We start from the raw sequence: 45,087 nt of genomic DNA on the forward strand, positions 1-45,087 counted from the left end.
TCGCCGGCTATCTGTCCGACCGGATCGGCGGACGGCCGGTCGTCGCCGCAGGCCTGTTCCTGCAGGCTGCCGGGCTGGGCTGGTTCGCCTCGATCGTCGAGACCGACACGTCGTTCGCCGCGCAGCTGCCCGCCCTGATCATCAGCGGCGTCGGCATGTCCCTCTTCTTCGCCCCGGCCTCCAACCTGGTCATGTCCAGCGTCCGGGGACAGGAGCAGGGGATCGCGTCCGGCACCAACAACGCGCTGCGCGAAGTCGGCGGCGCGCTCGGTATCGCGGTGATGGCCTCGATCTTCTCCGCACAGGGTGGCTACGAGACCGGCCAGACGTTCGTGGACGGGCTCAGGCCCGCGCTGTGGGTCGGCGCCTCCGCCGTGGCCGTGGCAGGCGTCGCGGCACTGCTCATCCCGGCTCGCCCTCGCACAGTCGAGGTGCGGACGCGGGACGACGAGGCGGCGCCCGCGCCAGCGCTGGAGACGGCCTCGCACTGAGTTCGGAAAGCCAACCCTCGGTTCCGGACGAGTTCAGGCAGCAAACCCACACGAGTTCGGAAATCAAACCCTGGAAGGAGACCGGTCATGCCCACCCTCCCGTGGACCATGCCGAACATTCCACCGGAGCGCACCGAAGCGCACGTCTTCGCCTCTCGCTTCGAAACCCGCACCCTTTGGGGAGCGCTCAAGTTCCTCGCCAGGACGCCGGGTGTCTGGCAGCAGGTGCGCAAGGCTCCGGGCGCGTACGGGGCCTCCCTGAAGGCGGCGCCGTTGCGGCGGACCTTCTGGACGCTGTCCGCCTGGGAGTCACCCGCGGCGCTCAAGGCCTTCGCCCGCTCCGGCACCCATGCGCCGACAGCCCGAGGGCTCGGCCCTCAGATGCGCGACGCGAAGTTCGCCACCTGGACGGTGACCACCGACGACCTCCCGCTGGACTGGTCGGACGCGCTCCGGCGCTTGTAGCCGAGCGCCCCGGAGAACGGCCCCGCCCTGACCGGCGGGGCCGTTCTCGTACCCTTGTGCACGTGCTGGAACTCCACGACGCCCCACTCGCCCCACTGACCACCTTCCGGCTCGGCGGTCCCGCAGCGCGGCTGATCACCGCGACGACCGACGCCGAGGTGGTCGACGCCGTCCGTGAGGCCGACGACACCGGTACGCCGCTACTGCTCATCGGCGGCGGCTCCAACCTGGTCATCGGCGACAAGGGCTTCGCGGGAACCGCCCTGCGCATCGCCACCCGCGGCTTCGAACTCGACGGCACAAAGCTGGAGCTGGCCGCCGGCGAGGTGTGGACCGACGCGGTCACCCGCACCGTCGAGGCGGGCCTCGCAGGCATCGAGTGCCTTGCCGGAATCCCCGGCTCCGCGGGCGCGACACCCATCCAGAACGTTGGCGCGTACGGCCAGGAAGTGTCGTCGACGATCACCGAAGTGATCGCGTACGACCGGAAGACCCGCGAAACGGTCACCATCCTGAACGCCGAGTGCGCCTTCTCGTACCGCCACAGCCGCTTCAAGGCCGACCCCGAGCGCTTCGTCGTCCTGCGCGTCCGCTTCTCGCTGGAGGACGCTGACGGGCTCTCCGCGCCCATCAGATACGCCGAGACCGCCCGCGCCCTGGGGGTCGAGGCCGGCGAGCGCGTGCCCCTCGCGGACACCCGCGAGACCGTCCTGAAGCTACGCTCCGGCAAGGGCATGGTCCTGGACCCCGAAGATCATGACACCTGGTCGGCCGGGTCCTTCTTCACCAACCCGATCCTCACGGACGAGGAGTTCGCCGCATTCCACGCGCGCGTGCAGGCGCATCTGGGCACGGACGCCACCCCACCCGCGTACCCGGCGGGCAACGGCCACACGAAGACCTCCGCGGCCTGGCTGATCGACAAGTCGGGCTTCACCAAGGGCTACGGCACCGGCCCCGCGCGCATCTCCACCAAGCACACCCTCGCCCTCACCAACCGCGGCGAGGCCACCACCGAGGACTTGCTCGCACTGGCCCGCGAAGTCGTCGCCGGAGTCCACGCCACCTTCGGAATCACACTGGTCAACGAACCGGTGATGGTGGGCGTCAACCTCTGACCGGCCATCGCCGCGCAGGCGGGACGGACGTACGGAAGGTTCAGGCGAGCCAGTCGTCGATCCCGGACAGCAACTTCTCCTTGACGTCCTTGGGTGCCGCCGATCCTCGGACCGACTGCCGTGCCAATTCGGCCAGTTCCGCATCCGTGAAACCGTGATGGCGGCGCGCGATCTCGTACTGGGCGGCCAGACGTGATCCGAAGAGAAGGGGATCGTCCGCACCGAGCGCCATGGGGACCCCGGCTTCGAAAAGTGTGCGCAAGGGGACGTCCTCCGGCTTTTCATACACCCCCAGGGCGACGTTCGACGCCGGGCACACCTCACACGTCACACCACGGTCCGCGAGCCGCTTCAGCAGACGAGGATCCTCGGCGGCCCGCACCCCGTGCCCGATCCGCGACGCATCCAGGTCGTCCAGGCAGTCGCGCACCGACGAGGGCCCCGTCAGCTCGCCGCCGTGCGGCGCGGCCAGCAACCCACCGTCGCGCGCGATGGCGAAGGCCCGGTCGAAGTCCCGTGCCATGCCACGGCGTTCGTCGTTGGAGAGCCCGAAGCCCACGATGCCGCGGTCCGCGTACCGCACGGCCAGACGGGCCAGCGTGCGGGCGTCCAGCGGATGCTTCATGCGGTTCGCGGCCACCAGGACCCGCATCCCGAGCCCCGTCTCCCGTGCGGCCGACTCCACCGCGTCCAGGATGATCTCCAGGGCCGGAATCAGCCCGCCCAGGCGAGGCGCGTACGACGTTGGATCGACCTGGATCTCCAGCCAGCCGGAGCCGTCCCTGAGGTCCTCCTCGGCCGCCTCGCGCACCAGCCGTTGAATGTCCTCGGGCTCTCTGAGGCACGACCGCGCCGCGTCGTACAGCCGCTGGAAACGGAACCAGCCCCGCTCGTCCGTGGCCCGCAGCTTCGGCGGCTCCCCGCTGGTCAGCGCGTCGGGAAGATGGATCCCGTGCTTGTCGGCCAGTTCCAGCAGGGTGGTGATCCGCATCGACCCGGTGAAGTGCAGGTGCAGATGGGCTTTCGGCAACAACTGGATGTCTCGAACCGTCTCCATGAACTCTCCGTAGGCGCTAAACTCCACTCCGTGCCGAAAGGCGTCGGGCAGGGCTTGTCCGCCGTTCGGTGTCAACCGAGCGGGAAGCCCCGACAGGGGTGGAGTCACCTGAAGATCCTGCCGTATGTGGTCTTCGACAGGCAGCGAAGTTCACCGAACGAGCGCGTGCCTGAACGCACAAGCGGGCCTCCGGATCTGATCCGGAGGCCCGCTTGTGCGCTGTACACGTCAGGCCCGTGCCTCCGCCAGCAGCTTCTGGATCCGAGAGACACCCTCGACGAGGTCCTCGTCACCCAGGGCGTAAGAAAGCCGTAGGTAACCCGGAGTGCCGAAGGCCTCGCCCGGGACGACCGCGACTTCGGCCTCTTCCAGGATCAGGGCGGCCAGCTCGACCGAGTCCTTCGGGCGCTTGCCGCGGATCTCCTTGCCGATGAGGGACTTCACCGAGGGGTACGCGTAGAAGGCGCCCTCGGGCTCGGGGCAGACGACGCCGTCGATCTCGTTCAGCATCCGCACGATGGTCTTGCGGCGCCGGTCGAAGGCCTCACGCATCGTGGCGACGGCGTCCAGATCGCCCGAGACGGCGGCGAGCGCGGCGATCTGCGCCACGTTCGACACATTGGACGTGGCGTGCGACTGGAGGTTCGTCGCGGCCTTCACCACATCCTTCGGACCGATGATCCAGCCGACGCGCCAACCCGTCATCGCGTACGTCTTCGCCACACCGTTGACCACGACGCACTTGTCGCGCAGCTCGGGCAGGAGGGCCGGCAGCGACACGGAAGCGGCGTCTCCGTAGACGAGGTGCTCGTAGATCTCGTCCGTCATCACCCACAGGCCGTGCTCGACGGCCCAGCGGCCGATGGCCTCGGTGTCGGCCCGGTTGTAGACGGCGCCGGTCGGGTTGGACGGAGACACGAAGAGGACGACCTTGGTCTTCTCCGTACGGGCCGCTTCCAGCTGCTCGACCGAGACGCGGTAGCCGGTGGTCTCGTCGGCGACGACCTCGACCGGGACACCGCCGGCGAGGCGGATCGACTCCGGGTACGTCGTCCAGTAGGGAGCCGGGACGATCACCTCGTCGCCCGGGTCGAGGATCGCGGCGAACGCCTCGTAGATGGCCTGCTTGCCGCCGTTGGTCACCAGGATCTGCGAGACCTCGGGTTCGTACCCGGAGTCGCGCAGCGTCTTGGCGGCGATCGCGGCCTTCAGCTCGGGAAGGCCACCGGCGGGCGTGTAGCGGTGGTACTTCGGGTTCTTGCACGCCTCGATGGCGGCCTCGACGATGTAGTCCGGCGTCGGGAAGTCGGGCTCACCGGCGCCGAAGCCGATCACCGGACGTCCTGCGGCCTTCAGGGCCTTGGCCTTGGCGTCCACGGCGAGGGTGGCGGACTCGGAGATCGCACCGACTCGGGCGGAGACCCGGCGCTCGGTGGGAGGGGTTGCAGCGCTCATGGGCCCATCGTTCCAGACCCGAAACATCCGTGGCACACGGGTTTCACAGACTGAGCGGGCTTCGCCAAGGCCCGTACGGGCGCTATCTGTTCGACGACCGGCCGCCGAACACGTACACTCTCACCTCGTTGGCCTTCACCGGCCGCACGCACCGGGTGCACACCGAGCACTCGGACGGATGCGGTACGTTGAAGGGAAACAAAGGGTCGTAGCTCAATTGGTAGAGCACTGGTCTCCAAAACCAGCGGTTGGGGGTTCAAGTCCCTCCGGCCCTGCTACACACTCCTTCGTCAGGATGTGTGCGCATGTACGTACTGCAATGCACCCGCCGTGCGGCTCGACCGGGCGCGGCACGGCCACGACCCGGAATCAGGTGAGGACGAGTGACGGACGCCGTGGGCTCCATCGACATGCCTGATGCCCAGGATGAGGTGCCGGAGTCCAAGAAGAAGGGCCGCAAGGGCGGCAAGCGTGCCAAGAAGGGCCCGCTGAAGCGTCTCGCCCTCTTCTATCGCCAGATCGTCGCGGAGCTCCGCAAGGTTGTCTGGCCGACTCGCAGCCAGCTGACGACCTACACCTCCGTGGTGATCGTCTTTGTTGTCATCATGATCGGTCTGGTGACTGTGATTGACTTTGGACTCGACAAGGCGGCCAAGTACGTCTTCGGCTGAGCCAAGCGCGAAGGGCGCCGTACTCGGCGCCCCATTTCGCGTGTTCCACCCCTATGTATCCAGGAAGAAGCAGCCACCGTGTCTGACCCGAACCTGAACGACGCCATCGAGTCGGCGGAGTCCGTTGAGGACGAGCTCGACATCGTCGAGGCTGCGGACGCTGAGAAGAACGTCGAGGACGTCGAGAACACCAAAGAGGCTGCCCTGACCGAGGCTGCCGAGGACGCGTCGGGCGAGGACGCGTCGGGCGAGGACGCGTCGGGCGAGGCCGCCGAGGACGCGGCCGTCGCCGAGGAAGCAGCGGAAGAAGCCCCGGAAGAAGCCGAAGCAGAGGCCGCAGAGGAAGAGGCCGAGCCGGTCGACCCGGTCACCGCCCTCCGCGAGGAGCTTCGCGGGCTGCCCGGCGAGTGGTACGTCATCCACACCTACGCCGGTTACGAGAAGCGCGTGAAGGCCAACCTGGAGCAGCGCGCCGTCTCGCTGAACGTCGAGGAATTCATCTACCAGGCCGAGGTTCCCGAGGAAGAGATCGTCCAGATCAAGAACGGCGAGCGTAAGAACGTCCGGCAGAACAAGCTGCCCGGTTACGTTCTCGTCCGTATGGATCTGACGAACGAGTCCTGGGGCGTCGTCCGCAACACGCCCGGTGTCACCGGCTTCGTGGGCAACGCCTACGACCCGTACCCGCTGACCCTGGACGAGATCGTCAAGATGCTCGCCCCGGAGGCCGAGGAGAAGGCCGCCCGGGAGGCCGCCGAGGCCGAGGGCAAGCCGACTCCGGCCCGCAAGGTCGAGGTCCAGGTGCTGGACTTCGAGGTCGGCGACTCGGTCACCGTCACCGACGGTCCGTTCGCGACGCTCCAGGCGACCATCAACGAGATCAACGCCGACTCGAAGAAGGTCAAGGGGCTCGTCGAGATCTTCGGCCGGGAGACTCCGGTCGAGCTGTCCTTCGACCAGATCCAGAAGAACTAGCTCCCCGGAATCCAGAGGGAGCAGCTCCTCGGAGCCTTCTGGAACACCCACTTCCGTCCAGGTCAGACCGGCTTCCACAGGCGGTCTGACCTGCTCGGTTTCAGGCTGTGCCACGTTGGCCGTTATCGTGGTGCGGTTGCCTTCGCGGCAACATGACAAGGCAAGACACAAGAAAAGGCAGAGGACCCGGAATGCCTCCCAAGAAGAAGAAGGTCACGGGGCTGATCAAGCTCCAGATCCAGGCCGGTGCCGCCAACCCGGCTCCGCCGGTCGGCCCGGCGCTGGGCCAGCACGGCGTCAACATCATGGAGTTCTGCAAGGCCTACAACGCCGCGACCGAGTCGCAGCGTGGCTCGGTGATTCCGGTGGAGATCACGGTCTACGAGGACCGTTCCTTCACCTTCATCACCAAGACGCCGCCGGCCGCCAAGATGATCCTCAAGGCCGCGGGCGTGCAGAAGGGCTCTGGCGAGCCGCACAAGACCAAGGTCGCCAAGATCACCGAGGCTCAGGTCCGCGAGATCGCCACCACGAAGATGCCCGACCTGAACGCGAACGACCTGGACGCCGCGGCGAAGATCATCGCCGGTACCGCGCGTTCCATGGGCATCACGGTCGAGGGCTGAACCCCACCTTCGTAGAACCATGCGGCTCGCAAGGCCGCACGTGGAAGGGCCTGCTCGGTCCGTACCACGACTCCTTCAGAACACATCAGGAGCAGCAGTGAGCAAGCGCAGCAAGTCTCTCCGCGCTGCGGACGCCAAGATCGACCGGGAGAAGCTGTACGCCCCGCTCGAGGCCGTGCGTCTCGCCAAGGAGACCTCCACCACCAAGTTCGACGGCACCGTCGAGGTCGCCTTCCGCCTGGGCGTTGACCCGCGCAAGGCCGACCAGATGGTCCGTGGCACCGTGAACCTCCCGCACGGCACCGGTAAGACCGCCCGGGTCCTGGTCTTCGCGACCGGTGACCGTGCCGAGGCCGCGACTGCCGCGGGCGCCGACATCGTCGGCTCCGACGAGCTCATCGACGAGGTGTCGAAGGGCCGTCTGGACTTCGACGCCGTCGTCGCCACCCCGGACCTCATGGGCAAGGTCGGCCGCCTCGGCCGGGTCCTCGGCCCGCGTGGTCTGATGCCGAACCCGAAGACCGGCACCGTGACCCCGGACGTGGCCAAGGCCGTGACCGAGATCAAGGGCGGCAAGATCGAGTTCCGCGTCGACAAGCACTCGAACCTGCACTTCATCATCGGCAAGTCGTCCTTCGACGACACCAAGCTGGTGGAGAACTACGGCGCCGCGCTGGAGGAGATCCTCCGTCTGAAGCCGTCCGCCGCGAAGGGCCGGTACATCAAGAAGGCCGCCATCACCACCACGATGGGCCCCGGCATTCCGGTCGACCCGAACCGCACCCGCAACCTCCTCGTCGAGGAGGACCCGGCCGCCGTCTGAGTCCGAGACTCACCCGGCAGTCGCGTAAGCGTTCTTGTCAGCGGGCCCCGCAACCTTTCGAGGTGCGGGGCCCGTCCCTTTGGTAGACGTGGATTCTCTGAGCCGGGTGTCAGTGGCCCGCGCTACCGTGCGGGGCACAGGAATTGCATAGGGGTGGGACGAATGAAGAGCACGAGCGTGCGCCGCGTGGGACTGTCGATCGCGGTGGTGGCCGCGTTGACAGGGGCGGCGGCCTGTACCGGCTCGGACTCCGGCCAGGGCTCGGGGGACGACGACAAGGCGGCCGGCAAGGCCGCGACGCGTGTGAGCCCGATAGCGGCCCTGCGTTCCGTGGAGACGACCACCGACAAGGCCGACTCCGCCAAGGTCGAGGCCACGACGACCATGGGCTCGATGATGTCCATGGAGGCGGACGGTGCGCTCGGCTGGGCCGACGGCCTCACCGGCAATCTGACGATCACGTACACCGGCGGGACGATCGCCGACACGATGCGTCAGATGGGCTCCACGTCGATGGAGGCCCGCTATCTGCCCGACGCCTACTACGCGAAGATGAGCGACCAGTTCGCCGCACAGGCGGGCGGCAAGCACTGGATCAAGTACGCGTACGACGATCTGGCGGACCTTGCCGGTGGTTCGGGGGCGTATCTGAAGGACCAGCTGCAGAACGCCACGCCCAATCAGTCGGTGAAGCTGCTGCTGGCCTCCGGTGATGTGCGGAAGGTCGGTGAGGAGTCGGTGCGTGGGGTGAACACCACGCACTACTCGGGGACGGTGGACGTCGCGGATCTCGCTGTGCGGAACTCGAGTCTCAGTGAAGGGCAACTGGCCGACCTCAAGCGTCAGTTGGAGCAGGCAGGGATCACCACCCAGACGGTCGACATCTGGGTCGACGATGACGATCTGCTGGTGAAGAAGGCCGAGAAGGGGGAGATGGCCAGCGGGTCGATGTCCTCCACGGCGTACTACAGCGACTACGGGGTGGAGGTCTCCGCCGAGGAGCCTCCGGCTGCTGACACGGCGGACTTCAAGGACCTGGCGGGGACGCAGCCGTCGGCGTGAACGCTCCACCAGGAAGCGTGCGTTGTTGCTGCTGAGCGGTCGTGCGCCGGTCGGACCGCCGGCGGATTTGCTTGACACTCGGCCGGTCGCGTACTCTTCCACGGAAGCCAAAGACCGCTGGTCGTTGCCGTGTGCTCGTACGAGGACATGGTGGCCGAAGGATCCGCTGAACTGCGGACGACCCGCGCAGGTGACTGTGGAAGAGCTCCCGTATCCCGCCAGGGATGTCCGGTCGAGTTCACGCCCCGTGCGCCTGCGCCGGGGCGTTTCGTTTTGATGTTGAGACGAGCCCCTTCCTCGCGTGCCTGATTCAGGCGGTCCGGCGACGTGCGGCTGATCGAGAGGTCAGTCGAGGATCATCACCCCGGAAGGAGGCCGAGGCACATGGCGACGTCCAACAAGGTCGCAGAGGACAAAGTCGCAGCCGTTGAAGAGATCACGATGAAGCTGCGTAACTCCAACGCAGCTGTCGTGACTTCTTACGTCGGACTGTCCGTGGCGCAGCTCCAGGAGCTCCGCCGCTCTCTCGGCGAGAACGCTCAGTACCGAGTGGTGAAGAACACGCTGACCCAGATCGCGGCCAAGCAGGCCGGGGTCGAGCTGGACGAGCACCTTGAGGGCTCGACCGCTGTTGCCTTCGTGACCGGTGACCCGGTCGAGGCGGCAAAGGGTCTTCGTGACTTTGCCAAGAACAACCCCGCTCTCGTCATCAAGGGCGGTGTCCTTGAGGGCAAGTCCTTGTCCGCCGACGAGATCAAGAAGCTTGCGGACCTCGAGTCCCGCGAGGTTCTGCTCGCCAAGCTGGCAGGCGCCATGAAGGCCAAGCCGTCCCAGGCTGCCGCGGTCTTCCAGGCGCTTCCCTCGAAGTTCGTCCGCACCGCGGAGGCGCTTCGTGCCAAGAAGGCCGAGCAGGGCGGTGCCGAGTAATTCGGCTCGCACATTGACCGCGGCCTCAAGGCAGCAGCCCTGAGGAAACGGTCGAAGCGGGCCCAACGTACGCCCGCCGACATGTACATCCGGCACCAGCCGAATTAGTGGAAGGATCGCCCATCATGGCGAAGCTCAGCCAGGAAGACCTGCTCGCGCAGTTCGAGGAGATGACCCTCATCGAGCTCTCCGAGTTCGTGAAGGCGTTCGAGGACAAGTTCGACGTCACCGCTGCCGCCCCGGCCGCCGTCGTCGCCGCCGGTGGCCCGGCCGCCCCGGCCGCCGAGGCCGAGCCCGAGCAGGACGAGTTCGACGTCGTCCTCACGGGTGCCGGCGACAAGAAGATCCAGGTCATCAAGGTCGTGCGTGAGCTGACCTCCCTGGGTCTGAAGGAGGCCAAGGACCTCGTGGACGGCGCCCCGAAGCCCGTCCTCGAGAAGGTCGCCAAGGACGCCGCCGAGAAGGCCGCCGAGTCCCTCAAGGGCGCCGGCGCCTCCGTCGAGGTCAAGTAAGTCTCCAAGTGCGGCTACGGCCGCACGGCGACTTCCCGTGACACAGCTCTCCCGCAGGGCTGTAACGCGGACGCACTGAGGAGCGATCACCCAGTTGGGTGGTCGCTCTTCGGCGTTCGAGGGGGCGCCGTGCGGCTGCCTTGCGCTGTAGGTCGCGGCGAGTATGGTGATCTTCGTTGTGCCTCCGGCCGCCTCGGTGACGGGCAGCAGACCGGGCTGCAAGTGACGATCGCAGCACCCGGTTTGGGCATGGGGGGCCTTGACGAACCGCACGCAGCGCGCAATTCTCAGGACGCGTCGTCACAACGATCCGGATCCGAGGCATGGATCGACGGCGAAGAGGGAAGTATCGATGTGCATTGAGGGCGTGGCTTGCAGCAGGGGTTGAGAACAACGAGGGTCTTCAAAAACCCGCACTGGACATCAGTGGGCCTATTGGCTACACTGACCCTTTGCGCTGCCTGTTAGCTGCCTCCTGCCCGTCACCAGGGGCATGCCCTCGCTTGAGCACTGTGGATTGAAACGGCCCTGACCTGGCCTTCTTTGGCTGGTTCAGGAAACGCCTGTCTCTGTGCCCGGCTTGGGACCGGTACGCGCGTAGTGAGTCCGAGCCCTCGGAAGGACCCCCTCTTGGCCGCCTCGCGCACTGCCTCGACCGCGAATACGAACAACGGCGCCAGCACTGCCCCGCTGCGCATCTCCTTTGCAAAGATCAAGGAGCCCCTCGAGGTTCCGAACCTTCTTGCGCTGCAAACCGAGAGCTTCGACTGGCTGCTCGGCAACGACGCGTGGAAGGCTCGTGTCGAGGCGGCTCTGGAAAGCGGACAGGACGTCCCCACCAAGTCTGGCCTGGAGGAGATCTTCGAGGAGATCTCTCCGATCGAGGACTTCTCCGGGTCGATGTCGCTGACCTTCCGCGACCACCGTTTCGAGCCTCCGAAGAACTCCATCGACGAGTGCAAGGAGCGCGACTTCACGTACGCCGCCCCGCTCTTCGTCACCGCTGAGTTCACCAACAACGAGACCGGCGAGATCAAGTCCCAGACCGTCTTCATGGGCGACTTCCCGCTCATGACGAACAAGGGCACCTTCGTCATCAACGGCACCGAGCGTGTCGTGGTGTCGCAGCTGGTCCGTTCGCCGGGTGTCTACTTCGACTCCTCCATCGACAAGACGTCCGACAAGGACATCTTCTCCGCGAAGGTCATCCCGTCCCGGGGTGCCTGGCTGGAGATGGAGATCGACAAGCGCGACATGGTCGGTGTACGCATCGACCGTAAGCGCAAGCAGTCCGTGACCGTTCTGCTCAAGGCTCTCGGTTGGACGACCGAGCAGATCCTCGAGGAGTTCGGCGAGTACGAGTCCATGCGCGCCACCCTGGAGAAGGACCACACCCAGGGCCAGGACGACGCACTGCTCGACATCTACCGCAAGCTGCGTCCGGGCGAGCCCCCGACCCGTGAGGCCGCGCAGACGCTGCTCGAGAACCTCTACTTCAACCCCAAGCGTTACGACCTCGCCAAGGTCGGCCGCTACAAGGTCAACAAGAAGCTGGGCGGCGACGCCCCGCTGGACGCCGGCATCCTGACCGTCGAGGACATCATCTCGACGATCAAGTACCTGGTGAAGCTGCACGCCGGTGAGACCGAGACCGTTATGGGCGAAAGCGGCACGACGATCGTCGTCGAGACCGACGACATCGACCACTTCGGCAACCGTCGTCTGCGTAACGTCGGCGAGCTCATCCAGAACCAGGTCCGTACGGGTCTGGCGCGTATGGAGCGCGTTGTCCGTGAGCGCATGACGACTCAGGACGTCGAGGCGATCACGCCGCAGACGCTGATCAACATCCGGCCGGTCGTCGCCTCCATCAAGGAGTTCTTCGGCACCAGCCAGCTGTCGCAGTTCATGGACCAGAACAACCCGCTGTCGGGTCTCACCCACAAGCGCCGTCTGTCGGCTCTTGGCCCGGGTGGTCTCTCCCGTGAGCGGGCCGGCTTCGAGGTCCGTGACGTGCACCCCTCGCACTACGGCCGCATGTGCCCGATCGAGACCCCGGAAGGCCCGAACATCGGCCTGATCGGCTCGCTCGCCTCGTACGGCCGGGTCAACGCGTTCGGCTTCGTCGAGACGCCGTACCGCCGGGTCACCGACGGTTTCGTCACCGATGAGGTCGACTACCTGACCGCCGACGAGGAGGACCGCTTCGTCATCGCGCAGGCCAACGCGCCGCTGTCGGACGACATGCGGTTCGAGGAGTCCCGCGTGCTGGTTCGCCGCCGTGGCGGCGAGGTCGACTACGTCCCCGGTGACGACGTGGACTACATGGACGTCTCCCCGCGCCAGATGGTGTCGGTCGCGACCGCCATGATCCCGTTCCTCGAGCACGACGACGCCAACCGTGCCCTCATGGGCGCGAACATGATGCGTCAGGCCGTGCCGCTGATCACCGCCGAGGCTCCCCTCGTCGGTACGGGCATGGAGTACCGCTGCGCCGTCGACGCCGGTGACGTCATCAAGGCGGAGAAGGCGGGTGTGGTCCAGGAGGTCTCCGCGGACTACGTCACCGTGGCCAACGACGACGGCACGTACACCACGTACCGGGTTGCCAAGTTCTCCCGTTCCAACCAGGGCACCTCGGTCAACCAGAAGGTCATCGTCCACGAGGGCGACCGGATCGTCGAGAGCCAGGTGCTCGCCGACGGTCCCGCCACCCAGGAAGGCGAGATGGCGCTGGGCAAGAACCTGCTCGTCGCCTTCATGCCCTGGGAGGGTCACAACTACGAGGACGCGATCATCCTGTCGCAGCGCCTCGTGCAGGACGACGTCCTCTCCTCGATCCACATCGAGGAGCACGAGGTCGACGCCCGTGACACCAAGCTCGGCCCCGAGGAGATCACCCGGGACATCCCGAACGTCTCCGAGGAGGTCCTGGCCGACCTCGACGAGCGCGGCATCATCCGCATCGGCGCCGAGGTCATCGCCGGCGACATCCTCGTCGGCAAGGTGACCCCCAAGGGTGAGACCGAGCTGACGCCGGAGGAGCGCCTGCTGCGCGCGATCTTCGGTGAGAAGGCCCGTGAGGTCCGTGACACCTCGCTGAAGGTGCCGCACGGCGAGACCGGCAAGGTCATCGGCGTACGCGTCTTCGACCGCGAGGAGGGCGACGAGCTGCCCCCCGGTGTGAACCAGCTGGTGCGCGTGTACGTGGCGCAGAAGCGCAAGATCACCGACGGTGACAAGCTCGCCGGCCGCCACGGCAACAAGGGTGTCATCTCCAAGATTCTGCCGATCGAGGACATGCCGTTCCTGGAGGACGGCACCCCGGTCGACATCATCCTCAACCCGCTGGGTGTGCCGTCCCGAATGAACCCGGGACAGGTTCTGGAGATCCACCTCGGCTGGCTCGCCAGCCAGGGCTGGGACGTCTCCGGACTCGCCGACGAGTGGGCTCAGCGCCTCCAGGTCATCGGCGCCGACCAGGTCGACCCGCGTACGAACGTGGCGACCCCGGTCTTCGACGGTGCCCGCGAGGACGAGCTGGCCGGTCTGCTGGAGCACACCGTTCCGAACCGCGACGGCGACCGCATGGTCCTCCCGTCGGGCAAGGCGAAGCTGTTCGACGGCCGCTCCGGCGAGCCGTTCCCGGAGCCGATCTCGATCGGCTACATGTACATCCTCAAGCTCCACCACCTGGTCGACGACAAGCTCCACGCCCGCTCGACCGGTCCGTACTCGATGATCACCCAGCAGCCGCTGGGTGGTAAGGCCCAGTTCGGTGGCCAGCGGTTCGGCGAGATGGAGGTGTGGGCGCTGGAGGCTTACGGCGCCGCGTACGCCCTCCAGGAGCTGCTGACCATCAAGTCCGACGACGTCACCGGCCGCGTGAAGGTCTACGAGGCCATCGTCAAGGGCGAGAACATCCCCGAGCCCGGCATCCCCGAGTCCTTCAAGGTGCTCATCAAGGAGATGCAGTCGCTCTGCCTCAATGTGGAGGTGCTGTCCTCGGACGGTATGTCCATCGAGATGCGCGACACGGACGAGGACGTCTTCCGCGCCGCGGAGGAGCTCGGTATCGACCTGTCCCGGCGTGAGCCGAGCAGCGTCGAAGAGGTCTGACGGGTCTGGCCGGGGCTCCCTGAACAAGAGCCCCGGCTAACCCCGGACCCAAGTCAGACCAGTGAAGAATCGACCCCGAAAGAGGGATTGACGACCAGTGCTCGACGTCAACTTCTTCGACGAGCTGCGGATCGGCCTCGCTACTGCTGACGACATTCGTCAGTGGTCCCACGGTGAGGTCAAGAAGCCGGAGACCATCAACTACCGCACCCTCAAGCCCGAGAAGGACGGACTCTTCTGCGAGAAGATCTTCGGTCCGACCCGGGACTGGGAGTGCTACTGCGGCAAGTACAAGCGTGTCCGGTTCAAGGGCATCATCTGCGAGCGCTGCGGCGTCGAGGTCACTCGCGCCAAGGTGCGTCGTGAGCGGATGGGCCACATCGAACTGGCCGCTCCCGTCACCCACATCTGGTACTTCAAGGGCGTTCCGTCGCGCCTTGGCTACCTGCTCGACCTCGCCCCGAAGGACCTCGAGAAGGTCATCTACTTCGCCGCGTACATGATCACGTACGTGGACGAGGAGCGCCGTACGCGCGATCTGCCCTCCCTGGAGGCGCATGTCTCCGTGGAGCGTCAGCAGGTCGAGAACCGTCGCGACGCCGACCTCGAGGCCCGTGCCAAGAAGCTCGAGACCGACCTGGCCGAGCTCGAGGCCGAGGGCGCCAAGGCCGACGTGCGCCGCAAGGTGCGCGAAGGTGCCGAGCGGGAGATGAAGCAGCTGCGTGACCGTGCGCAGCGCGAGATCGACCGGCTCGACGAGGTGTGGACGCGCTTCAAGAACCTCAAGGTCCAGGACCTGGAGGGCGACGAGCTCCTCTACCGCGAGCTGCGTGACCGCTTCGGCACGTACTTCGACGGCTCCATGGGTGCGGCTGCCCTGCAGAAGCGCCTGGAGTCCTTCGACCTCGACGAGGAGGCCGAGCGCCTCCGCGAGATCATCCGTACCGGCAAGGGCCAGAAGAAGACCCGTGCGCTCAAGCGCCTCAAGGTCGTCTCCGCGTTCCTGCAGACCAGCAACAGCCCCAAGGGCATGGTGCTCGACTGCGTGCCGGTGATCCCGCCGGACCTTCGCCCGATGGTGCAGCTGGACGGTGGCCGCTTCGCGACCTCCGACCTGAACGACCTGTACCGCCGTGTGATCAACCGCAACAACCGTCTGAAGAGGCTCCTCGACCTCGGCGCGCCCGAGATCATCGTCAACAACGAGAAGCGCATGCTTCAGGAGGCTGTTGACGCCCTCTTCGACAACGGTCGTCGCGGTCGCCCGGTGACCGGTCCCGGTAACCGTCCCCTGAAGTCCCTCAGCGACATGCTGAAGGGCAAGCAGGGTCGCTTCCGGCAGAACCTGCTCGGTAAGCGAGTCGACTACTCGGCGCGTTCCGTGATCGTCGTCGGTCCGCAGCTGAAGCTGCACCAGTGCGGTCTGCCGAAGGCGATGGCGCTGGAGCTCTTCAAGCCGTTCGTGATGAAGCGCCTGGTCGACCTGAACCACGCGCAGAACATCAAGAGCGCGAAGCGCATGGTGGAGCGCGGCCGCACGGTCGTGTACGACGTCCTCGAAGAGGTCATCGCGGAGCACCCGGTTCTGCTGAACCGTGCGCCCACCCTTCACCGCCTCGGCATCCAGGCCTTCGAGCCGCAGCTGGTCGAGGGCAAGGCCATCCAGATCCACCCGCTCGTCTGCACCGCGTTCAACGCGGACTTCGACGGTGACCAGATGGCCGTGCACCTGCCGCTCTCCGCGGAGGCGCAGGCCGAGGCCCGCATCCTGATGCTGTCCTCGAACAACATCCTCAAGCCCGCCGACGGCCGTCCGGTGACGATGCCGACCCAGGACATGGTCCTCGGTCTGTTCTTCCTCACCACCGACGGCGAGATGCGGGACGTCAAGGGCGAGGGCCGGTCCTTCGGTTCCGCCGCCGAGGCGATCATGGCGTTCGACGCGGGCGAGCTCTCGCTCCAGTCGAGGGTCGACATCCGCTTCCCCGTCGGCACCATCCCGCCCCGTGGCTGGACGCCGCCGGCGCGGGAAGAGGGCGAGCCGGAGTGGCAGCAGGGTGACACCTTCCGCCTGCGGACGACCCTGGGCCGTGCGCTCTTCAACGAGCTGCTGCCCGAGGACTACCCGTTCGTCGACTACGAGGTCGGCAAGAAGCAGCTCTCCGAGATCGTCAACGACCTCGCCGAGCGCTACCCGAAGGTCATCGTGGCGGCGACGCTCGACAACCTGAAGGCGGCCGGCTTCTACTGGGCGACCCGTTCCGGCGTCACCGTGGCCATCTCCGACGTCGTCGTTCCCGAGGCGAAGAAGGAGATCGTCAAGGGGTACGAGGCGCAGGACGAGAAGGTCCAGAAGCAGTACGAGCGCGGTCTGATCACCAAGGACGAGCGCACGCAGGAGCTCATCGCGATCTGGACCAAGGCGACCAACGAGGTTGCCGAGGCGATGAACGACAACTTCCCGAAGACGAACCCGATCTTCATGATGGTGAACTCGGGCGCCCGAGGGAACATGATGCAGATGCGTCAGATCGCCGGTATGCGCGGTCTGGTGTCGAACGCCAAGAACGAGACCATCCCACGGCCCATCAAGGCGTCGTTCCGTGAGGGTCTCTCCGTGCTGGAGTACTTCATCTCCACGCACGGTGCCCGTAAGGGTCTGGCGGACACCGCTCTGCGTACCGCCGACTCGGGTTACCTCACCCGTCGTCTGGTCGACGTCTCGCAGGACGTCATCATCCGCGAGGAGGACTGCGGCACCGACCGTGGCCTCAGGCTGCAGATCGCGGAGCGCGACGCGGCGGGCAACCTGGTCAAGGCGGACAACGTCGAGACCAGCGTGTACGCCCGTGCGCTGGCCGAGGACATCGTCGCCGACGGCAAGGTGCTGGCCCCCGCCAACACCGACCTGGGCGACGTCCTCATCGACGAGCTGGTCAAGCACGGCGTCTCGGAGGTCAAGACCCGCTCGGTCCTGACCTGTGAGTCCGCCGTCGGCACCTGCGCCATGTGCTACGGCCGTTCGCTGGCCACCGGCAAGCTGGTCGACATCGGTGAGGCGGTCGGCATCATCGCCGCCCAGTCCATCGGTGAGCCCGGCACGCAGCTGACGATGCGTACCTTCCACACCGGTGGTGTGGCCGGTGACGACATCACCCAGGGTCTGCCCCGTGTCGTCGAGCTCTTCGAGGCTCGTACGCCGAAGGGTGTCGCCCCGATCTCCGAGGCCTCCGGCCGCGTACGGATCGAGGAGACCGAGAAGACCAAGAAGCTCGTCGTGACCCCGGACGACGGCAGCGACGAGACGGCGTACCCGATCTCGAAGCGTGCCAAGCTCCAGGTGCGCGAGGGCGACCACGTCGAGGTGGGCCAGAAGCTCACCTACGGTGCCACCAACCCGCACGACGTGCTGCGCATCCTCGGTCAGCGGGCCGTTCAGGTCCACCTGGTCGGCGAGGTGCAGAAGGTCTACAACTCGCAGGGTGTGTCGATCCACGACAAGCACATCGAGATCATCATCCGGCAGATGCTCCGCCGCGTGACGATCATCGAGTCCGGCGACGCCGAGCTGCTGCCCGGCGAGCTCGTGGAGCGCTCGAAGTTCGAGACCGAGAACCGTCGTGTGGTGCAGGAAGGCGGCCACCCGGCCTCCGGCCGTCCGCAGCTGATGGGTATCACCAAGGCCTCGCTGGCGACCGAGTCGTGGCTGTCGGCGGCGTCCTTCCAGGAGACGACCAGGGTCCTCACGGACGCGGCGATCAACGCCAAGTCCGACTCCCTGATCGGCCTCAAGGAGAACGTCATCATCGGTAAGCTCATCCCGGCCGGTACGGGCCTGTCCCGCTACCGCAACATCCGGGTCGAGCCGACCGAGGAGGCCAAGGCCGCGATGTACTCGGCCGTCGGCTACGACGACATCGACTACTCGCCGTTCGGCACGGGCTCCGGCCAGGCCGTTCCGCTGGAGGACTACGACTACGGTCCGTACAACCAGTAAGCGAGCAGCTTGAGTTGAAGGGCGGTCACTCCGTTTCGTACGGGTGGCCGCCCTTCGGCGTGCTGCGTGCCGCGTGCCTTTACGGAAATGAAAAAAGCAGGCCAGGGAACCGATGCCGATATTGGCTCGTTAGAGGATGATGGAGGCATTCAGCCCCGGGGGAGGTGTCCGTGTCGTACCCATCGCAGTGGCAGCCGTGGCAGGGCGGCAACAGCCCGCAGCCGTGGCAGGGCCAGAGCAGTTCGTCGATGCTCGCCTCCCACGCCGACCGGGAGCGCGCCGTCGACGTGCTCAGAGCCGGCTTCGGTGAGGGACGCCTGCAGCAGGCGGAGCTCGAGAAGCGGATCGCGAGGGCCTACGAGGCCCGTACAGTCGGCGAGCTGGCCCTGCTCGTCGCCGACCTGCCGCAGGGCCCCATGCCGTTGCCCATGGCCGCCTCGGCGCCGGTGCCGAGGACGTTCCTGCCCGCGCCGCCGCCGCCCACCAACGGCAAGGCGGTCGGCTCCATGGTCTGTGGTGTGCTCACCACGATGACCTTCGGTATCACCGGCCTGCCCGCCGTGATCCTGGGCCATACGGCACGCACTGAGATACGCCGCACCGGCGAGGGCGGCGAGGGCTTCGCGATGGCCGGACTGATCCTCGGCTGGCTGTCCGTCGCGGGCTGGGCCCTGTTCCTGATGCTCCTGATCGTGGCGTCGGCCTCGGGCGCCTGACGACCAGGTTCTGGGCGACGCCCATTTGTTTTGACCGCAGCGTATGAGGTAGGTACGCTCAGACCTTGTGCCTGGGGTGTGCCCTGGCTCCCGTGCGTGCCTTCAGACCGCAACGGGATCCTTCACCGGCCACCGTAATCTGCGCCCTTTCTGCCTTGCGGCGGGAGTCTGCAGGATTCGACACACCCGACCGCGTGGGTCGGCAACGTTCCAGGTTAGCTTCACCATCGGCACACAGAAACCGGAGAAGTAGTGCCTACGATCCAGCAGCTGGTCCGCAAGGGCCGGCAGGACAAGGTCGAGAAGAACAAGACGCCCGCACTCGAGGGTTCCCCTCAGCGTCGCGGCGTCTGCACGCGTGTGTTCACGACCACCCCGAAGAAGCCGAACTCGGCCCTGCGTAAGGTCGCGCGTGTGCGTCTGACCAGCGGGATCGAGGTTACCGCTTACATTCCGGGTGAGGGACACAACCTGCAGGAGCACTCCATCGTGCTCGTGCGCGGCGGCCGTGTGAAGGACCTGCCCGGTGTTCGTTACAAGATCATCCGCGGTTCGCTCGACACCCAGGGTGTCAAGAACCGCAAGCAGGCCCGCAGTCGCTACGGCGCCAAGAAGGAGAAGTAAGAATGCCTCGTAAGGGCCCCGCCCCGAAGCGCCCGGTCATCATCGACCCGGTCTACGGTTCTCCTCTGGTGACCTCCCTCATCAACAAGGTGCTGCTGAACGGCAAGCGCTCCACCGCCGAGCGCATCGTGTACGGCGCCATGGAGGGCCTGCGCGAGAAGACCAGCAACGACCCGGTCATCACGCTCAAGCGCGCTCTCGAGAACATCAAGCCGACCCTCGAGGTCAAGTCCCGCCGTGTCGGTGGCGCCACCTACCAGGTGCCGGTCGAGGTCAAGCCCGGCCGCGCCAACACCCTGGCGCTGCGCTGGCTGGTCGGTTACTCCCGCGCCCGTCGCGAGAAGACCATGACCGAGCGTCTGCTCAACGAGCTTCTCGACGCTTCGAACGGCCTCGGCGCGGCCGTGAAGAAGCGCGAGGACACCCACAAGATGGCCGAGTCCAACAAGGCCTTCGCGCACTACCGCTGGTAGTCGCTACCCACATCGAGACCGAGAGAAGACCGAAGCCTTATGGCTACCACTTCACTTGACCTGGCCAGGGTCCGGAACATCGGGATCATGGCCCACATCGACGCGGGCAAGACGACCACCACCGAGCGGATCCTGTTCTACACCGGCGTCTCCTACAAGATCGGTGAGGTCCACGACGGCGCTGCCACCATGGACTGGATGGAGCAGGAGCAGGAGCGTGGCATCACGATCACCTCCGCTGCCACCACCTGTCACTGGCCGCTGGACAACGACGACTACACCATCAACATCATCGACACCCCGGGTCACGTCGACTTCACCGTCGAGGTGGAGCGCTCGCTGCGCGTGCTCGACGGTGCCGTGACGGTGTTCGACGGTGTCGCCGGTGTCGAGCCGCAGTCCGAGACCGTGTGGCGTCAGGCCGACCGCTACGGCGTGCCGCGCATCTGCTTCGTCAACAAGCTGGACCGTACCGGCGCCGAGTTCCACCGCTGCGTGGACATGATCTCGGACCGTCTGGGCGCCCAGCCGCTCGTCATGCAGCTGCCGATCGGTGCCGAGGCCGACTTCAAGGGCGTAGTGGACCTGGTCCGCATGAAGGCGCTCGTGTGGTCCGCCGAGGCGGCGAAGGGCGAGATGTACGACACCGTCGACATCCCGGCCACGCACGCCGAGGCCGCCGAGGAGTGGCGCGGCAAGCTGCTCGAGGCCGTCGCGGAGAACGACGAAGAGATCATGGAGCTGTACCTGGAGGGCGAGGAGCCCACCGAGGAGCAGCTGTACGCCGCGATCCGTCGCATCACCATCGCGTCCGGCAAGTCCAACGACACCACGGTCACCCCGGTGTTCTGTGGCACCGCGTTCAAGAACAAGGGCGTCCAGCCCCTGCTCGACGCGGTCGTGCGCTACCTGCCGACTCCGCTCGACGTCGAGGCCATCGAGGGTCACGACGTCAAGGACCCGGAGCTGGTCGTCAAGCGCAAGCCGTCCGACGACGAGCCGCTGTCCGCGCTGGCGTTCAAGATCATGAGCGACCCGCACCTCGGCAAGCTCACCTTCGTCCGGATCTACTCCGGTCGCCTGGAGTCCGGCACCGCCGTGCTGAACCCCGTCAAGGGCAAGAAGGAGCGCATCGGCAAGATCTACCGCATGCACGCGAACAAGCGTGAGGAGATCCAGTCGGTGGGCGCCGGCGACATCGTCGCCGTCATGGGCCTGAAGCAGACCACCACCGGTGAGACGCTGAGCGACGACAAGAACCCGGTCATCCTGGAGTCCATGGACTTCCCGGCGCCGGTCATCCAGGTCGCCATCGAGCCCAAGTCCAAGGGTGACCAGGAGAAGCTGGGTGTCGCCATCCAGCGTCTCGCGGAGGAGGACCCCTCCTTCCAGGTCCACTCGGACGAGGAGACCGGCCAGACCATCATCGGCGGCATGGGCGAGCTGCACCTCGAGGTGCTGGTCGACCGCATGAAGCGCGAGTTCAAGGTCGAGGCCAACGTCGGCAAGCCGCAGGTGGCCTACCGCGAGACGATCCGCAAGGCCGTCGAGCGTGTCGACTACACGCACAAGAAGCAGACTGGTGGTACCGGCCAGTTCGCCAAGGTGCAGATCGCGATCGAGCCGATCGAGGGCGGCGACGCCTCGTACGAGTTCGTGAACAAGGTGACCGGTGGTCGCATCCCGAAGGAGTACATCCCTTCGGTCGACGCCGGCTGCCAGGAGGCCATGCAGTTCGGCATCCTCGCCGGTTACGAGATGACGGGCGTTCGCGTCACGCTCATCGACGGCGCCTACCACGAGGTCGACTCCTCCGAGCTCGCGTTCAAGATCGCCGGTTCGCAGGCCTTCAAGGAGGCCGCGCGCAAGGCCAGCCCCGTACTGCTCGAGCCGATGATGGCCGTCGAGGTCACCACGCCCGAGGACTACATGGGCGAGGTCATCGGTGACATCAACTCCCGACGTGGTCAGATCGAGGCCATGGAGGAGCGTGCCGGTGCCCGCGTCGTGAAGGGCCTGGTTCCGCTGTCGGAGATGTTCGGCTACGTCGGCGACCTCCGCAGCAAGACATCGGGTCGCGCGAGCTACTCGATGCAGTTCGACTCCTACGCCGAGGTTCCCCGGAACGTCGCCGAGGAGATCATCGCGAAGGCCAAGGGCGAGTAACTCACCCGAGTTCACGCTTTAGGCTTGACTCCGGAGCTTGCTGGGGCATTCCGTCACCATCGTGGCTGGAGTGCCCCGGGCCCCGGCTTTCCAGCAAAGATCACCTGGCGCCGATGAGTAAGGCGTACAGAACCACTCCACAGGAGGACCCCAGTGGCGAAGGCGAAGTTCGAGCGGACTAAGCCGCACGTCAACATCGGCACCATCGGTCACATCGACCACGGTAAGACGACCCTCACGGCCGCCATTACCAAGGTGCTGCACGACGCGTACCCGGACCTGAACGAGGCCTCGGCCTTCGACCAGATCGACAAGGCTCCTGAGGAGCGCCAGCGCGGTATCACCATCTCCATCGCGCACGTCGAGTACCAGACGGAGACGCGTCACTACGCGCACGTCGACTGCCCCGGTCACGCGGACTACATCAAGAACATGATCACGGGTGCGGCGCAGATGGACGGCGCCATCCTCGTGGTCGCCGCCACCGACGGCCCGATGCCGCAGACCAAGGAGCACGTGCTCCTGGCCCGCCAGGTCGGCGTCCCCTACATCGTCGTCGCCCTGAACAAGGCCGACATGGTGGACGACGAGGAGATCCTGGAGCTCGTCGAGCTCGAGGTCCGTGAGCTGCTCTCCGAGTACGAGTTCCCGGGCGACGACCTGCCGGTCGTCAAGGTCTCGGCGCTCAAGGCCCTCGAGGGCGACAAGGAGTGGGGCAACTCCGTCCTCGAGCTGATGAAGGCCGTCGACGAGGCGATCCCGCAGCCCGAGCGTGACGTCGACAAGCCGTTCCTGATGCCGATCGAGGACGTCTTCACGATCACCGGTCGTGGCACCGTCGTCACCGGTCGCATCGAGCGTGGTGTCCTCAAGGTCAACGAGACCGTTGACATCGTGGGCATCAAGCAGGAGAAGACCACCACCACGGTCACCGGCATCGAGATGTTCCGCAAGCTGCTCGACGAGGGTCAGGCCGGTGAGAACGTCGGTCTGCTGCTTCGTGGCATCAAGCGCGAGGACGTCGAGCGCGGCCAGGTCATCATCAAGCCGGGCTCTGTCACCCCGCACACCGAGTTCGAGGCGCAGGCGTACATCCTGTCCAAGGACGAGGGTGGCCGCCACACGCCGTTCTTCAACAACTACCGTCCGCAGTTCTACTTCCGTACGACTGACGTGACCGGTGTTGTGACCCTCCCCGAGGGCACGGAGATGGTCATGCCGGGCGACAACACTGAGATGAAGGTCGAGCTCATCCAGCCCGTCGCCATGGAGGAGGGCCTGAAGTTCGCCATCCGTGAGGGTGGCCGGACCGTGGGCGCCGGCCAGGTCACCAAGATCAACAAGTGAGCTTGTTGACTTGACCTGGTAGCTCCGCTGAGAGCTCCTGAAAGGGCCCGTACGACTTTGGTCGTACGGGCCCTTTTGCTGTTGGCGGTGCTCAGGTCAGCGGCTGACGGCGAAATTCCTCTGGATTCGCTCGTGCAGCGCGATACCGACCGAGACCGAGACATTGAGAGACTCGGTGGAATTGATCATCGGGATGGAAACCGTTGTGGCGGACGTCTTCTTGAACAATTCGGAGGGTCCGCCCTTCTCGCTGCCGAACAGCAGGGCCAGCCGTTCCTGTTTGTCACCGAGGTCCTTGACGGTGAGTTCACCGCCCGCTTCGAACGCCATCAACGGCATTTCGTTGTCGCGGACGAAGGCGACCGCGTCCTCGCGACTGGCGAGAACGACGGGAAGGGAGAAGACATAGCCCCGGCTTGCCCTCAGCAGACGCCGGTCGGCGATCGTGGCGAGATCGCTGTCGACCAGGACGATTCCTGAGGCCCCCAGTGCGAGGGTAGTCCGCACGATCGCGCCGATGTTACCGACGATCTTCACGCCGTCGAGTACGACGACGTCTCCGCCGCGCTCCGCGATGTCCTGGAACCGAGCCGGCCGGGGGACGCGCGCGATACCGAATGTCTTGGCCTTTCGCTCCCCTTTGAACAGCTGATTGACGACCGACGATTCGACGAGGCGGACCGGAACATTTCGCTGCTGACAGAGGTCGAGCAGTTCGGGAGAGAACGGAGTGCTGTCGCTTCCGTACACCTCGATGAATTCGACCCCCGCTCCCAGGCATTGCATGAGGGGTTCGGTGTCCTCGATCAATACCGTCTTGATGCTGGACCTCGACGGCTTGGTGACGTCGAGAATTCGCTGCATCGCGGGATCGGAAAGGGAAGTGATGGTGGCCAGCTCGTTCATGTGCCGATCTTAACAGCGCTGTGTAACGGCGAATATCGAGGAAAAAGTGCGTGCGCCGCTCATGCGTGTGCCGTTCACAGGAGCGGGACGGGCCGCGATTCGGGGGCGTGATCGTCAGCTCGGCCACGATGTGGCTTGCCGCCTCCAACGGCAGTCCCCAGGAACGGAGTTGCTCGGTCGTGAACAGTCGGGCCAGACGGGCGCCGCGCCGGGTGGAGGAGAGTTGCACGGTGAACCGGCGTGCGATGGCCGGGACTTGAGCGGCTTGAGCGGTTTCAGGGGCTGTTGCCCAGGCGCGATCAGTACAAGGTCGGGATCTCGCCGCCCTCAACTCTCCTCAGCGTGACCCCCGACAGGCCGCGCAGCCGGCGTTCCGCGACAGCAGCGAGACGATCCGGAGCCGGTGGGTTGAGACCCAGGCCGATGGCGTAGCGGAGCGGGTCACTGGTGAAGGGCCGGGGCCAGGCATGGGTGGCCGGAGCCGTGTCCGACAGGTCGGTCAGCAGGGCCCGCATCCTGCCCCGTACCCGGCCCTCGTCAGCGCCGGAGCCCACCGTCACGACCGCCCAGGCCGCGTGGCGGCGGTGCAGGTTGGGAGGGGACAGCAGCTCGGGCCACGGGAACGGGTCCGCGGTCGAGTCCAGCAACTCCCAGGCGCGGAACAGCTCTTGGGTGATGAGGTCTCGCATGCCCGCCGTGACCTGGTCCGTGCAGGGGCGGACCGGATCGGACGGCGTGGTGATCGTGAGGGGGAGAGCCTGACGCCCCCTGTGGCCCGGTTCGCCCACCGGGTCTCGCCAGTCCCAGGCGGCCCACGTAGCGAAGAAGTGCTGTAGGAGATCGGCCGGGGGCAGATCGCCGGCCTCGCTCACGGTACGGGCCGCCAGGACGGACCAGGCCAGGCCCGGCAGCCCGCCGAACGGTGCCGAATCCAGGCCGCGTGCCTTCGCCCACGCCTTGACCTGCGTGGCCAGCCGGGCGAAGGCCGGTCCGTGGGTGCCGACCGAGGCGAGGATCGCGTCGGCGTCGCTCACCGCACTGAGCGCGATCGACGCGGCCTCGCCCAACTCGGCCCGGCGCTCCACCGCCTCGCCGGGGTCCATCGAGCCGGTGGCGACGACGACCAGGTCCACGTCCAGTCCGTCGACCCGCAACCGCAGTCCGGGTACGCGTGCCCCGACCACCTCGCGCATGTCGGTCGCGTCGGAGAGCGCGGTCGTCAATCGCCCCTGCACGGAGGAGAGTTGGACCCGATCCGGCAGGGCCGTCACCAGGTCCACGTCCGCTCCGGGCAGTGCGCAGCCCATGCGCCGGGAGCCGACGAGGTGTACGACACCATCGGACAGCGCATCCGCGATGCGGTGGGTGATCCGGTCGGCGGTTGCCGTCTCCGTGGCCGTGGCGGTTTCGGCGGGGGCAGCCTCGGAGTGCCCGTACCGAGCAGCCTCCTGCGTCCAGCGGACCTTCCCCGTCCCCAGCGTCACCGTCGCCCGCACGCGCATCGGCTCGTCCCCGCGGCGTGACAGCAGTGCCAACTCGCCCACCCGGACCGGTATCGGAGCGAGACGGGACGCGCAGTCGGCGGCCAGGGCGTTCGGATCGGTGGTGCGGCCCAGGCTCAGATGAGGGGTGAAGCCCGCGTGGCGGCCACGGCAGCGGGGGAAGTGGCGCAGGAGGGTGCGGTGCAGTTCGGCCCATGGTTCCTCGCCGTCGGCCGCGGGGTCGAGCCAGACGGTGGCGGCGTCCCGATGACCGAACCAGTGCACGCCCGCCAGCCGGGCCTCGAAGGGAGCCATAGCCGTGGTGGCCCTCGCCAGCAGCGATGCCGCCTGCTCGAACTCGTGCTCCGGTACGAATCCGAAGAGCAGGTTCACATGCGGCGGCCAGCGGTGGATCTGCGGGTCGTGGTCCCGGCGGATGTCCTGGAGGGGCGGCCACAGCTCCTGGGGCGGGATCCACGCCAGGGCCGTACGGGGAGTCGGGCGCGCGTCGAGGACGTCGTACGCCCCCGGCTCAGCCGCATCCGCCGCATCCGCCGAGCCCGCCGAGTCCGCCGGGTCCGCCGTCAACTCGACCCGTACCCCGTAGTGATCGGAGACGTGGAGGCCGTCGGCCGAGGGCGTGTCGCCGTACAGCTCGGCCCGCCGTACCCGCAGGCCCTCCGCGCGCAGCAGCACCCGGTCCAGTCGGGAGGCCCGGCCGGTCAGGGAGGAGACCGCGGCGAGCGGGTTGGCGCCCGGGTCGAACGTCGGCGTCCGGTCGTCGGCGCCGTGCGCCTCGCTCCACGCGTCCCGCAGGCCCAGCGTCAGCTGCGGTGTGTCCCCGCCGTCGTTGAAGTCGCCCAGCAGGACAAGGTTGTCCTCCAGAGCCGCCAGCCCCTCGGCGATACGGGCGAGTTCGGCCTCGCGCCTGCCCGCACCGTTGTCGGAGTGGTCGCTGCTGAGGTGGGTCGCGGCGACGACGAGGGGCCGGGTGTCCGTCTCCACGACGAGGGCGGCCACCGCCTTGTGCGGGCCCAGCGCGTGATGCGCCGCCTCGCGGACGGGCAACCGGCTCAGGAGCAGCAGACCGCAGTCGTCCACGTCCCGGCCCCGTGGGTCCGTGCCGAGCGTCCAGTCCGCCCGGATCCATGGCTCCCGCAGCAGCATGCCCAGAAGCTCGGCCTCGACCTCCTGCAGCGCGATCACATCCACGTCGGCTTCCCGCAGGGCCCGCAGGAGCAGCGGTCTGCGCCGGGCGCTGTCGATCAGGTCGGCGTCGTACCGGTCCCAGAGGGTGTTCCAGGTCAGCACTCGCACACCGCCCGGGCGCGGACCGGGTACGGTGCCGCGCGGCGAGCGCACGGGGCGCCAGTCCTCGCCGTCCCACGCGTACGGCGTACGGGCCGTGAAGAACGGCGCCCGGAGCCGTCGTGCCTCCCGCACCCGCCCGGCCTCCGTCGCGTCGATCCGGTCCACGCCCGTGGTCCGGTCCCACACCACCTCGCCGTCGGCCTCGAAGAACAGCACCCGGTGCCACGGGATCTCGCCGCCCGGCACGAAGGCGGGCAGCGGAACGCGCTTGGGATCGGCGCCGCGCTGGAGCACGCCCAGCACGAAGCGGGCCGGGTCGAAGCGCGCGTCCCAGCGCACCCGGTGATAGATCTCCTCGCTCGTGCGCACCGGTCAGACCTCCTCCTCGACGGTTCCGCTCGCCCCGATGTACCAGGTGCGGTGCGCGTCGCCCGCGTACGGCGGGCCGAAGCGGCGCAGCTGGGCGGTGAGCACCTCGGGCGGCACCGGGTGCTCACGGCGGGCGTTGCGCCGGATCAGCTCGTCCTCGTCGACCAGGACCACGGCGTGGGTGCGCAGGGCGTCGCGGCGGTGGGCGATCGCGTGGACGAGCGAGCGCTGCTGCTTGTTGAGGGACGTGGCGTCCCACACCACGGTCCCTCCGGCGGCCAGGGCGGTGTCCAGCCGGTCGAGACCCTCGCGCAGTACGTCCGTGTTCGCCCGCTGGTCGGCGCGTGCACCGCGGGCCTCGCGCAGGTCGTCCAGGCAGATGTACGCGTCCACGCCGGGGAGGCCACGGGCGAAGGTGCTCTTGCCGCTGCCCGCGGGACCGACCGTCTGTATCAGCTTCGGGAAGGCGCCGGAGCGCCAGCGCCACGTGGCGGCGACCGCCTCGTCGAGACCGTGGATCCGCCCCTGCGCGTACGCCTCGCGTGCCTCGGCCCGGCAGCGGACGGCCGCGTCGTCCGGAAGGCCGGCGAAGGCCTCCCGCAGCCCGCCTTCGTCCAGGCCGCCGATGTCCTCGGCGTGCAGGGCCGACCACTCCACCTGCTCGCGTGCCTCGTCCGTGTCCGCCGTGGCCCGGGCGACCGCGTGCAGGAGACCGAGATCGGCGGCGTACGACAACCGCACCAGGCCGGCCCGCCGGTCCTCGTCCGGATACGGCCGGTGCAGCGCATGGTGCAGTCCGACGAGGTCCGCGACCCGGCGCGCGAGCGGCATGCCCGCCGCCGCGGCGATCTTGGCCGCGATTCGTGCCCGCCGGCCTCCGTGCAGCAGCGCGGCCAGTACGCCGCCGAGCCGGTCGTCCCCGGACTGCCCCGCCAGATCGAGTCGGGCGACGGCCTCCGGATCCCCCTCGCCGGCCGGCCCCACCGCACGCACCAGGGCCTCCACGTCGACCGCCGCACCCGAACGCACCGCCCACAGAGCGGCCCCCGCCCCGAGCCCGTTCTCCACGACGGCCGTGTGCATCCAGTGCGTGTCCGTCCGCACATGCCCGGCCCGCACCCACTTGGCGACCCGCTGCCCGAACTCCTCCGCACCGAAGGCGTCGACGACCCGGACGACGTACCCCTCCTGCCGCACGGGATCCAGCCTCAGCGCCCGCAGCGCGCGCTCGTCGAACACGCCCCGCCACAGCACGCGCGGCACGGGAATGCCGAGTCCGCGCAGATACGTGACCGTCCGGTCCCAGTCCAGGCAGCGGCCGTCCGCGTCCCACACCGAGAAGCCGTAGAACCAGCTCTCCAGATCCTCGTACGCGATCGAATGCCGGGCGTACATGTTCTCCCCGCACACGCGCCACCCCTCGGGGATGGCATGACCGATGCGCCCCTGGAGCGCCTTGACCCAGGCCCGGGAGGGGTGGTGGGCCGAGTCGAGCGAGCGGGCGTGCAGGCCGTCGGCGTACAGCGTGGTGTTCTCGCCGTCGAGCTTCTCGGTGACGACGACCTCGCGTCCCCGTAGACCGGACAGGTCCGTGACCCGGAGATCGTCCGCGGTCGCGCCGGGCGACCAGGGCAGATGCCGGGTCCGTGGGTAATGCGTACGCATGGTGAACGTTCCCCCCGTGGCAACCGCCGTACTTGATCAGCGTAGGAGCGCGGGGGAGTGGCAAGCGAGCGGATTAGCGGCGGTTGCCGATGACGACGTCACAGGGGCCCAGTCGGGCTCGAACGGGCCCAGGTTTGACGCACGTCACGCCGGGGGTACCCTCTACGGCTCGATTGGCCAGCCCCATGGCCCGTATGGCAGACTGTCGGGGTTGCTCGGTTGAGTGCCGATGCTGCGCGCCTCCCGCCGGGAGGACCGGAAGCGAGTCCCACAGTACTCGTCGCCTTAACTGCCCCTCAGGGCAGCGCTGAGGCGGACGTACGGGAATCTTCCGGGAAGTGTCAGCGGGGTACCGGCCAGGCGCCCGGTGGGTGTCTCACCCTCGGATCCGCGGTCGACGATCGCACCCCCTGGAAGGGAAATCCGCTACGGATACCCGTGTCAGCGAGGGCGCGACACGCCCGACCGCGTGGGTCGGAGGATGAAGACGCGGACCTTCCGAGTCGCCAGAGCGTTTATTGAGAGACAGGACTACGGAGTAGCCATGGCGGGACAGAAGATCCGCATCCGGCTCAAGGCCTACGACCACGAGGTCATCGACTCCTCGGCGAAGAAGATCGTCGAGACGGTGACGCGTACTGGTGCGTCGGTCGCGGGCCCGGTGCCGCTGCCCACTGAGAAGAACGTGTACTGCGTCATCAAGTCGCCGCACAAGTACAAGGACTCGCGCGAGCACTTCGAGATGCGCACGCACAAGCGCCTGATCGACATCCTCGACCCGACCCCCAAGACCGTTGACTCTCTGATGCGACTCGACCTCCCGGCCGGTGTCGACATCGAGATCAAGCTCTAAGGGCCGGTGGTCTGAGAATGGCTAAGCAGATCAAGGGCATCCTGGGCGAGAAGCTCGGCATGACGCAGGTGTGGGACGAGAACAACCGTGTTGTTCCCGTCACCGTCGTCAAGGCCGGGCCGAACGTCGTCACCCAGGTCCGTACGAACGACACCGACGGCTACGAGTCCGTGCAGATCGCCTTCGGCGAGATCGACCCGCGCAAGGTGAACAAGCCCCTCAAGGGCCACTTCGCCAAGGCCGACGTGACCCCCCGCCGCCACCTCGTGGAGCTCCGCACCGCGGACGCCAGCGAGTACACGCTCGGGCAGGAGATCACCGCCGACACCTTCGAGGCCGGCGTGAAGGTCGACGTCACCGGCAAGAGCAAGGGCAAGGGCTTCGCCGGTGTCATGAAGCGCCACAACTTCGGTGGCCTCGGTGCCGGTCACGGTACCCAGCGCAAGCACCGCTCTCCCGGCTCCATCGGTGGCTGCGCCACCCCGGGCCGTGTGTTCAAGGGCCTCCGCATGGCGGGTCGTATGGGCAACGAGCGGGTCACCACCCAGAACCTGACCGTCCACGCCGTTGACGCGGAGAAGGGTCTGCTGCTCATCAAGGGCGCGGTTCCCGGTCCGAACGGCGGCCTCGTCCTGGTCCGCACCGCGGCCAAGGGGGCCTGAGGTAACCGATGAGCACTCTTGACATCCTTTCGCCGGCAGGCGACAAGGCCGGCACCGTCGAGCTCCCCGCGGAGATCTTCGACGTTGAGAAGGTCAGCATTCCGCTGATCCACCAGGTCGTCGTCGCCCAGCTGGCCGCTGCCCGTCAGGGCACGCACAAGACCAAGACCCGCGGCGAGGTTCGTGGTGGCGGTAAGAAGCCTTACCGCCAGAAGGGCACCGGGCGTGCGCGCCAGGGCTCGACCCGCGCTCCGCAGTTCGCCGGTGGTGGCGTCGTGCACGGTCCCGTGCCGCGTGACTACTCGCAGCGGACCCCGAAGAAGATGAAGGCCGCGGCCCTGCGCCACGCCCTCACCGACCGGGCCCGCAACAACCGCATCCACGTCGTCACCGGCGTGGTCGAGGGCGAGATCTCCACCAAGGCCGCCAAGTCGCTGCTCGGCAAGATCTCGGAGCGCAAGAACCTGCTCCTGGTGATCGACCGTGCGGACGAGGCCTCGCTGCTCTCCGCCCGCAACCTGCCCCAGGTGCACATCCTGGAGCCGGGCCAGCTGAACACGTACGACGTTCTCGTCTCGGACGACGTGGTCTTCACCCAGGCCGCCTTCGAGTCCTTCGTGTCCGGCACGCCCAGTGCCGAGCGGAACACCGACACTGAAGGGAGTGAGGTCTGATGGCTATCCGTCACCCCTCCATCGCCTCGAAGGCCGCGAAGAAGGCCAAGGAGGCGCGCGTCAAGAAGGCGCGTCGCCACGCCACCGAGGGCAAGAACACCGTCGAGACGCCGCTGAGCAAGTCGTACACGGACCCCCGTGACGTACTGATCAAGCCGGTCGTCTCCGAGAAGAGCTACGCGCTCCTCGACGAGAACAAGTACACGTTCGTCGTCGACCCGCGTGCCAACAAGACCCAGATCAAGGAGGCCGTCCAGGCGGTCTTCTCGGTCAAGGTCACCGGGGTCAACACGATCAACCGCCAGGGCAAGCGCAAGCGGACCCGCACTGGTTTCGGCAAGCGTGCCGACACCAAGCGCGCGATCGTGACCCTTGCAGAGGGCGACCGTATCGACATCTTCGGCCAGGCCTCCTAACGGAGTGCCCTGGTCCGATATCGGACGAGGACTGAGAAATGGGAATCCGCAAGTACAAGCCGACTACGCCGGGCCGCCGTGGCTCCAGCGTCGCCGACTTCGTCGAGGTCACGCGGTCCACGCCGGAGAAGTCGCTGGTCCGCCCGCTGCACAGCAAGGGCGGCCGTAACAATTCCGGTCGTGTGACCGTGCGCCACCAGGGTGGTGGCCACAAGCGCGCCTACCGCGTCATCGACTTCCGTCGTCATGACAAGGACGGCGTGTCGGCGAAGGTCGCGCACATCGAATACGACCCCAACCGCACCGCGCGCATCGCGCTGCTGCACTACGCGGACGGCGAGAAGCGCTACATCCTCGCCCCGCGCAACCTGCAGCAGGGCGACCGTGTGGAGAACGGTCCCGGGGCCGACATCAAGCCGGGCAACAACCTGGCGCTCCGCAACATCCCGGTCGGTACCACGATCCACGCGATCGAGCTCCGTCCCGGTGGCGGCGCCAAGTTCGCCCGCTCCGCCGGTGCCTCCGTGCAGCTGCTGGCGAAGGAGGGCCAGATGGCCCACCTTCGTATGCCGTCCGGTGAGATCCGGCTGGTCGACGTGCGCTGCCGCGCCACCGTCGGCGAGGTCGGCAACGCCGAGCAGTCGAACATCAACTGGGGCAAGGCCGGCCGCAAGCGCTGGCTGGGCGTCCGCCCGACCGTTCGCGGTGTGGCGATGAACCCGGTTGACCACCCCCACGGTGGTGGTGAGGGCAAGACCTCCGGTGGTCGCCACCCGGTCAGCCCCTGGGGCCAGAAGGAAGGACGTACTCGTTCGCCCAAGAAGGCCTCGAACAAGTACATCGTCCGCCGCCGCAAGACGAACAAGAAGCGCTAGGAGCGGGTTTTCAGATGCCGCGCAGTCTCAAGAAGGGGCCCTTCGTCGACGACCACCTGATCAAGAAGGTGGACGCCCAGAACGAAGCCGGTTCCAAGAACGTCATCAAGACCTGGTCCCGTCGCTCGATGATCGTCCCGGCCATGCTGGGCCACACGATCGCGGTGCACAACGGCAAGACCCACATCCCGGTGTTTGTCACCGAGTCCATGGTCGGCCACAAGCTCGGCGAGTTCTCGCCGACGCGCACCTTCCGGGGTCACGTCAAGGACGACCGGAAGTCGAAGCGCCGCTAAAGGCGGGGTGAATGACCATGACAGACACTGAAGGGACAACCATGGAAGCCAGGGCCCAGGCGCGGTACATCCGCGTCACGCCCATGAAGGCCCGCCGAGTGGTGGACCTCATCCGTGGCATGGACGCCACGGAGGCCCAGGCGGTCCTGCGTTTCGCCCCGCAGGCCGCGAGCGTGCCGGTCGGCAAGGTGCTGGACAGCGCCATCGCCAACGCCGCGCACAACTACGACCACACCGACGCCGACAGCCTTGTCATCACCGAGGCCTACGTCGACGAGGGTCCGACCCTGAAGCGGTTCCGGCCGCGTGCCCAGGGCCGTGCCTACCGGATCCGCAAGCGGACCAGCCACATCACCGTGGTCGTCAGCAGCAAGGAAGGAACCCGGTAATGGGCCAGAAGGTTAACCCGCATGGGTTCCGACTCGGCATCACCACGGACTTCAAGTCCCGGTGGTACGCCGACAAGCTGTACAAGGACTACGTCAAGGAAGACGTCGCCATCCGTCGGATGATGACGTCCGGCATGGAGCGCGCCGGTATCTCGAAGGTGGAGATCGAGCGCACCCGTGACCGTGTGCGTGTGGACATCCACACCGCGCGTCCCGGCATCGTCATCGGCCGCCGTGGCGCCGAGGCCGACCGCATCCGCGGTGACCTCGAGAAGCTCACGGGCAAGCAGGTCCAGCTGAACATCCTCGAGGTCAAGAGCCCCGAGACCGACGCTCAGCTGGTTGCTCAGGCCGTTGCCGAGCAGCTGTCCTCCCGCGTCTCCTTCCGTCGTGCCATGCGTAAGAGCATGCAGGGCACGATGAAGGCCGGCGCCAAGGGCATCAAGATCCAGTGTGGTGGCCGTCTCGGCGGCGCCGAGATGTCCCGCTCGGAGTTCTACCGCGAGGGCCGCGTGCCCCTGCACACGCTCCGCGCGAACGTCGACTACGGCTTCTTCGAGGCCAAGACGACCTTCGGCCGTATCGGTGTGAAGGTCTGGATCTACAAGGGCGACGTCAAGAACATCGCCGAGGTCCGTGCCGAGAACGCCGCCGCCCGCGCCGGCAACCGCCCGGCCCGTGGTGGCGCCGACCGCCCGGCCCGTGGTGGCCGCGGTGGCGAGCGTGGCGGTCGCGGTCGCAAGCCGCAGCAGCAGTCCGCGCCGGCTGCCGAGGCCCCCAAGGCCGAGGCTCCCGCCGCTGCCGCTCCGGCTGAGAGCACTGGAACGGAGGCCTGACCGACATGCTGATCCCTCGTAGGGTCAAGCACCGCAAGCAGCACCACCCCAAGCGCCGCGGTCAGGCCAAGGGTGGTACGACGGTTGCGTTCGGCGAGTACGGCATCCAGGCCCTCACGCCGGCGTACGTGACGAACCGCCAGATCGAGGCGGCTCGTATCGCGATGACCCGCCACATCAAGCGTGGCGGCAAGGTCTGGATCAACATCTACCCGGACCGTCCCCTCACGAAGAAGCCCGCCGAGACCCGCATGGGTTCCGGTAAGGGTTCGCCGGAGTGGTGGGTCGCGAACGTTCACCCCGGCCGGGTGATGTTCGAGCTGTCCTACCCGAACGAGAAGATTGCGCGTGAGGCGCTTACCCGCGCTGCTCACAAGCTTCCGATGAAGTGCCGCATTGTGCGGCGCGAGGCAGGTGAAGCGTGATGTCGGCCGGTACCAAGGCGTCCGAGCTGCGCGAACTGGGTGACGAGGAGCTTCTGGCGAAGCTTCGCGAGGCCAAGGAAGAGCTGTTCAACCTCCGCTTCCAGGCGGCGACCGGGCAGCTCGAGAACCACGGCCGTCTGAAGGCGGTCCGTAAGGACATCGCGCGGATCTACACCCTGATGCGTGAGCGCGAGCTGGGCATCGAGACGGTGGAGAGCGCCTGATGAGCGAGAACAACGTGACTGAAGAGACGAAGGCCGCGCGCGGCTTCCGCAAGACCCGTGAGGGTCTGGTCGTCAGCGACAAGATGGACAAGACCGTCGTCGTCGCCGTCGAGGACCGCGTCAAGCACGCGCTGTACGGCAAGGTCATCCGCCGTACGAACAAGCTCAAGGCGCACGACGAGCAGAACGCCGCCGGTATCGGTGACAGGGTCCTTCTTATGGAGACCCGCCCGCTCTCGGCGACGAAGCGCTGGCGCGTCGTAGAGATCCTCGAGAAGGCGAAGTAATCAAGCGGGGGTTCCACCCCCGCTGACCCCCGCTGGGGGCTCCGCACCCAGGCCCCCGGGCCGGGGAGCGCCCTCGGACCGAAGGGCCCGGGCGGCCTGCGGCCCCCGGCGGAGGTTTTCTTCCTCAAGAGGCCCAGTAATTCCTGCGGGAGCAACTCGCAGGACGGTTCCGCCAGGCTCGCAGGTTCGGCCCGAGAAGGCCCCTGCGGGAACCGGCAGACAAACAGGAGATAGACGTGATCCAGCAGGAGTCGCGGCTGCGTGTCGCCGACAACACGGGGGCGAAGGAAATCCTTTGCATCCGTGTGCTCGGTGGCTCCGGTCGCCGCTACGCGGGCATCGGTGACGTCATCGTCGCCACCGTCAAGGACGCGATCCCCGGTGGCAACGTGAAGAAGGGTGACGTCGTCAAGGCGGTCATCGTTCGCACCGTCAAGGAGCGCCGCCGTCCGGACGGCTCGTACATCCGCTTCGACGAGAACGCCGCTGTCATTCTCAAGAACGACGGCGACCCTCGCGGCACCCGTATCTTCGGCCCCGTTGGCCGTGAGCTGCGCGAGAAGAAGTTCATGAAGATCATCTCGCTCGCGCCGGAGGTGCTGTAAGCATGAAGATCAAGAAGGGCGACCTGGTCCAGGTCATCACCGGCAAGGACAAGGGCAAGCAGGGCAAGGTCATTGCCGCTTACCCGCGCGACGAGCGTGTCCTGGTCGAGGGTGTCAACCGGGTCAAGAAGCACACCAAGGCCGGTCCGACGGCTCGCGGTTCGCAGGCGGGCGGCATCGTCACGACCGAGGCGCCGATCCACGTCTCCAACGTCCAGCTGGTCGTTGAGAAGGACGGCAACAAGGTCGTCACGCGTGTCGGTTACCGCTTCGACGATGAAGGCAACAAGATCCGCGTTGCCAAGCGGACGGGTGAGGACATCTGATGACTACCACCACCGCTCCCCGTCTGAAGCAGAAGTACCGCGAGGAGATCACGGGCAAGCTGCGTGACGAGTTCAAGTACGAGAACGTCATGCAGATCCCCGGTCTCGTCAAGATCGTGGTCAACATGGGTGTGGGCGACGCCGCCCGCGACTCCAAGCTGATCGAGGGCGCCATCCGCGACCTCACCACGATCACCGGTCAGAAGCCGGCCGTCACCAAGGCCCGTAAGTCCATCGCGCAGTTCAAGCTGCGTGAGGGCCAGCCGATCGGTGCCCACGTCACGCTTCGTGGCGACCGCATGTGGGAGTTCCTGGACCGCACCCTGTCGCTCGCGCTGCCGCGCATCCGCGACTTCCGTGGTCTGTCCCCCAAGCAGTTCGACGGCCGTGGCAACTACACCTTCGGTCTCACGGAGCAGGTCATGTTCCACGAGATCGACCAGGACAAGATCGACCGCGTCCGGGGTATGGACATCACCGTGGTCACCACGGCGACCAACGACGCTGAGGGCCGCGCGCTCCTTCGTCACCTCGGCTTCCCCTTCAAGGAGGCGTGAGCGAGATGGCGAAGAAGGCTCTGATCGCTAAGGCTGCCCGCAAGCCCAAGTTCGGTGTGCGTGCGTACACCCGCTGCCAGCGCTGCGGTCGTCCGCATTCCGTGTACCGCAAGTTCGGCCTCTGCCGCGTGTGCCTTCGTGAGATGGCTCACCGTGGCGAGCTGCCGGGCGTGACCAAGAGCTCCTGGTAATTCCCCGAATAGGGGATTGTCAGGGCTCTCGGTAAGTAAAGGGCTCGGTCAGGTGCCCACCCCTCCATGGCTTAGGCTTGGGGGGTTGGGCGCCTGGACGCCCGTACGACTTACTACGCCGTAGGTCCACCGCGCCGCACCCGTCCCGTCTCGGATCGGGGAGAGGGATGGCGCACCAGGAAACCCCGGCGAGAGAGGCCGAAGGCCAATTCATGACCATGACTGATCCGATCGCAGACATGCTGACGCGTCTGCGTAACGCGAACTCGGCGTACCACGACTCCGTGGCTATGCCGCACAGCAAGATCAAGTCGCACATCGCGGAGATCCTCCAGCAGGAGGGCTTCATCACGGGCTGGAAGGTCGAGGACGCCGAGGTCGGCAAGAACCTCGTTCTCGAGCTGAAGTTCGGCCCGAACCGTGAGCGCTCCATCGCGGGCATCAAGCGGATCTCCAAGCCCGGTCTCCGGGTGTACGCGAAGTCCACCAACCTGCCGAAGGTGCTCGGCGGCCTGGGCGTGGCGATCATCTCCACGTCCCACGGGCTCCTCACCGACAAGCAGGCCGGCAAGAAGGGCGTAGGCGGAGAAGTCCTCGCCTACGTCTGGTAGCGGAAGGGAACGGAGGAAACAGCTATGTCGCGCATTGGCAAGCTCCCCATCACGGTTCCCGCCGGCGTGGACGTCACCATCGATGGCCGTACGGTCCAGGTGAAGGGCCCCAAGGGCACCCTCTCCCACACCGTCGCGGCGCCGATCGAGATCGCTAAGGGCGAGGACGGCATTCTCAATGTCACCCGCCCGAACGACGAGCGTCAGAACAAGGCCCTGCACGGCCTGTCCCGCACGCTGGTGGCGAACATGATCACCGGCGTGACCACGGGTTACGTGAAGAAGCTCGAGATCAGCGGTGTCGGTTACCGAGTCCTGGCCAAGGGTTCCAACCTGGAGTTCTCGCTCGGCTACAGCCACCCGATCCTGGTCGAGGCCCCCGAGGGCATCACCTTCAAGGTCGAGAACCCGACGCGGTTCTCGGTCGAGGGCATCGACAAGCAGAAGGTCGGCGAGGTTGCGGCCAACATCCGCAAGCTGCGCAAGCCCGACCCGTACAAGGCCAAGGGCGTCAAGTACGAGGGCGAAGTCATCCGCCGCAAGGTCGGAAAGGCGGGTAAGTAAGCCATGGCATACGGGCAGAAGATCGCCAAGGGCGACGCCTACAAGCGTGCTGCCATCAAGCGGCGTCACATCCGGATCCGTAAGAAGGTCTCGGGTACGGCTGAGCGTCCCCGCCTGGTCGTGACGCGCTCGAACCGCCACATCGTGGCCCAGGTGATCGACGACCTCAAGGGGCACACCCTTGCGTCGGCGTCCACCCTGGACACCTCGATCCGCGGTGCCGAGGGCGACAAGTCCGCGCAGGCCAAGCAGGTCGGCGCCCTGGTCGCCGAGCGTGCGAAGGCCGCGGGCGTCGAGGCCGTCGTGTTCGACCGTGGTGGCAACCAGTACGCGGGGCGCATCGCCGCCCTGGCGGACGCCGCCCGCGAAGCCGGGCTCAAGTTCTGAGCCTGCCGTAGCTAGCGGAAACAGAGAGAGGTAAATCCAATGGCTGGACCCCAGCGCCGCGGAAGCGGTGCCGGTGGCGGCGAGCGGCGGGACCGGAAGGGCCGTGACGGCGGCGCAGCTGCCGCCGAGAAGACCGCGTACGTTGAGCGCGTCGTCGCGATCAACCGCGTCGCCAAGGTTGTGAAGGGTGGTCGTCGCTTCAGCTTCACCGCGCTGGTCGTGGTGGGCGACGGTGACGGCACCGTGGGTGTCGGTTACGGCAAGGCCAAGGAGGTGCCGGCCGCCATCGCCAAGGGTGTCGAGGAGGCCAAGAAGCACTTCTTCAAGGTCCCCCGTATCCAGGGCACCATCCCGCACCCGATCACGGGCGAGAAGGCCGCGGGCGTCGTCCTGCTCAAGCCGGCTTCCCCCGGTACCGGCGTTATCGCCGGTGGCCCGGTGCGTGCCGTGCTCGAGTGCGCCGGTGTTCACGACATCCTGTCGAAGTCGCTCGGCTCGTCGAACGCGATCAACATCGTGCACGCGACCGTGGCAGCCCTGAAGGGTCTGCAGCGTCCCGAGGAGATCGCGGCCCGCCGTGGTCTGCCCCTCGAGGACGTCGCTCCCGCGGCTCTGCTGCGTGCGCGTGCCGGGGCTGGTGCTGCGTAATGGCTCAGCTCAAGATCACGCAGACGAAGTCGTACATCGGCAGCAAGCAGAACCACCGTGACACCCTGCGTTCGCTTGGTCTGAAGAGGATCAACGACGTGGTCGTCAAGGAGGACCGCCCCGAGTTCCGCGGCATGGTGCACACCGTCCGCCACCTCGTGACGGTCGAGGAGGTCGACTGATCATGGCGGAGCAGAACCCGCTCAAGATCCACAACCTCCGTCCCGCCCCGGGCGCCAAGACCGCCAAGACCCGTGTCGGTCGTGGTGAGGCCTCGAAGGGTAAGACGGCCGGTCGTGGTACCAAGGGCACGAAGGCCCGCTACCAGGTTCCGGAGCGCTTCGAGGGTGGGCAGATGCCCCTCCACATGCGGCTCCCGAAGCTGAAGGGCTTCAAGAACCCGTTCAAGACCGAGTACCAGGTCGTGAACCTCGACAAGCTGGCCGCGCTCTACCCCGAGGGCGGCGAGGTCACGGTGGCCGATCTGGTCGCCAAGGGCGCCGTTCGCAAGAACAGCCTTGTCAAGGTCCTCGGCCAGGGCGAGATCTCCGTGGCGCTCGAGGTGAAGGTCGACGCGGCCTCCACCTCCGCCAAGGAGAAGATCACCGCCGCCGGCGGCACCGTCACCGAGCTCGTCTGAACTCCACGGACGCCTCGATGACTTGAGCGCACCCGACCGGGGATGCCCCACAAATGGGGCATCCCCGGTTGGTCGTTCCAAGGAAAGCTGTGCCGCGGGTATGGTGGCCAGCACTGCTCATTTTCGCCTGGTGTGCCCACTGGGAACTTCAGGCGGCTTCTGACTGTTAGTTAGCTGTCCGTTTACTCGTCGAACCTCAAGACCGTCACCTCTGACGCAGTTGCGCGGGGGTCGCAGGAGGCACCGTGCTCACCGCGTTCGCCCGGGCGTTCAAGACGCCCGACCTGCGCAAGAAGCTGCTCTTCACGCTCGGCATCATCGTGATCTACCGGATCGGTACGCACATCCCGATCCCGGGCGTGGACTACAGGAACGTCCAGACCTGTATCGACAATGCCAACGCGAACCAGGGCCTGTTCGGCCTGGTCAACATGTTCAGCGGTGGCGCTCTGCTGCAGATCACGGTCTTCGCGCTCGGCATCATGCCGTACATCACGGCGAGCATCATTCTGCAGCTGCTGACCGTGGTGATCCCGCGTCTGGAAGCCCTCAAGAAGGAGGGCCAGGCCGGTACGGCGAAGATCACGCAGTACACCCGTTATCTCACGGTGGCACTGGCCATCCTCCAAGGCACCGGCCTGGTGGCCACCGCTCGTACGGGTGCGCTGTTCCAGGGCTGCCCCGTCGCCACCCAGATCGTGCCCGACCAGTCGGTCTTCGTGACGATCACGATGGTCATCACCATGACCGCCGGTACGGCCACCGTCATGTGGCTGGGTGAGCTCATCACCGACCGCGGCATCGGCAACGGCATGTCGATCCTGATGTTCATCTCGATCGCCGCCACCTTCCCGTCGGCGCTGTGGGCCATCAAGCAGCAGGGCAACCTCGCGGGCGGCTGGATCGAGTTCGGCACCGTGATCGCGGTCGGCCTGTTCATGGTCGGACTGGTGGTCTTCGTCGAGCAGGCCCAGCGCCGTATCCCGGTCCAGTACGCGAAGCGGATGATCGGCCGCCGCTCCTATGGCGGCACGTCGACGTACATCCCGCTGAAGGTCAACCAGGCGGGCATCATCCCTGTGATCTTTGCCTCGTCGCTGCTTTACATCCCGGCGCTGATCGCGCAGTTTGCCGGTGGAAACTCCGGCTGGAAGACCTGGATCGAGAAGAATCTCGCGGATACGGCTGCGACGCCGCACATCATCCTCTACTTCTTCCTGATCATTTTCTTCGCGTTCTTCTACGTGGCGATCTCGTTCAACCCCGAGGAAGTCGCGGACAACATGAAGAAGTATGGTGGCTTCATCCCGGGAATCCGGGCTGGCCGACCGACCGCTGAGTACCTGGGATACGTACTCAATCGGATCACCTGGCCGGGTTCGCTGTACCTGGGTCTGATCGCTCTTGTGCCGACAGTGGCGTTGGCGGGCTTCGGCGCCAACCAGAACTTCCCGTTCGGCGGTACCAGCATCCTGATCATCGTGGGTGTGGGTCTGGAGACGGTGAAGCAGATCGAGAGCCAGCTCCAGCAGCGCAATTACGAAGGGTTCCTCCGCTGATGCGAATCGTCCTCGTTGGGCCGCCTGGTGCAGGCAAGGGAACGCAGGCCGCGTTTCTCGCCAAGAACCTGTCGATCCCGCACATCTCAACGGGCGACCTCTTCCGCTCCAACATCAACCAGCAGACGGAACTCGGCAAACTCGCCAAGTCCTACATGGACGCGGGGAACCTCGTACCGGACGAGGTCACCATCGGGATGGCGCGGGACCGCATGGAGCAGCCCGACGCCGAGAACGGCTTCCTGCTGGACGGCTTTCCGCGCAACGTCTCGCAGGCCGAGGCGCTGGACCAGGCGCTGAAGGCCGACGGGGTGGAGCTGGACGCGGTGCTGGACCTGGAGGTCCCCGAGGACGAGGTGGTCAAGCGCATCGCCGGCCGCCGCATCTGCCGCAGGGACTCGAGCCATGTCTTCCACGTGGCGTACAGCCCGGCGAAGAAGGAAGGCGTCTGCGACGCCTGCGGTGGTGAGCTGTACCAGCGCGACGACGACTCCGAGGAGACCGTCCGCCGCCGGCTCGAGGTCTACCACACGCAGACCGAGCCGATCATCGACTACTACCGGGCCCAGGGCCTGGTCGTGACGATCTCGGCGCTCGGCAAGGTGGACGAGGTCACGCGGCGGGCGATGGACGCGCTCGAGCGTGAGGACGGCGAGAGCTCTGAGGGCGACGCGAGCGCGTAGTCGTCCCGCTGATTCGGCCGCGGTGCCCAGTTGGGTGCCGCGGCCGTACTGTTGTGTGTACGTGACGGTGCAAGAAGACGGAGAGCGCAGGCCCTCATGGTGCAGATCAAGACGCCCGAGCAGATCGCCAAGATGCGTGAGGCGGGGCTTGTTGTCGCCGCCATCCACAAGGCGACGCGTGAAGCGGCGGTGCCCGGGGCCACGACCAAGGATCTCGACGAGGTTGCCCGCAAGGTGCTGGATGAGCACGGGGCGAAGTCGAACTTCCTGGGGTACGGGGGGTTTCCCGCGACGATCTGCACCTCCGCGAACGAGGTCGTCGTCCATGGCATCCCCAGTGACGACGTCGTCCTCAAGGACGGCGACATCATCTCCATCGACGCGGGCGCGATTGTGGACGGGTGGCACGGTGATGCGGCGTACACCGCCTTTGTGGGGGGCGGGCATGCGCCCGAGCTCGTTGAGCTCTCCCGGGTGACCGAGGAGTCGATGTGGGCGGGGATCGCTGCAATGAAGGTGGGCCATCGGCTTGTTGATGTCTCCCGTGCCATTGAGACGTATATCCGGCGGCAGCCCAAGCCCGGTGGTGGGCGGTACGGGATCATTGAGGACTACGGCGGGCATGGCATCGGTACGGAGATGCACATGGATCCGCATCTGTTGAACTATGTCGAGCGGCGGCGGGGGCGGGGGCCGAAGTTGGTGCCCGGGTTCTGCCTTGCCATTGAGCCGATGGTGTCTTTGGGGACGGCCAAGACCGAGGTTCTCTCGGATGACTGGACGGTCATCACGACTGACGGCACGTGGTCGTCCCACTGGGAGCACTCGGTTGCCGTGACGGAGGCCGGGCCGCTCGTGCTGACGGCTCCGGACGGGGGCAAGGCGAAGCTTGCCGAGTATGGGATTACGGCTGCGCCTGATCCGCTGGGGTGACGGGGAGGGTTTTCTTTCCCCGGGCCCGCCCCTTCCCGAAACTGGAGGGCTGCGCGTTCCCCGCGCCCCTGACGCGGCGCGCCCCGCGCGGCGGAGGCGCATACGTCACAGCCTCGCGCGGTCACCCGCTTAAGGATCTTCCCGGGTGGGCAGGCTCTCAATTCGTGTTTCTGATGGCCCTGACGTAGACTGACTCGTCGGCTCTTGTGTACCCGCATGTCTGCATGCGGTTGTTGGAGCCGATCAAGGTAGTCGATTCGAAGGGCGAAGCGTGGCCAAGAAGCAAGGTGCCATCGAGATCGAGGGCACTGTCGTCGAGTCTCTTCCGAACGCCATGTTCAAGGTCGAGCTCCAGAACGGCCACCAGGTCCTGGCACACATCAGCGGCAAGATGCGGATGCACTACATCCGTATCCTCCCTGACGACCGGGTCGTGGTGGAGCTGTCTCCGTACGACCTGACGCGTGGCCGGATCGTCTACCGGTACAAGTAGATCTTGCCTGTGCCCCGCTCCCGCGGGGTGGTGGCACTGACCCGGAGAACCTCACCCAATGAAGGTCAAGCCGAGCGTCAAGAAGATCTGCGACAAGTGCAGGGTGATCCGCCGTCACGGTCGGGTCATGGTCATCTGCGAAAACCCGCGCCACAAGCAGCGCCAGGGCTGACGCACGACCAACCTTCCGCATCCGCAGATTCTTCGCGCGACGCAAGCAGTACATGTTCATACGCAGGGCCCGGATCCCGTGTTCAGCACGGATCCGATACCCCCGGTCGGAGGCCGGGGACCCGGTTCGTACCGAATCTTGGAGTCCAAGAGTCTTTGGAGTTCGAGAGGACGGCGGGCGGGAGGCGGTTCTGTGGAAGACCTCCGAACGACAACTGGAGCCATTGAATGGCACGCGTTTCCGGTGTTGACATCCCACGCGACAAGCGCGTGGAGGTCGCCCTCACCTACGTGTTCGGCATCGGCCGGACCCTCTCGCAGAAGACGCTGGCCGAGACCGGCGTCAACCCGAACGCCCGCGTTCGCGACCTCTCCGAGGAGGAGCTGGTCAAGATCCGCGAGTACGTGGACAACAACATCAAGACCGAGGGTGACCTCCGTCGTGAGGTTCAGGCCGACATCCGCCGCAAGGTGGAGATCGGCTGCTACCAGGGCCTGCGTCACCGTCGTGGCCTGCCCGTCCACGGTCAGCGCACCAGCACCAACGCCCGTACCCGCAAGGGTCCGCGTCGCGCCATCGCCGGTAAGAAGAAGCCGGGCAAGAAGTAGTCCGCAGCGGACTTCGCCGTCCAGCGGTCTTCGCTGTAGGACCGACCACCTCCCCGTAGGAGTTATAGATGCCCCCCAAGGGACGTCAGGGCGCTGCCAAGAAGGTGCGCCGCAAGGAAAAGAAGAACGTCGCTCATGGCCACGCGCACATCAAGAGCACGTTCAACAACACCATCGTTTCGATCACCGACCCGACCGGCAACGTGATCTCCTGGGCCTCCGCCGGCCACGTCGGCTTCAAGGGCTCGCGCAAGTCGACCCCCTTCGCCGCGCAGATGGCCGCCGAGTCGGCCGCCCGCCGCGCGCAGGAGCACGGCATGCGCAAGGTGGATGTGTTCGTCAAGGGCCCGGGTTCGGGTCGTGAGACCGCCATCCGTTCGCTGCAGGCGACCGGGCTCGAGGTCGGCTCCATCCAGGACGTCACGCCCACCCCGCACAACGGCTGCCGTCCGCCCAAGCGTCGTCGCGTCTGACCTGGCGCTTCAAGGGCTTGCTGTGCCTCCGGGCTTTTCGGCCGGGGGCGTGGGGGTTGCTCCCCACATGTAACAGCCGGGCGGTATGGCTCTTCGGATCCGTATCGCCCGTACCCTTGCAGCAGCATCATTTTCGGGCTTCCGCCCGGTGGCAGGGCGTCAAATAGCGGGCGCCCCTGACAGAAGGATCGCAACATGCTGATCGCTCAGCGTCCCTCGTTGACCGAAGAGGTCGTCGACGAGTTCCGCTCCCGGTTCGTGATCGAGCCGCTGGAGCCGGGCTTCGGTTACACCCTCGGCAACTCCCTGCGTCGTACGCTCCTGTCCTCGATCCCCGGAGCTGC

At 66.7% G+C, this 45,087-nt stretch carries 50 protein-coding genes, 1 tRNA gene and 1 pseudogene (1 of these 52 cut by a window edge); 47 read left to right on the forward strand and 5 right to left on the reverse strand.

Annotation, left to right across the window (positions count from 1 at the left end; all coding sequences use genetic code 11):
- From ACFYO0_RS29670 to ACFYO0_RS29680, 3 genes are all read left to right on the forward strand, one after another.
- Positions 1 to 491 carry the 3' portion of an MFS transporter gene (locus tag ACFYO0_RS29670; RefSeq protein ID WP_388682177.1) on the forward strand. The gene continues 955 nt to the left of window position 1, outside the view, so only the last 491 of its 1,446 coding nucleotides appear in the window; its start codon lies off the left edge, out of view; its stop codon occupies positions 489 to 491.
- An 87-nt stretch (positions 492 to 578) separates the two neighbouring features.
- Positions 579 to 956, forward strand: coding sequence for a DUF3291 domain-containing protein (locus ACFYO0_RS29675; protein ID WP_388682180.1), 378 nt, complete (start codon positions 579 to 581; stop codon positions 954 to 956).
- Positions 957 to 1,012: 56 nt separating this feature from the next.
- Positions 1,013 to 2,074 carry a UDP-N-acetylmuramate dehydrogenase gene (locus ACFYO0_RS29680; RefSeq protein ID WP_388682184.1) on the forward strand — a complete coding sequence of 354 codons (1,062 nt, stop codon included), beginning with the start codon at positions 1,013 to 1,015 and terminating at the stop codon, positions 2,072 to 2,074.
- Positions 2,075 to 2,114: 40 nt separating this feature from the next.
- Here ACFYO0_RS29680 and ACFYO0_RS29685 read toward each other — a convergent pair whose 3' ends face one another.
- Both ACFYO0_RS29685 and ACFYO0_RS29690 read right to left on the reverse strand, forming a co-directional pair.
- Positions 2,115 to 3,131: an adenosine deaminase gene (locus ACFYO0_RS29685; RefSeq protein WP_388682187.1), complete on the reverse strand. Its 1,017-nt coding sequence runs from the start codon at positions 3,129 to 3,131 to the stop codon at positions 2,115 to 2,117.
- 228 nt (positions 3,132 to 3,359) lie between these two features.
- Positions 3,360 to 4,586 carry a pyridoxal phosphate-dependent aminotransferase gene (locus ACFYO0_RS29690; RefSeq protein ID WP_388682190.1) on the reverse strand — a complete coding sequence of 409 codons (1,227 nt, stop codon included), beginning with the start codon at positions 4,584 to 4,586 and terminating at the stop codon, positions 3,360 to 3,362.
- Between the two features lie 202 nt (positions 4,587 to 4,788).
- On the opposite strand from ACFYO0_RS29690, the gene ACFYO0_RS29695 reads away from it, so the two are divergent.
- The 15 genes from ACFYO0_RS29695 (at position 4,789) to tuf (ending at position 23,624) form a co-directional block, all read left to right on the forward strand.
- A tRNA-Trp gene (locus tag ACFYO0_RS29695) sits at positions 4,789 to 4,861 on the forward strand.
- A gap of 108 nt (positions 4,862 to 4,969) precedes the next feature.
- Positions 4,970 to 5,257 (forward strand): preprotein translocase subunit SecE, encoded by a 288-nt coding sequence (gene secE / locus ACFYO0_RS29700; protein ID WP_388682193.1) that lies wholly within the window; start codon positions 4,970 to 4,972, stop codon positions 5,255 to 5,257.
- 78 nt (positions 5,258 to 5,335) lie between these two features.
- Positions 5,336 to 6,232, forward strand: coding sequence for a transcription termination/antitermination protein NusG (gene nusG, locus ACFYO0_RS29705; RefSeq protein WP_388682196.1), 897 nt, complete (start codon positions 5,336 to 5,338; stop codon positions 6,230 to 6,232).
- Between the two features lie 191 nt (positions 6,233 to 6,423).
- Entirely contained in the window at positions 6,424 to 6,858 is a 435-nt protein-coding gene (gene rplK / locus ACFYO0_RS29710; RefSeq protein WP_165337694.1) for a 50S ribosomal protein L11, read from the forward strand.
- A gap of 97 nt (positions 6,859 to 6,955) precedes the next feature.
- Positions 6,956 to 7,681 carry a 50S ribosomal protein L1 gene (rplA, locus tag ACFYO0_RS29715; protein WP_328771065.1) on the forward strand — a complete coding sequence of 242 codons (726 nt, stop codon included), beginning with the start codon at positions 6,956 to 6,958 and terminating at the stop codon, positions 7,679 to 7,681.
- Between the two features lie 162 nt (positions 7,682 to 7,843).
- Positions 7,844 to 8,743, forward strand: a complete 900-nt coding sequence (locus ACFYO0_RS29720; RefSeq protein ID WP_388682200.1) for a hypothetical protein — start codon at positions 7,844 to 7,846, stop codon at positions 8,741 to 8,743.
- 384 nt (positions 8,744 to 9,127) lie between these two features.
- Positions 9,128 to 9,670 carry a 50S ribosomal protein L10 gene (gene rplJ, locus ACFYO0_RS29725; RefSeq protein ID WP_388682204.1) on the forward strand — a complete coding sequence of 181 codons (543 nt, stop codon included), beginning with the start codon at positions 9,128 to 9,130 and terminating at the stop codon, positions 9,668 to 9,670.
- 125 nt (positions 9,671 to 9,795) lie between these two features.
- On the forward strand, positions 9,796 to 10,182 hold the full coding sequence (rplL, locus tag ACFYO0_RS29730; RefSeq protein ID WP_388682206.1) for a 50S ribosomal protein L7/L12: 387 nt from the start codon (positions 9,796 to 9,798) through the stop codon (positions 10,180 to 10,182).
- 630 nt (positions 10,183 to 10,812) lie between these two features.
- On the forward strand, positions 10,813 to 14,301 hold the full coding sequence (gene rpoB, locus ACFYO0_RS29735; protein WP_388682209.1) for a DNA-directed RNA polymerase subunit beta: 3,489 nt from the start codon (positions 10,813 to 10,815) through the stop codon (positions 14,299 to 14,301).
- A 97-nt stretch (positions 14,302 to 14,398) separates the two neighbouring features.
- Positions 14,399 to 18,298 (forward strand): DNA-directed RNA polymerase subunit beta', encoded by a 3,900-nt coding sequence (locus ACFYO0_RS29740; protein ID WP_386340845.1) that lies wholly within the window; start codon positions 14,399 to 14,401, stop codon positions 18,296 to 18,298.
- 170 nt (positions 18,299 to 18,468) lie between these two features.
- Positions 18,469 to 19,014 carry a DUF1707 and DUF4190 domain-containing protein gene (locus ACFYO0_RS29745; protein ID WP_388682212.1) on the forward strand — a complete coding sequence of 182 codons (546 nt, stop codon included), beginning with the start codon at positions 18,469 to 18,471 and terminating at the stop codon, positions 19,012 to 19,014.
- Between the two features lie 252 nt (positions 19,015 to 19,266).
- Positions 19,267 to 19,638 (forward strand): 30S ribosomal protein S12, encoded by a 372-nt coding sequence (rpsL, locus tag ACFYO0_RS29750; protein WP_003948652.1) that lies wholly within the window; start codon positions 19,267 to 19,269, stop codon positions 19,636 to 19,638.
- A 2-nt stretch (positions 19,639 to 19,640) separates the two neighbouring features.
- A complete protein-coding gene (rpsG, locus tag ACFYO0_RS29755; RefSeq protein ID WP_007384059.1) occupies positions 19,641 to 20,111 on the forward strand; it encodes a 30S ribosomal protein S7 in 471 nt (156 codons plus the stop codon).
- Positions 20,112 to 20,150: 39 nt separating this feature from the next.
- Positions 20,151 to 22,277, forward strand: a complete 2,127-nt coding sequence (gene fusA / locus ACFYO0_RS29760) for an elongation factor G (protein WP_388682217.1) — start codon at positions 20,151 to 20,153, stop codon at positions 22,275 to 22,277.
- 153 nt (positions 22,278 to 22,430) lie between these two features.
- Positions 22,431 to 23,624: an elongation factor Tu gene (tuf, locus tag ACFYO0_RS29765; RefSeq protein WP_033319627.1), complete on the forward strand. Its 1,194-nt coding sequence runs from the start codon at positions 22,431 to 22,433 to the stop codon at positions 23,622 to 23,624.
- A gap of 96 nt (positions 23,625 to 23,720) precedes the next feature.
- On the opposite strand, the gene nshR is transcribed toward tuf, so the two are convergent.
- The 3 genes from nshR to ACFYO0_RS29780 form a co-directional block, all read right to left on the reverse strand.
- Entirely contained in the window at positions 23,721 to 24,530 is an 810-nt protein-coding gene (gene nshR, locus ACFYO0_RS29770) for an NshR/TsnR family 23S rRNA methyltransferase (protein ID WP_388682220.1), read from the reverse strand.
- Positions 24,531 to 24,829: 299 nt separating this feature from the next.
- A complete protein-coding gene (locus ACFYO0_RS29775; protein WP_388682223.1) occupies positions 24,830 to 27,691 on the reverse strand; it encodes a poly(A) polymerase in 2,862 nt (953 codons plus the stop codon).
- A 3-nt stretch (positions 27,692 to 27,694) separates the two neighbouring features.
- A complete protein-coding gene (locus tag ACFYO0_RS29780) occupies positions 27,695 to 29,356 on the reverse strand; it encodes an RNA ligase family protein (RefSeq protein ID WP_388682226.1) in 1,662 nt (553 codons plus the stop codon).
- Between the two features lie 544 nt (positions 29,357 to 29,900).
- Here ACFYO0_RS29780 and rpsJ point away from each other — a divergent pair.
- The 29 genes and pseudogenes from rpsJ to ACFYO0_RS29925 all read left to right on the forward strand — a co-directional run.
- Positions 29,901 to 30,209, forward strand: coding sequence for a 30S ribosomal protein S10 (gene rpsJ / locus ACFYO0_RS29785; protein ID WP_003948644.1), 309 nt, complete (start codon positions 29,901 to 29,903; stop codon positions 30,207 to 30,209).
- Between the two features lie 17 nt (positions 30,210 to 30,226).
- Positions 30,227 to 30,871: a 50S ribosomal protein L3 gene (gene rplC, locus ACFYO0_RS29790; RefSeq protein ID WP_344391434.1), complete on the forward strand. Its 645-nt coding sequence runs from the start codon at positions 30,227 to 30,229 to the stop codon at positions 30,869 to 30,871.
- Positions 30,872 to 30,879: 8 nt separating this feature from the next.
- The gene (gene rplD / locus ACFYO0_RS29795; protein ID WP_388682229.1) at positions 30,880 to 31,545 is read left to right on the forward strand and encodes a 50S ribosomal protein L4; all 666 of its coding nucleotides are present in this window, start codon (positions 30,880 to 30,882) and stop codon (positions 31,543 to 31,545) included.
- Positions 31,545 to 31,961, forward strand: a complete 417-nt coding sequence (rplW, locus tag ACFYO0_RS29800; RefSeq protein WP_344391432.1) for a 50S ribosomal protein L23 — start codon at positions 31,545 to 31,547, stop codon at positions 31,959 to 31,961. The genes rplD and rplW overlap by 1 nt, the downstream gene beginning before the upstream one ends.
- 38 nt (positions 31,962 to 31,999) lie before the next feature.
- Entirely contained in the window at positions 32,000 to 32,836 is an 837-nt protein-coding gene (gene rplB / locus ACFYO0_RS29805; protein ID WP_388682232.1) for a 50S ribosomal protein L2, read from the forward strand.
- Positions 32,837 to 32,850: 14 nt separating this feature from the next.
- Positions 32,851 to 33,132, forward strand: a complete 282-nt coding sequence (gene rpsS, locus ACFYO0_RS29810; RefSeq protein WP_007384069.1) for a 30S ribosomal protein S19 — start codon at positions 32,851 to 32,853, stop codon at positions 33,130 to 33,132.
- Positions 33,133 to 33,173: 41 nt separating this feature from the next.
- The gene (gene rplV / locus ACFYO0_RS29815) at positions 33,174 to 33,521 is read left to right on the forward strand and encodes a 50S ribosomal protein L22 (protein ID WP_093777432.1); all 348 of its coding nucleotides are present in this window, start codon (positions 33,174 to 33,176) and stop codon (positions 33,519 to 33,521) included.
- Complete coding sequence (gene rpsC / locus ACFYO0_RS29820) at positions 33,521 to 34,357, forward strand: 30S ribosomal protein S3 (RefSeq protein WP_351293471.1); 837 nt, start codon at positions 33,521 to 33,523, stop codon at positions 34,355 to 34,357. Before rplV ends, rpsC begins: the two co-directional genes overlap by 1 nt.
- A gap of 5 nt (positions 34,358 to 34,362) precedes the next feature.
- On the forward strand, positions 34,363 to 34,782 hold the full coding sequence (gene rplP / locus ACFYO0_RS29825) for a 50S ribosomal protein L16 (RefSeq protein WP_033319640.1): 420 nt from the start codon (positions 34,363 to 34,365) through the stop codon (positions 34,780 to 34,782).
- Positions 34,782 to 35,006: a 50S ribosomal protein L29 gene (gene rpmC / locus ACFYO0_RS29830; protein WP_003998824.1), complete on the forward strand. Its 225-nt coding sequence runs from the start codon at positions 34,782 to 34,784 to the stop codon at positions 35,004 to 35,006. Before rplP ends, rpmC begins: the two co-directional genes overlap by 1 nt.
- Positions 35,006 to 35,293 (forward strand): 30S ribosomal protein S17, encoded by a 288-nt coding sequence (rpsQ, locus tag ACFYO0_RS29835; protein WP_344391427.1) that lies wholly within the window; start codon positions 35,006 to 35,008, stop codon positions 35,291 to 35,293. Before rpmC ends, rpsQ begins: the two co-directional genes overlap by 1 nt.
- 236 nt (positions 35,294 to 35,529) lie before the next feature.
- Positions 35,530 to 35,898 carry a 50S ribosomal protein L14 gene (gene rplN, locus ACFYO0_RS29840; protein ID WP_003998823.1) on the forward strand — a complete coding sequence of 123 codons (369 nt, stop codon included), beginning with the start codon at positions 35,530 to 35,532 and terminating at the stop codon, positions 35,896 to 35,898.
- A gap of 2 nt (positions 35,899 to 35,900) precedes the next feature.
- On the forward strand, positions 35,901 to 36,224 hold the full coding sequence (rplX, locus tag ACFYO0_RS29845) for a 50S ribosomal protein L24 (protein WP_053674523.1): 324 nt from the start codon (positions 35,901 to 35,903) through the stop codon (positions 36,222 to 36,224).
- Positions 36,224 to 36,781, forward strand: coding sequence for a 50S ribosomal protein L5 (rplE, locus tag ACFYO0_RS29850; protein WP_388682237.1), 558 nt, complete (start codon positions 36,224 to 36,226; stop codon positions 36,779 to 36,781). Before rplX ends, rplE begins: the two co-directional genes overlap by 1 nt.
- Before the next feature lie 5 nt (positions 36,782 to 36,786).
- Positions 36,787 to 36,972, forward strand: coding sequence for a type Z 30S ribosomal protein S14 (locus ACFYO0_RS29855; RefSeq protein WP_003956452.1), 186 nt, complete (start codon positions 36,787 to 36,789; stop codon positions 36,970 to 36,972).
- A gap of 212 nt (positions 36,973 to 37,184) precedes the next feature.
- Positions 37,185 to 37,583, forward strand: coding sequence for a 30S ribosomal protein S8 (rpsH, locus tag ACFYO0_RS29860; RefSeq protein WP_004984520.1), 399 nt, complete (start codon positions 37,185 to 37,187; stop codon positions 37,581 to 37,583).
- Between the two features lie 24 nt (positions 37,584 to 37,607).
- Positions 37,608 to 38,147, forward strand: coding sequence for a 50S ribosomal protein L6 (gene rplF / locus ACFYO0_RS29865; protein ID WP_165261506.1), 540 nt, complete (start codon positions 37,608 to 37,610; stop codon positions 38,145 to 38,147).
- Between the two features lie 3 nt (positions 38,148 to 38,150).
- Complete coding sequence (gene rplR, locus ACFYO0_RS29870) at positions 38,151 to 38,534, forward strand: 50S ribosomal protein L18 (protein WP_328771079.1); 384 nt, start codon at positions 38,151 to 38,153, stop codon at positions 38,532 to 38,534.
- A 39-nt stretch (positions 38,535 to 38,573) separates the two neighbouring features.
- A complete protein-coding gene (gene rpsE, locus ACFYO0_RS29875) occupies positions 38,574 to 39,182 on the forward strand; it encodes a 30S ribosomal protein S5 (RefSeq protein ID WP_005481208.1) in 609 nt (202 codons plus the stop codon).
- A complete protein-coding gene (rpmD, locus tag ACFYO0_RS29880; RefSeq protein ID WP_033319647.1) occupies positions 39,182 to 39,364 on the forward strand; it encodes a 50S ribosomal protein L30 in 183 nt (60 codons plus the stop codon). Before rpsE ends, rpmD begins: the two co-directional genes overlap by 1 nt.
- Before the next feature lie 2 nt (positions 39,365 to 39,366).
- Complete coding sequence (gene rplO, locus ACFYO0_RS29885) at positions 39,367 to 39,822, forward strand: 50S ribosomal protein L15 (RefSeq protein ID WP_344391416.1); 456 nt, start codon at positions 39,367 to 39,369, stop codon at positions 39,820 to 39,822.
- 245 nt (positions 39,823 to 40,067) lie between these two features.
- On the forward strand, positions 40,068 to 41,381 hold the full coding sequence (gene secY / locus ACFYO0_RS29890) for a preprotein translocase subunit SecY (RefSeq protein ID WP_344391414.1): 1,314 nt from the start codon (positions 40,068 to 40,070) through the stop codon (positions 41,379 to 41,381).
- Positions 41,381 to 42,064, forward strand: coding sequence for an adenylate kinase (locus ACFYO0_RS29895; RefSeq protein ID WP_388682244.1), 684 nt, complete (start codon positions 41,381 to 41,383; stop codon positions 42,062 to 42,064). Before secY ends, ACFYO0_RS29895 begins: the two co-directional genes overlap by 1 nt.
- 96 nt (positions 42,065 to 42,160) lie before the next feature.
- On the forward strand, positions 42,161 to 42,997 hold the full coding sequence (map, locus tag ACFYO0_RS29900) for a type I methionyl aminopeptidase (protein WP_388682247.1): 837 nt from the start codon (positions 42,161 to 42,163) through the stop codon (positions 42,995 to 42,997).
- A 271-nt stretch (positions 42,998 to 43,268) separates the two neighbouring features.
- Positions 43,269 to 43,490 carry a translation initiation factor IF-1 gene (gene infA / locus ACFYO0_RS29905; protein WP_003948620.1) on the forward strand — a complete coding sequence of 74 codons (222 nt, stop codon included), beginning with the start codon at positions 43,269 to 43,271 and terminating at the stop codon, positions 43,488 to 43,490.
- Between the two features lie 58 nt (positions 43,491 to 43,548).
- The gene (gene rpmJ, locus ACFYO0_RS29910; RefSeq protein ID WP_003998809.1) at positions 43,549 to 43,662 is read left to right on the forward strand and encodes a 50S ribosomal protein L36; all 114 of its coding nucleotides are present in this window, start codon (positions 43,549 to 43,551) and stop codon (positions 43,660 to 43,662) included.
- Between the two features lie 227 nt (positions 43,663 to 43,889).
- Positions 43,890 to 44,270, forward strand: coding sequence for a 30S ribosomal protein S13 (rpsM, locus tag ACFYO0_RS29915; protein WP_386340868.1), 381 nt, complete (start codon positions 43,890 to 43,892; stop codon positions 44,268 to 44,270).
- A 68-nt stretch (positions 44,271 to 44,338) separates the two neighbouring features.
- A complete protein-coding gene (gene rpsK, locus ACFYO0_RS29920) occupies positions 44,339 to 44,743 on the forward strand; it encodes a 30S ribosomal protein S11 (protein WP_003948617.1) in 405 nt (134 codons plus the stop codon).
- Positions 44,744 to 44,938: 195 nt separating this feature from the next.
- Positions 44,939 to 45,087 (forward strand): annotated as a pseudogene (locus ACFYO0_RS29925) (DNA-directed RNA polymerase subunit alpha); the annotation flags it as partial.

Source organism: Streptomyces sp. NPDC006365, from assembly GCF_042870755.1.
Lineage (GTDB): Bacteria > Actinomycetota > Actinomycetes > Streptomycetales > Streptomycetaceae > Streptomyces > Streptomyces xiangluensis.

Bases quoted from the DNA above. Each gene is read 5' to 3' on its own strand.
- rplD (WP_388682229.1), top strand. From the start codon at position 30,880: ATGAGCACTCTTGACATCCTTTCGCCGGCAGGCGACAAGGCCGGCACC.
- rplX (WP_053674523.1), top strand. From the start codon at position 35,901: ATGAAGATCAAGAAGGGCGACCTGGTCCAGGTCATCACCGGCAAGGAC.
- rpsG (WP_007384059.1), top strand. From the start codon at position 19,641: ATGCCTCGTAAGGGCCCCGCCCCGAAGCGCCCGGTCATCATCGACCCG.
- ACFYO0_RS29685 (WP_388682187.1), bottom strand. From the start codon at position 3,131: ATGGAGACGGTTCGAGACATCCAGTTGTTGCCGAAAGCCCATCTGCAC.
- nshR (WP_388682220.1), bottom strand. From the start codon at position 24,530: ATGAACGAGCTGGCCACCATCACTTCCCTTTCCGATCCCGCGATGCAG.
- rplK (WP_165337694.1), top strand. From the start codon at position 6,424: ATGCCTCCCAAGAAGAAGAAGGTCACGGGGCTGATCAAGCTCCAGATC.
- ACFYO0_RS29675 (WP_388682180.1), top strand. From the start codon at position 579: ATGCCCACCCTCCCGTGGACCATGCCGAACATTCCACCGGAGCGCACC.
- rpsM (WP_386340868.1), top strand. From the start codon at position 43,890: ATGGCACGCGTTTCCGGTGTTGACATCCCACGCGACAAGCGCGTGGAG.
- rplP (WP_033319640.1), top strand. From the start codon at position 34,363: ATGCTGATCCCTCGTAGGGTCAAGCACCGCAAGCAGCACCACCCCAAG.
- rplR (WP_328771079.1), top strand. From the start codon at position 38,151: ATGGCATACGGGCAGAAGATCGCCAAGGGCGACGCCTACAAGCGTGCT.
- rplF (WP_165261506.1), top strand. From the start codon at position 37,608: ATGTCGCGCATTGGCAAGCTCCCCATCACGGTTCCCGCCGGCGTGGAC.
- map (WP_388682247.1), top strand. From the start codon at position 42,161: ATGGTGCAGATCAAGACGCCCGAGCAGATCGCCAAGATGCGTGAGGCG.
- ACFYO0_RS29855 (WP_003956452.1), top strand. From the start codon at position 36,787: ATGGCGAAGAAGGCTCTGATCGCTAAGGCTGCCCGCAAGCCCAAGTTC.
- rplW (WP_344391432.1), top strand. From the start codon at position 31,545: ATGGCTATCCGTCACCCCTCCATCGCCTCGAAGGCCGCGAAGAAGGCC.
- rplB (WP_388682232.1), top strand. From the start codon at position 32,000: ATGGGAATCCGCAAGTACAAGCCGACTACGCCGGGCCGCCGTGGCTCC.
- rpmC (WP_003998824.1), top strand. From the start codon at position 34,782: ATGTCGGCCGGTACCAAGGCGTCCGAGCTGCGCGAACTGGGTGACGAG.
- rplO (WP_344391416.1), top strand. From the start codon at position 39,367: ATGGCGGAGCAGAACCCGCTCAAGATCCACAACCTCCGTCCCGCCCCG.
- ACFYO0_RS29780 (WP_388682226.1), bottom strand. From the start codon at position 29,356: ATGCGTACGCATTACCCACGGACCCGGCATCTGCCCTGGTCGCCCGGC.
- rpsQ (WP_344391427.1), top strand. From the start codon at position 35,006: ATGAGCGAGAACAACGTGACTGAAGAGACGAAGGCCGCGCGCGGCTTC.
- rpsH (WP_004984520.1), top strand. From the start codon at position 37,185: ATGACCATGACTGATCCGATCGCAGACATGCTGACGCGTCTGCGTAAC.
- rpsK (WP_003948617.1), top strand. From the start codon at position 44,339: ATGCCCCCCAAGGGACGTCAGGGCGCTGCCAAGAAGGTGCGCCGCAAG.
- rplE (WP_388682237.1), top strand. From the start codon at position 36,224: ATGACTACCACCACCGCTCCCCGTCTGAAGCAGAAGTACCGCGAGGAG.
- ACFYO0_RS29690 (WP_388682190.1), bottom strand. From the start codon at position 4,586: ATGAGCGCTGCAACCCCTCCCACCGAGCGCCGGGTCTCCGCCCGAGTC.
- rpsC (WP_351293471.1), top strand. From the start codon at position 33,521: ATGGGCCAGAAGGTTAACCCGCATGGGTTCCGACTCGGCATCACCACG.
- rplV (WP_093777432.1), top strand. From the start codon at position 33,174: ATGGAAGCCAGGGCCCAGGCGCGGTACATCCGCGTCACGCCCATGAAG.
- rpsS (WP_007384069.1), top strand. From the start codon at position 32,851: ATGCCGCGCAGTCTCAAGAAGGGGCCCTTCGTCGACGACCACCTGATC.
- rplL (WP_388682206.1), top strand. From the start codon at position 9,796: ATGGCGAAGCTCAGCCAGGAAGACCTGCTCGCGCAGTTCGAGGAGATG.
- rpmJ (WP_003998809.1), top strand. From the start codon at position 43,549: ATGAAGGTCAAGCCGAGCGTCAAGAAGATCTGCGACAAGTGCAGGGTG.
- fusA (WP_388682217.1), top strand. From the start codon at position 20,151: ATGGCTACCACTTCACTTGACCTGGCCAGGGTCCGGAACATCGGGATC.
- rpsE (WP_005481208.1), top strand. From the start codon at position 38,574: ATGGCTGGACCCCAGCGCCGCGGAAGCGGTGCCGGTGGCGGCGAGCGG.
- rplC (WP_344391434.1), top strand. From the start codon at position 30,227: ATGGCTAAGCAGATCAAGGGCATCCTGGGCGAGAAGCTCGGCATGACG.
- ACFYO0_RS29895 (WP_388682244.1), top strand. From the start codon at position 41,381: ATGCGAATCGTCCTCGTTGGGCCGCCTGGTGCAGGCAAGGGAACGCAG.
- ACFYO0_RS29720 (WP_388682200.1), top strand. From the start codon at position 7,844: ATGAAGAGCACGAGCGTGCGCCGCGTGGGACTGTCGATCGCGGTGGTG.
- rplJ (WP_388682204.1), top strand. From the start codon at position 9,128: ATGGCGACGTCCAACAAGGTCGCAGAGGACAAAGTCGCAGCCGTTGAA.
- rpsJ (WP_003948644.1), top strand. From the start codon at position 29,901: ATGGCGGGACAGAAGATCCGCATCCGGCTCAAGGCCTACGACCACGAG.
- rpmD (WP_033319647.1), top strand. From the start codon at position 39,182: ATGGCTCAGCTCAAGATCACGCAGACGAAGTCGTACATCGGCAGCAAG.